General features: G+C 43.0%; 54 protein-coding genes and 1 riboswitch (1 of these 55 only partly in view). Of the genes, 32 read left to right on the forward strand and 22 right to left on the reverse strand.

From position 1 onward, the window contains the following. Positions 1-258 precede the first annotated feature (258 nt). On the reverse strand, positions 259-1,497 hold the full coding sequence (locus DW025_RS04550) for an argininosuccinate synthase (RefSeq protein WP_004848633.1): 1,239 nt from the start codon (positions 1,495-1,497) through the stop codon (positions 259-261). A 483-nt stretch (positions 1,498-1,980) separates the two neighbouring features. Here DW025_RS04550 and argC point away from each other — a divergent pair, with 483 nt between their 5' ends. The 9 genes from argC to DW025_RS04595 all read left to right on the forward strand — a co-directional run bounded on the left by argC (position 1,981) and on the right by DW025_RS04595 (position 12,831). Further along, positions 1,981-3,021: an N-acetyl-gamma-glutamyl-phosphate reductase gene (gene argC, locus DW025_RS04555; protein WP_055223794.1), complete on the forward strand. Its 1,041-nt coding sequence runs from the start codon at positions 1,981-1,983 to the stop codon at positions 3,019-3,021. Between the two features lie 55 nt (positions 3,022-3,076). Then, complete coding sequence (argJ, locus tag DW025_RS04560; protein ID WP_118757581.1) at positions 3,077-4,303, forward strand: bifunctional ornithine acetyltransferase/N-acetylglutamate synthase; 1,227 nt, start codon at positions 3,077-3,079, stop codon at positions 4,301-4,303. A gap of 43 nt (positions 4,304-4,346) precedes the next feature. After that, positions 4,347-5,237 (forward strand): acetylglutamate kinase, encoded by an 891-nt coding sequence (gene argB / locus DW025_RS04565; RefSeq protein WP_015533199.1) that lies wholly within the window; start codon positions 4,347-4,349, stop codon positions 5,235-5,237. 328 nt (positions 5,238-5,565) lie between these two features. Then, positions 5,566-6,183 (forward strand): ComEA family DNA-binding protein, encoded by a 618-nt coding sequence (locus DW025_RS04570; RefSeq protein WP_118649260.1) that lies wholly within the window; start codon positions 5,566-5,568, stop codon positions 6,181-6,183. A 29-nt stretch (positions 6,184-6,212) separates the two neighbouring features. Beyond that, the gene (locus DW025_RS04575) at positions 6,213-6,899 is read left to right on the forward strand and encodes a response regulator transcription factor (RefSeq protein ID WP_119998938.1); all 687 of its coding nucleotides are present in this window, start codon (positions 6,213-6,215) and stop codon (positions 6,897-6,899) included. Between the two features lies 1 nt (position 6,900). Beyond that, the gene (locus tag DW025_RS04580; RefSeq protein ID WP_117548636.1) at positions 6,901-8,376 is read left to right on the forward strand and encodes a sensor histidine kinase; all 1,476 of its coding nucleotides are present in this window, start codon (positions 6,901-6,903) and stop codon (positions 8,374-8,376) included. A 9-nt stretch (positions 8,377-8,385) separates the two neighbouring features. Next, the gene (locus DW025_RS04585; protein ID WP_243104896.1) at positions 8,386-9,321 is read left to right on the forward strand and encodes a GerMN domain-containing protein; all 936 of its coding nucleotides are present in this window, start codon (positions 8,386-8,388) and stop codon (positions 9,319-9,321) included. A 108-nt stretch (positions 9,322-9,429) separates the two neighbouring features. Next, the gene (locus tag DW025_RS04590) at positions 9,430-11,799 is read left to right on the forward strand and encodes a DNA internalization-related competence protein ComEC/Rec2 (RefSeq protein ID WP_165854744.1); all 2,370 of its coding nucleotides are present in this window, start codon (positions 9,430-9,432) and stop codon (positions 11,797-11,799) included. Positions 11,800-11,880: 81 nt separating this feature from the next. Then, positions 11,881-12,831 carry a YitT family protein gene (locus DW025_RS04595; RefSeq protein WP_119998943.1) on the forward strand — a complete coding sequence of 317 codons (951 nt, stop codon included), beginning with the start codon at positions 11,881-11,883 and terminating at the stop codon, positions 12,829-12,831. Positions 12,832-12,920: 89 nt separating this feature from the next. Here the strand turns inward: DW025_RS04595 and pdxT are convergent, their stop codons facing one another. After that, positions 12,921-13,484, reverse strand: coding sequence for a pyridoxal 5'-phosphate synthase glutaminase subunit PdxT (pdxT, locus tag DW025_RS04600; protein ID WP_117548639.1), 564 nt, complete (start codon positions 13,482-13,484; stop codon positions 12,921-12,923). A gap of 1 nt (position 13,485) precedes the next feature. After that, a complete protein-coding gene (pdxS, locus tag DW025_RS04605; RefSeq protein ID WP_004848658.1) occupies positions 13,486-14,364 on the reverse strand; it encodes a pyridoxal 5'-phosphate synthase lyase subunit PdxS in 879 nt (292 codons plus the stop codon). Positions 14,365-14,627: 263 nt separating this feature from the next. Between pdxS and holA the strand changes: the two genes are divergently transcribed. Then, complete coding sequence (holA, locus tag DW025_RS04610) at positions 14,628-15,647, forward strand: DNA polymerase III subunit delta (RefSeq protein WP_119998945.1); 1,020 nt, start codon at positions 14,628-14,630, stop codon at positions 15,645-15,647. A 153-nt stretch (positions 15,648-15,800) separates the two neighbouring features. Here the strand turns inward: holA and rpsT are convergent, their stop codons facing one another. Beyond that, positions 15,801-16,064 carry a 30S ribosomal protein S20 gene (rpsT, locus tag DW025_RS04615; RefSeq protein WP_022059403.1) on the reverse strand — a complete coding sequence of 88 codons (264 nt, stop codon included), beginning with the start codon at positions 16,062-16,064 and terminating at the stop codon, positions 15,801-15,803. A gap of 297 nt (positions 16,065-16,361) precedes the next feature. Between rpsT and DW025_RS04620 the strand changes: the two genes are divergently transcribed. From DW025_RS04620 to DW025_RS04640, 5 genes are all read left to right on the forward strand, one after another. Continuing rightward, complete coding sequence (locus DW025_RS04620) at positions 16,362-17,042, forward strand: hypothetical protein (protein ID WP_117548641.1); 681 nt, start codon at positions 16,362-16,364, stop codon at positions 17,040-17,042. 24 nt (positions 17,043-17,066) lie between these two features. Then, positions 17,067-19,586, forward strand: coding sequence for a 1,4-alpha-glucan branching protein GlgB (glgB, locus tag DW025_RS04625; protein WP_118757585.1), 2,520 nt, complete (start codon positions 17,067-17,069; stop codon positions 19,584-19,586). A gap of 150 nt (positions 19,587-19,736) precedes the next feature. After that, positions 19,737-19,937: a cold-shock protein gene (locus DW025_RS04630; protein WP_117548643.1), complete on the forward strand. Its 201-nt coding sequence runs from the start codon at positions 19,737-19,739 to the stop codon at positions 19,935-19,937. Between the two features lie 389 nt (positions 19,938-20,326). Further along, positions 20,327-21,292 (forward strand): PfkB family carbohydrate kinase, encoded by a 966-nt coding sequence (locus DW025_RS04635; RefSeq protein WP_022217187.1) that lies wholly within the window; start codon positions 20,327-20,329, stop codon positions 21,290-21,292. A 114-nt stretch (positions 21,293-21,406) separates the two neighbouring features. After that, entirely contained in the window at positions 21,407-23,257 is a 1,851-nt protein-coding gene (locus tag DW025_RS04640) for an alpha-amylase family protein (protein ID WP_119998947.1), read from the forward strand. On the opposite strand, the gene DW025_RS04645 is transcribed toward DW025_RS04640, so the two are convergent. Both DW025_RS04645 and DW025_RS04650 read right to left on the reverse strand, forming a co-directional pair. Beyond that, positions 23,258-24,340, reverse strand: coding sequence for an alpha/beta hydrolase (locus tag DW025_RS04645; protein WP_119998949.1), 1,083 nt, complete (start codon positions 24,338-24,340; stop codon positions 23,258-23,260). 97 nt (positions 24,341-24,437) lie between these two features. After that, positions 24,438-25,349, reverse strand: coding sequence for an AraC family transcriptional regulator (locus DW025_RS04650; protein WP_165854745.1), 912 nt, complete (start codon positions 25,347-25,349; stop codon positions 24,438-24,440). A 122-nt stretch (positions 25,350-25,471) separates the two neighbouring features. On the opposite strand from DW025_RS04650, the gene DW025_RS04655 reads away from it, so the two are divergent. From DW025_RS04655 to DW025_RS04665, 3 genes are all read left to right on the forward strand, one after another. Beyond that, positions 25,472-26,233, forward strand: coding sequence for a response regulator transcription factor (locus DW025_RS04655; RefSeq protein ID WP_243104898.1), 762 nt, complete (start codon positions 25,472-25,474; stop codon positions 26,231-26,233). 80 nt (positions 26,234-26,313) lie between these two features. Further along, positions 26,314-27,897: a sensor histidine kinase gene (locus tag DW025_RS04660; protein WP_117548648.1), complete on the forward strand. Its 1,584-nt coding sequence runs from the start codon at positions 26,314-26,316 to the stop codon at positions 27,895-27,897. Positions 27,898-27,995: 98 nt separating this feature from the next. After that, positions 27,996-28,295, forward strand: coding sequence for a hypothetical protein (locus tag DW025_RS04665; RefSeq protein WP_117548649.1), 300 nt, complete (start codon positions 27,996-27,998; stop codon positions 28,293-28,295). 418 nt (positions 28,296-28,713) lie between these two features. Here the strand turns inward: DW025_RS04665 and DW025_RS04670 are convergent, their stop codons facing one another. The 6 genes from DW025_RS04670 to DW025_RS04695 all read right to left on the reverse strand — a co-directional run bounded on the left by DW025_RS04670 (position 28,714) and on the right by DW025_RS04695 (position 34,042). Then, on the reverse strand, positions 28,714-29,649 hold the full coding sequence (locus DW025_RS04670; RefSeq protein ID WP_004848697.1) for a thiamine pyrophosphate-dependent enzyme: 936 nt from the start codon (positions 29,647-29,649) through the stop codon (positions 28,714-28,716). Positions 29,650-29,662: 13 nt separating this feature from the next. Beyond that, positions 29,663-30,844 (reverse strand): transketolase C-terminal domain-containing protein, encoded by a 1,182-nt coding sequence (locus DW025_RS04675; protein ID WP_119998953.1) that lies wholly within the window; start codon positions 30,842-30,844, stop codon positions 29,663-29,665. Then, entirely contained in the window at positions 30,845-31,147 is a 303-nt protein-coding gene (locus DW025_RS04680; RefSeq protein WP_119998955.1) for a 4Fe-4S binding protein, read from the reverse strand. Next, on the reverse strand, positions 31,147-31,722 hold the full coding sequence (locus tag DW025_RS04685; RefSeq protein WP_119998957.1) for a 2-oxoacid:acceptor oxidoreductase family protein: 576 nt from the start codon (positions 31,720-31,722) through the stop codon (positions 31,147-31,149). Before DW025_RS04685 ends, DW025_RS04680 begins: the two co-directional genes overlap by 1 nt. 327 nt (positions 31,723-32,049) lie before the next feature. Then, positions 32,050-33,333 carry a sensor histidine kinase gene (locus tag DW025_RS04690; protein WP_119998959.1) on the reverse strand — a complete coding sequence of 428 codons (1,284 nt, stop codon included), beginning with the start codon at positions 33,331-33,333 and terminating at the stop codon, positions 32,050-32,052. 1 nt (position 33,334) lies between these two features. Further along, positions 33,335-34,042 (reverse strand): LytR/AlgR family response regulator transcription factor, encoded by a 708-nt coding sequence (locus DW025_RS04695; RefSeq protein ID WP_117548652.1) that lies wholly within the window; start codon positions 34,040-34,042, stop codon positions 33,335-33,337. 507 nt (positions 34,043-34,549) lie between these two features. On the opposite strand from DW025_RS04695, the gene DW025_RS04700 reads away from it, so the two are divergent. The 3 genes from DW025_RS04700 (at position 34,550) to DW025_RS04710 (ending at position 39,100) form a co-directional block, all read left to right on the forward strand. Continuing rightward, positions 34,550-36,838, forward strand: coding sequence for a hydratase (locus DW025_RS04700; protein WP_119998961.1), 2,289 nt, complete (start codon positions 34,550-34,552; stop codon positions 36,836-36,838). 225 nt (positions 36,839-37,063) lie between these two features. Continuing rightward, complete coding sequence (locus DW025_RS04705; protein WP_119998963.1) at positions 37,064-37,702, forward strand: sugar O-acetyltransferase; 639 nt, start codon at positions 37,064-37,066, stop codon at positions 37,700-37,702. 12 nt (positions 37,703-37,714) lie between these two features. Next, positions 37,715-39,100 carry a hypothetical protein gene (locus DW025_RS04710; protein ID WP_119998965.1) on the forward strand — a complete coding sequence of 462 codons (1,386 nt, stop codon included), beginning with the start codon at positions 37,715-37,717 and terminating at the stop codon, positions 39,098-39,100. Between the two features lie 180 nt (positions 39,101-39,280). On the opposite strand, the gene DW025_RS04715 is transcribed toward DW025_RS04710, so the two are convergent. Together DW025_RS04715 and DW025_RS04720 are read right to left on the reverse strand one after the other, a co-directional pair. Further along, on the reverse strand, positions 39,281-40,237 hold the full coding sequence (locus DW025_RS04715; RefSeq protein ID WP_055143974.1) for an SPFH domain-containing protein: 957 nt from the start codon (positions 40,235-40,237) through the stop codon (positions 39,281-39,283). A 53-nt stretch (positions 40,238-40,290) separates the two neighbouring features. Beyond that, entirely contained in the window at positions 40,291-40,737 is a 447-nt protein-coding gene (locus DW025_RS04720; RefSeq protein ID WP_015533182.1) for an NfeD family protein, read from the reverse strand. 264 nt (positions 40,738-41,001) lie between these two features. On the opposite strand from DW025_RS04720, the gene DW025_RS04725 reads away from it, so the two are divergent. Further along, entirely contained in the window at positions 41,002-42,651 is a 1,650-nt protein-coding gene (locus DW025_RS04725) for an AI-2E family transporter (RefSeq protein ID WP_243104899.1), read from the forward strand. A gap of 70 nt (positions 42,652-42,721) precedes the next feature. On the opposite strand, the gene DW025_RS04730 is transcribed toward DW025_RS04725, so the two are convergent. Further along, positions 42,722-42,907 carry a DUF4250 domain-containing protein gene (locus DW025_RS04730; RefSeq protein ID WP_015533181.1) on the reverse strand — a complete coding sequence of 62 codons (186 nt, stop codon included), beginning with the start codon at positions 42,905-42,907 and terminating at the stop codon, positions 42,722-42,724. A gap of 169 nt (positions 42,908-43,076) precedes the next feature. Here DW025_RS04730 and DW025_RS04735 point away from each other — a divergent pair, with 169 nt between their 5' ends. The 10 genes from DW025_RS04735 to DW025_RS04780 all read left to right on the forward strand — a co-directional run bounded on the left by DW025_RS04735 (position 43,077) and on the right by DW025_RS04780 (position 51,503). After that, the gene (locus tag DW025_RS04735) at positions 43,077-44,732 is read left to right on the forward strand and encodes a putative polysaccharide biosynthesis protein (RefSeq protein ID WP_119998966.1); all 1,656 of its coding nucleotides are present in this window, start codon (positions 43,077-43,079) and stop codon (positions 44,730-44,732) included. 134 nt (positions 44,733-44,866) lie between these two features. Continuing rightward, the gene (locus DW025_RS04740; protein ID WP_119998968.1) at positions 44,867-45,505 is read left to right on the forward strand and encodes a chromate transporter; all 639 of its coding nucleotides are present in this window, start codon (positions 44,867-44,869) and stop codon (positions 45,503-45,505) included. Beyond that, a complete protein-coding gene (locus tag DW025_RS04745; RefSeq protein ID WP_118757596.1) occupies positions 45,505-46,077 on the forward strand; it encodes a chromate transporter in 573 nt (190 codons plus the stop codon). Before DW025_RS04740 ends, DW025_RS04745 begins: the two co-directional genes overlap by 1 nt. Before the next feature lie 88 nt (positions 46,078-46,165). After that, complete coding sequence (locus DW025_RS04750; protein WP_118757597.1) at positions 46,166-46,600, forward strand: hypothetical protein; 435 nt, start codon at positions 46,166-46,168, stop codon at positions 46,598-46,600. A gap of 245 nt (positions 46,601-46,845) precedes the next feature. Next, positions 46,846-47,295, forward strand: coding sequence for a MarR family winged helix-turn-helix transcriptional regulator (locus DW025_RS04755; RefSeq protein ID WP_119998970.1), 450 nt, complete (start codon positions 46,846-46,848; stop codon positions 47,293-47,295). Further along, a complete protein-coding gene (locus DW025_RS04760; RefSeq protein WP_119998972.1) occupies positions 47,292-48,641 on the forward strand; it encodes an MATE family efflux transporter in 1,350 nt (449 codons plus the stop codon). The genes DW025_RS04755 and DW025_RS04760 overlap by 4 nt, the downstream gene beginning before the upstream one ends. An 89-nt stretch (positions 48,642-48,730) precedes the next feature. Next, a riboswitch (cyclic di-GMP riboswitch) is annotated at positions 48,731-48,833 on the forward strand. Between the two features lie 29 nt (positions 48,834-48,862). Further along, on the forward strand, positions 48,863-49,300 hold the full coding sequence (locus DW025_RS04765; RefSeq protein WP_118757600.1) for a response regulator: 438 nt from the start codon (positions 48,863-48,865) through the stop codon (positions 49,298-49,300). A 918-nt stretch (positions 49,301-50,218) separates the two neighbouring features. Continuing rightward, the gene (locus DW025_RS04770) at positions 50,219-50,638 is read left to right on the forward strand and encodes an HU family DNA-binding protein (protein ID WP_119998974.1); all 420 of its coding nucleotides are present in this window, start codon (positions 50,219-50,221) and stop codon (positions 50,636-50,638) included. Continuing rightward, a complete protein-coding gene (locus tag DW025_RS04775) occupies positions 50,638-51,078 on the forward strand; it encodes a hypothetical protein (protein WP_119998976.1) in 441 nt (146 codons plus the stop codon). Before DW025_RS04770 ends, DW025_RS04775 begins: the two co-directional genes overlap by 1 nt. Next, positions 51,075-51,503: a hypothetical protein gene (locus DW025_RS04780; RefSeq protein WP_133302873.1), complete on the forward strand. Its 429-nt coding sequence runs from the start codon at positions 51,075-51,077 to the stop codon at positions 51,501-51,503. The genes DW025_RS04775 and DW025_RS04780 overlap by 4 nt, the downstream gene beginning before the upstream one ends. A 452-nt stretch (positions 51,504-51,955) precedes the next feature. On the opposite strand, the gene DW025_RS04785 is transcribed toward DW025_RS04780, so the two are convergent. From DW025_RS04785 to DW025_RS04805, 7 genes are all read right to left on the reverse strand, one after another. Continuing rightward, positions 51,956-52,987: an IS30 family transposase gene (locus DW025_RS04785; protein ID WP_119998979.1), complete on the reverse strand. Its 1,032-nt coding sequence runs from the start codon at positions 52,985-52,987 to the stop codon at positions 51,956-51,958. Positions 52,988-53,093: 106 nt separating this feature from the next. Then, complete coding sequence (locus DW025_RS04790; protein ID WP_119998981.1) at positions 53,094-54,305, reverse strand: Rep family protein; 1,212 nt, start codon at positions 54,303-54,305, stop codon at positions 53,094-53,096. A 585-nt stretch (positions 54,306-54,890) separates the two neighbouring features. Further along, positions 54,891-55,757, reverse strand: coding sequence for a zonular occludens toxin domain-containing protein (locus DW025_RS04795; protein ID WP_165854746.1), 867 nt, complete (start codon positions 55,755-55,757; stop codon positions 54,891-54,893). Beyond that, positions 55,754-55,885 carry a hypothetical protein gene (locus DW025_RS15290; RefSeq protein WP_278315523.1) on the reverse strand — a complete coding sequence of 44 codons (132 nt, stop codon included), beginning with the start codon at positions 55,883-55,885 and terminating at the stop codon, positions 55,754-55,756. The genes DW025_RS04795 and DW025_RS15290 overlap by 4 nt, the downstream gene beginning before the upstream one ends. An 11-nt stretch (positions 55,886-55,896) precedes the next feature. Further along, positions 55,897-56,205 carry a hypothetical protein gene (locus tag DW025_RS14695; RefSeq protein WP_133302874.1) on the reverse strand — a complete coding sequence of 103 codons (309 nt, stop codon included), beginning with the start codon at positions 56,203-56,205 and terminating at the stop codon, positions 55,897-55,899. Between the two features lie 602 nt (positions 56,206-56,807). Continuing rightward, positions 56,808-56,993 (reverse strand): hypothetical protein, encoded by a 186-nt coding sequence (locus tag DW025_RS04800; protein WP_119998984.1) that lies wholly within the window; start codon positions 56,991-56,993, stop codon positions 56,808-56,810. 398 nt (positions 56,994-57,391) lie between these two features. Further along, positions 57,392-57,671, reverse strand: partial view of a hypothetical protein gene (locus DW025_RS04805; protein ID WP_119998986.1) — the 3' portion only. 1,661 nt of this gene lie beyond the right edge of the window; the window shows 280 of its 1,941 coding nt (coding positions 1,662-1,941); the start codon falls outside the window, past its right edge; it ends in the stop codon at positions 57,392-57,394.

Raw genomic sequence — 57,671 nt, forward strand, 5'->3', positions numbered from 1 at the left:
AGCATATGTGAGCATACGCAAAAACATAGCGATTTTAAACGATGTGTATAAATTCATTAAGAGTTGCCCGGTATTTAAAAGGGTATGTTGGGGATTTTTATGAAATTAGTGAGAATGCAGAAAATGGTAAGAAATATCTGTATGATATTCTATCAATAAAAAAGGAAACGAGCAACCCACAACAGTAGAATGTGGTAAAAACCCATTTCCTTTTCTATATACTATTCCAACACGCTTCTTTTGTTAAGAATCTATAAATTATTTATTGTTGGCGTTGTCCTTCTCCTCGCGCTTCTGATCCATCATAGCACGAACCTTCATTGAAAGACCGAACAGGTTGATGAAACCTGAAGCATCCTTGTGATCGTAGAGGTCGCCAGTTGTGAATGAAGCAAGGCTCTCTGAGTACAGAGTATAATCTGATGTAGTACCAGCCTTGATGATGTTACCCTTGTAGAGCTTCATCTTTACATGACCAGTTACACGCTCCTCAGTCTTGGCAACAAATGCTGAAAGGCTCTCGCGGAGAGTGCAGAACCACTTTCCTTCATATACAAGTGCTGCGAACTTTGTTCCGACAAGCTTCTTGTACTCCATGGTATCACGGTCAAGTGTGAGCTCCTCAAGCTGCTTATGAGCCTCTGTAAGGATAGTTCCACCAGGTGTCTCGTATACACCACGTGACTTCATGCCGACAACACGGTTCTCAACGATATCGATGATACCGATACCGTGCTTTCCGCCGAGCTTGTTCAGCTCACGGATGATATCAGAAGTTTTCATCTTCTTGCCGTTGAGTGCTACAGGGTAGCCCTTCTCGAAGTCAAGGTCGATGTACTCAGGCTCATCAGGTGCCTTCTCAGGTGTAACTGAGAGAACCAGAAGGTCATCGTAGTTTGGCTCATTTGCAGGATTCTCAAGCTCAAGGCCCTCATGGCTGATGTGCCAGATGTTACGGTCACGGCTGTAAGAATGCTTTGCATCAAATGGAAGATCGATGCCGTGTGCCTTACAGAAAGCGATCTCATCCTCACGTGACTGCATTGTCCACTCAGGCTGTCTCCATGTAGCGATAACCTTGATGTCCGGTGCAAGAGCCTTGATAGAAAGCTCAAAACGAAGCTGGTCGTTACCCTTACCTGTAGCTCCGTGGCAGATGGCAACAGCGCCTTCCTTACGTGCAACCTCAACGAGCTTCTTGGCAATGATAGGTCTTGCAAATGAAGTACCGAGAAGGTACTTGTTCTCATATACAGCGTCAGCCTGAACTGTTGGCATGATGTACTCATCGCAGAGCTCGTCTACAACATCGATGATGTAAAGCTTCTCAGCTCCTGAATACTTTGCTCTCTCGTCAAGTCCCTCAAGCTCACTCTCCTGACCTACATCTATACATGCACAGATAACATCGTATCCGTATGTCTCCTTTAACCATGGGATGATGGCAGTGGTATCAAGACCGCCTGAATAAGCCAGTACAACTTTTTCTTTAGCCATTTTAATAAATCCTCCTATTTATAAATATAGAGCAGATGCAATAAGGATACATCTACGCACATCACAAGAGCTCTGTCCGGCTAAGCGGGATTCTCTATATGACATTTTCTACATGAACTATACAACGCAAATGTATATTATGCAAGTGATTTTTCAAAATATTCATTCGTTCACCGTATATTATTCATGAAAAATATGCATAAATACAGAGCAAAATGGTGGCAAAAACGCTGATAAATCGTATATTTTGGACAAATATGCAAATATTCAAAAAAACCATTGCATATTATACGTTACAAATGTATAATTATAAAAGTTTCCGTAGAGAAAACGAGGAACAGAGATACAAAAGCTCAGGGTAATGAGTGTATTTCTACATATTAAATAGTGTATGTTGACGATATACATTGTCAGGTATACAATCAGACAGAGTATGTCTTTATACAGATATAGAAAAAGTACATATAAATTATGGAGGCAGTTATGATTAAGGTAGGAATTATCGGATCAACAGGATATGCAGGACAGGAGATAGTAAGAATTCTTCTTGGACATAAGGAAGCGGAGATCGTATGGTATGGATCAAGAAGCTTTATAGATCAGAAGTATTATCAGGTATACGGCAACATGTTCCAGATCGTGGATGCAAAGTGTATGGATGACAACATGGAGGAGCTTGCCTCACAGGTAGATGTAATATTTACCGCCACACCACAGGGACTGTGCGGATCACTGGTAAATGAGGAGATACTGTCCAAAGTCAAGATCATAGACCTCAGTGCAGATTTCAGAATAAAGGATGTTGCTACTTATGAGAAGTGGTACAAGATAGAGCACAAGAGCCCACAGTTTATTGACGAGGCTGTGTATGGTCTCTGTGAGATAAACAGGGAGGATATAAAGAAGTGCAGACTTCTTGCAAATCCTGGATGTTATACAACTTGTTCGATCCTTTCACTCTACCCACTGGTTAAGGAAGGTCTGGTTGATGCCAACTCCATCATCGTTGATGCTAAGTCTGGAACATCAGGTGCAGGAAGAGGCGCGAAGATCGCAAATCTCTACTGTGAGGTCAACGAGAGCATCAAGGCTTATGGTGTTACAACACACAGACATACCCCTGAGATAGAGGAGCAGCTTGGATATGCGAATGGAAGTCCGATAGTCATTAATTTCACTCCACATCTTGTTCCTATGAACAGAGGAATACTTGTGACAGCATATGCCAACCTCAAGGAGAAGGTCGACTACGATACAGTGAGAGCTGCATACGATAAGTACTATGCAAATGAGAGATTTATCAGAGTCCTCGACAAGGATGTATGTCCTGAGACAAGATGGGTTGAGGGAAGTAACTATGTGGATGTCAATTTCAAGATAGATGAGAGAACAAACAGAGTCATCGCCATGGGTGCACTTGACAATCTCGTAAAGGGAGCAGCAGGTCAGGCTGTGCAGAACATGAACATCATGTTTGGATTTGACGAGGCTGAGGGTCTTCGCATGGCTCCTGTTTTCCCATAAACATCAGGTTTGAAGCATTTGCCTCAAAATATGCACTTGGAAATAAGGTGGTAGGATGAAGATAATTCCGGGAGGCGTGACCGCCCCTGCGGGCTTTAGGGCAGCGGGACTTCACGTTGGAATAAGAAGAAATAAACTGAAAAAAGATATGGCACTTTTGGTGAGCGATGTTCCGGCTCATGTGGCAGGAGCATTTACACAGAACATGGTTCAGGCGGCTCCGGTCATATACGACAGGCGGCTCTGCCAGAATGTGGGAATGTGTCAGGCGCTGGTGGTAAACAGCGGTGTGGCGAATACCTGTACCGGAGAGCAGGGAATCCATGATGCGGAGGCCATGGCGGCCCATGTAGGTAAGAGCCTTGGCATAGATCCAAGCACGGTTGCGGTGGCTTCTACAGGAGTCATAGGAATGAGACTTCCGATGGATGTCATACAGAGCGGTATAGATATGCTGGTGTCGGAGCTTTCATATTCTATAGATGCCGGAGTGGATGCCGCGGAGGCGATCAAGACGACTGATATCTATAAGAAGGAGATAGCCGTAACTTTAGAGATCAAGGGGCAGCAGGTCACCATCGGAGGTATGTGTAAGGGATCAGGAATGATCAATCCTAACCTGGGAACCGTACTCAGCTTTATCACGACAGACCTGAATATCAGTTCAGAGCTGCTGGGCAAGGTGCTTAAGGCTGATGTGGTCGATACATACAACATGGTGTCAGTGGACGGAGATATGTCCACCAACGACACTGTCATGATATTTGCAAATGGCATGGCGGGCAACGAGGAACTGCTGGAGACCGATGACGACTTTCCTGCATTTGTCGAGGCAATAAGATATATCAACCGCGCATTTGTCAGGGCGATAGCCTCGGACGGCGAGGGTGCTACCAAGATGTTTCAGGTGGATGTGTCGGGCATGCCGGATAAGGATACTGCAAGACATCTGGCAAAGGCGATAGTGGCCTCCAATCTTGTAAAGTGTGCCATGTACGGAGCTGATGCCAACTGGGGCAGAATAGTGTGCGCCATGGGACAGAGCGGCGTGAAGTTTGATCCGTACAGGGTGGATATAGAGATAGCCAGTGTGGCAGGACATCTTGAGATCGTAAAGCATGGAGTGACTACTGATTACGATGAGAAGGAAGCGAGCCACATACTTTCTGAGAAGCAGATAAAGCTCAAGGCGCATATGAATATGGGAGATGAGACGGCCACAGCGTGGGGCTGTGATCTCACATATGATTACATCAAGATAAATGCGGATTACAGAAAATAGACTGTAGTCAATAATGTAAAATAGAAGAAAGAAGGACAGAGAAATGGTTATAGGTGATTACACAGTAGATCAGGTAATTGAGAAGGCACAGACGCTGATAGAGGCTATGCCGTATATCAAGAAGTTCCAGGGTAAGACAGTGGTAGTAAAGTATGGCGGAAGCGCTATGCTTGACGAGAATCTCAAGTACAACGTTATCAAGGACGTTGCCATGTTAAAGCTCGTTGGCATGAAGCCGGTCATCGTACACGGTGGCGGCAAGGAGATCAGCAAATGGGTAGAGAAGGTCGGCAAGGAGGCAGAATTTATCAACGGTCTCCGTGTTACAGATGCAGAGACGATGGAGATCGCAGAGATGGTTCTCGGCAAGGTCAACAAGAGTCTTGTAAGTCTCATGCAGAAGATCGGACTTAAGGCAGTCGGAATCAGCGGCAAGGACGGCGGTATGTTCACAGTCAAGAAGAAGTTCCCTGGTGGCAAGGATATAGGTTATGTGGGAGAGATAACAAATGTTGACACATCCATCCTTACATCACTCATCGAGGATGATTTCATCCCGGTTATTGCACCTATAGGAGTGGATGAGAACTACGAGGATTACAACATCAATGCGGACGATGCTGCTTGTGCAGTAGCAACAGCTCTTGAGGCTGAGAAGCTTGTATTCCTCACAGATATCGAGGGAGTATTTATTGATCCAACAGACAAGTCAACACTTATCTCAGAGATGGATATACATGAGGCAAAGGACATCATAGAGAAGGGCGTTGTCGGCGGCGGTATGCTTCCGAAGCTTAACAACTGTATCGCAGCCATGGAAAATGGAGTTTCAAGAGTGCATATACTTGATGGCCGTCTTCAGCACTGCCTGCTTCTTGAGTTCTTCACCCAGAAGGGTATCGGAACTGCTATCCTCAAGGAGCCTTTATTCTAGGATGCGGGGCAGAATATAACAAAGCTTCAAATAATAAAATAGTAAATTATAAAACAGTATATATGACCATGGTGGACAGCCATCTGTAAGGATGGAAGATTACCGGTCATGTATGCTGTTTTTTTATGTCTGATCTGAATCGGGGAGTTTATAAAAATGTTACATTTTTATGTATTGTAAAAAGTATCAATGAATAAGGGATAAAAGGGCTCTTTTGTGAAAAAAGTAACAAAAATGAAATAAAATAGAAATATATTGTTGTAAATTCAGAGGTGTTTAGATACAATAAACCTGTGTAATTCTGTGCTGACACAGGAGGTGTCGCACGATGAAGAAAATAATTAAAAATTTAGCATATTTATGCGTGCTGACGATGACATTATTGTGTTCCGGCTGTGGAGAAGAACAGGTAACTATATCCGGTAATTCAGAAGAGAATGTTACGGAGAAAGCTTCGCAGCAAGGCGCGGAAGAAGCCGGAGCAGACGAGAGCGTAACGATACATTCAGAAATTCCAGAATACATAACAGTTTTTGTATGCGGAGCAGTGAAGAATGAGGGTGTATATGAGCTCGAAGCCGGATCCAGGGCGAATGATGGCCTTGAGGCGGCGGGAGGATTCTCCGATGACGCAGATACCGTTGCGGTGAATCTTGCAGATGTGCTTGAGGATGGTCAGAAGCTGTACTTCCCTGTCGGAGGTGAACAGCTTCCGGAAGAGAGCGAAGGTGGGACAGATGCGTCGGAACAGAGACTGGTCAACATCAACAGTGCAGATGCTGCGGAGCTTATGACGTTACCGGGAATAGGCGAGACGAAGGCCTCACAGATTGTCGAGTACAGACGGAAGAATGGAGCATTTGCCTGTAAAGAAGACCTTAAGAATGTCAGTGGCATAGGAGACAGTATATATGAGAAACTGGAGACATATATATCGACAGAGTAAATGAGTCTCGGGGTAGAAAGGATGTTAAGATGAAGAAAGTTCTTGTTGTGGATGATGAGAAGTTGATTGTTAAGGGCTTGAAGTTCAGCCTGGAACAGGATGATATGGAAGTGGATACAGCCTATGATGGTGGCGAGGCTATAGAGAAGATAAAGGCCAACGATTATGATATAGTGCTTCTGGATATAATGATACCTGTATATACCGGAATAGAGGTGTGTCAGATGGTCAGGGAATTTTCAAGTGTCCCAATTATCATGCTCACTGCAAAGGGTGAGGATATGGATAAGATCATGGGACTTGAGTATGGTGCAGATGACTATATAACAAAGCCATTTAATATTCTTGAGGTGAAGGCCAGGATCAAGGCTATACTTAGAAGAAGCAACCGCAAGCAGGCACCTGCAAAACCGTCAAATGTAATGGAGATCAACGGAATGAAGGTTGAGCTTGACAGCAGACGTGTATTTGTCGGTGGTAAGGAGCTTAATCTGACAGCCAAGGAGTTTGACCTTCTTGAACTGCTCATGGCGCATCCAAACAAGGTATATTCAAGAAATGAACTCCTGAATACGATCTGGGGAGATTCCTACCCGGGAGATGCGAGAACAGTTGATGTGCATGTTAGAAGACTTCGTGAGAAGATAGAAGCTAATCCGGGTGAGCCGGTATACATTCATACAAAATGGGGAGTAGGATATTTCTTCAAGGGCTGATATGAAAAAAAAGAAACGTGCAACAGTTGAAACAGAAAAAATTGAAGAGAAGAATACCGCCCAGGAGAGATCAAGGGTCAGTATCAGAGTGGGGCAGAGAACTATCATATCGCTCATTGTGGCAGTGAGTGTGGCAGTGATCGCTTATGCAGCACTGTGGATACTGGCGGGCACTGTGAATTCGAAGAGTGAGAGAAATCTTGACAGACACGCACAGGAGTGTGCAGAATACATTGCTCATATAGTGAATGAACACAAGGCGGAGGATGATATAGGGAGAGCCGTGGACGAGATAAAGACCATGGCTTATTCTCTCTCTGCACGTATAGTTATAGTGGATACTGATTACAAGGTCGTGGTGGACTCCTATGGAAAAGACACTGGAAGATATCTGGTGGATGAGAACGTGTTCAGCGTAATGAAGGGGCAGCAGAAGTATATATCAGAGACAGAGGAAAATGTGTACAGACGCATAGTTCCAGTGATCAACAGTGAGGGCTATACAGATGCGGTGGCACTGATATCTCTTGAGACCGATGCTCTCGATAACCTGTCAATATATATGAAGAGAAATGCAACTTATCTGTTTGCGATATCTTTGATACTTGGATTGATAGCTGCTTATTTTTCGGCTAAGTTATCAGTCAGGGATGTGAACCATGTCAGAAACGAGATAGAGGGAATGAAAGGCGGCAGCCTTGAACCGATGAGCGTGGATGGTATGTTCAGAGAGACACAGGAGCTGACAAAGGATATAAACGATATATTCAACAAGGCACAGCTTCTTGAGGAGTCCCGTCAGGAATTCGTATCAAATGTCTCACATGAGTTAAAGACACCGATAACATCCATGAAGGTTCTGTCCGAGTCGCTGCTCACCCAGAGCGATGTACCGGCGGAGATGTACAGGGAATTCATGGAGGATATAGTTCAGGAGATAGACAGAGAGGCGGAGATCATAAGTGATCTGCTCACATTGGTCAAAACAGATAAGGGACCGGACAGCCTGAATAAAGAGCCTGTGGACATGAACGAGTTTATGGATCTCATACTCAAGAGACTTAAGCCGTTGGCGGAGAAGAGGAGCATACAGCTTTCATTTGAGAGCTTTGGCGATATAAAAGCTGAGATAGACAAGGTGAAATTTACACTGGCTATCTCTAACCTGATAGAGAATGGAATAAAATATAACATCGATGGCGGATGGATAAAGGTTTCTCTCAATTCAGACCACAGGAATTTCTATATCAAGGTTGCGGATTCCGGTGTCGGCATACCGGAGGACTGTATAAATCACATTTTTGAGAGATTCTACAGAGTAGACAAGGCGAGAAGCCGAGACACAGGTGGAACCGGTCTGGGACTTGCCATCACGAAGAATATTATTATCATGCACAAAGGAACTATAAATGTATATAGTGAGCCGGGAAAGGGAACGACATTCACGGTAAAGATTCCGTTACAGGCTCAGGAGTAAAGGATAGATATGACGAAGAAAAAAAGAATTTTGCTCACTGCCATGGTCATGGTCACGGTGGTGGTCCTTGTGGCATGTGGAAGCGACAGCAAGAGTGGCAGAAAGAAAAAAACTGTGGACGATTCAACTGAAAATCTGACTCTGTACTATGCAAACTCAACGTGGACTGATCTGTCCCCGGAGGTTGTCACCCGTGACCAGCTCGTCACGACGGAGAACCTTATCGATACTGTGATGAATGCGCTGATGGACAGCGGGGAAATGACGGATAAGCAGGTCCCGGTTCCTCAGGGCGTTACGTACCAGAGATATACATATGACGGTCAGGCAACTATCAATCTTATGTTCAACGTTGACTGGGAGGCCACTGACACATATGAGATGGTGCTAAGCAAGGCGGCATTTGTGAGAACTCTGACACAGATCGAATCGGTGAAGAAGGTTGTGTATGAATACACTGATATTGCAAATGAGAACAGTATCGTGCGTGAGGAGATCACAAATGATTCATTTTCAGATATGGACAACTTCATGAATCCACATGAAGAGTACAACATATATATGCCGGACAGCACAGGACAGAAGCTGGTTCAGAAGACCATAGATCTGGACAGATCAGCGCCTGAATCACTGGAGGAACAGATGGTTGCAGGACTGAGAATGAGTTACGATGGAACAGTTGTACCGTTCAATGAGAAAACTGTGGTTAAGAGTGTCACTGTGGATGATGCTGACGGTGTGTGTACGATAACATTTAATGAGAGCTTTGCGGATGGAACAGCAGGTGTGGACGATGAGATACTTGTGTATTCTGTTGTGGATTCCCTCATGGAGCTTGAAGATGTCAAGATGGTACAGATAAATGTGGATAATACAAATAACAGATTGAACAACATCGATCTCAGCAGGAAATTTACTGCTGATTATTCAAAGCTTGAGAGATAAACAGAAGTTTGAACAAAACGGGAGGATACGAATATAAAGAGACCATTATTCTGGATAGCAGTATGCTTTGCGCTTGGAGAGGCGTATAAAGAGGCGGCTGACAGTTCAGTGCTTATAATTGGTCTGGTCATATTGGCTGCACCGGTATTGTCGGTTTACATGGACAAAGCCGGCACAGCCATGTTTTTTTATAGTGGCAAAGCTCATGGTGATAAAGACAGAAAGAACAGGATCGTCAGATGCGTTCTGAGTATGATGATATTTGGAATGATCTCGTTGACCGGTTATATGAATGGCTGTGCTATGTCAAAGCAGGAGAGACTCGCAGAAGAGCTCGATGGGCAGCAGCCGGGCGGTATAGAAGGAAAGGTGTACGAGATCAGGCAGTCCGGCGATGAATGGCGGGTATATGTGTATGCGGAATGGATAACATTTGGCGGAGGCGACTCAGAAGAAACTGTGGAATACCGGGGAAGATCAAAGGTATTGCTGTACATGGAAGACGTGGGAAGCCTGAAGACCGGAATGAAGCTGACCTTAAGCTGCGGTCTGTCAAGGCCGGACTCTGCAGATAATCCGGGCGAATTCGATGCGCGGGAATATTATTCGCACAAGGGAATATATATAGTAGGAAAGGATATCTCCATTCTGGAGTGTGGAGAGGACTACAGCCGTATAGGAGACATTCTGTTCAGGCTGCGTATAAAGTCCGGGGAGATCACAGACAGTGTGTTTGGAGAGACGGATGGCTCGGTGATAAAGGCAATGCTACTGGGGGATAAGAGCGGCATTGACAGGGATACGAAGAAGCTGTTTCAGATGAATGGAATAGCTCATATTCTGGCGATATCCGGTGTGCACATAGCAATAATAGGAATGACATTATTCGGTGTGCTGCGAAGGCTTACAGGGTCATATATGGCATCAGGTATAATGGCTATATCTGTGATCGTACTTTACGGAGTTATGACAGGGATGGCGAGTTCAACTGTAAGAGCCATGATAATGATGGTGATATCTGTGATCGGTCAGGTAAAGGGGCGAAGCCCTGATATGCTTACATCCGCGGGAACCGCGTCAGTCATACAGGCGCTGATTGATCCGGGTATTATCCTTGATGCCGGATTTCAGTTGTCTTTTGCTGCAGTGCTGGGGATGGCGGTGCCTGGAGCACTTATGAAAAAGCTTATTCCAACTAAGAATAAGGTAGTCAGCACACTTGTAATGAATCTGGCGATAACACTTGCCACCGGACCGCTTGTTATATTCTATTATTACCAGTTTCCGCTGTATTCGATCTTTCTGAATCTGCTCATAGTGCCATTGGTTTCTGTGATAATATTCGTGAGTATCGTCGTGATTGCGGCTATGCTTATTTTTCCCGGGATACTACAGGGCAATGAGATGGCGGTGGGCATAGGAGCGTTTCCTGTGAAGCTGATACTTGCAATATACAGGCAGCTTTGCGAATGGGCGATGAAGCTTCCATTTTACAGTATAAATACAGGCCATGTGTCGGTTATGATGATCGTAGTATTTTATATGGCTATGGTTGGAGTGCTGATCCTGCTTGTAAGAGCAAAGAGTGCAGACTGCGCCAGGGTGAGGAGGCGGATGGTCTGTCTGTGCGCTGCTGTGATCATGACCTTGTGCTGCGTGTGTTACGAAGCAGCTTCATTTGACCGGGAGTTCAGAGTTGTATTTATGGATGTTGGTCAGGGAGACGGCATACTTATAAGGTCTGGCATGGGAGTAAATATATTGATAGATGGGGGCTCGTCGAGTAGCAATAAGGTTGGTGAGTACGTGATGGTGCCTGTTCTAAAGTTTTATGGTGCAGCTCATGTAGATTATGCATTTGTGACACACGGAGATAAGGATCATGTGTCCGGTATCCAATATCTTCTAAGCGATACGAACTCCGGTATCAGAATAGATAATCTTGTGGTTCCGATGTATGGTAATATTGAAAATATGGGTGAACTGCTTGAGCTGGCAGAGAAAAGAGGCGTAAATATCATATATATGGACGGCGGTTCTCAAATGTCCTGTGGCAAGGATGCAGCTAAGGTGTGGTTAAATTTCTTGCATCCGTCCGAAAAAACTGATATAAAAGATGCAAATGATCTTTCTGCGGTTATCCGTCTGGAGTATCGAGGGTACAGTGTTTTATTTACGGGAGACCTGGGAGAAGATGGAGAACGGGAGCTTATCTCGGAGGGCGGTGATCTGAGTGCTGATGTGTTGAAGGTCGGACATCACGGCAGCAGATATTCTACGAGTGGGGAGTTCCTGAGAGCAGTCGACCCGGATCTTGCGATCATATCGGCGGGGGAGAATAACCGATATGGTCATCCGCACGGGGAGACACTGGAGCGTTTGGATGCCTGTGGAGCTGATGTAATGAGTACCATAGACCATGGAGCTATATGTGTAGAGATAACGGATGGTGGAATTTCGGTAACCGTATACAGATGATCAGGGAGTTATGAGAATAAGAATTCTGAAAGGAGAACAGGGGAAGGAAGAAACGATTATGATGTGGAAAGGAAGATGAGTATGACAAAAAAACTAAAATTACTGCTGGAATTTGTAATGCTGACACTTGGCGCAGTTATAGCTGCATTTGCTATCGAAGAATTTCTCGTGCCGAACACCATACTTGACGGAGGAGTCATCGGTATAGGTATCATGATCAATAATCTCACAGAAGTGTCCCTGAGTATTCTGACGATCGTTCTTAATGTTCCGTTTCTTATAATAGGTTCAAGACAGCTTGGTAAGATGTTCATGGTGAAGTCCGGTTATTCCATGGCTGTATTCTCAGTATTTGTGGAGATATTCAAACCCCTTGAAAATGCAACCTCAGAGACCATACTTGCGGTGTGCTTCGGCGGTGTGATACTTGGACTTGGAGTTGGTATCATCATCAAGTTCGGCGGGTGCTTGGATGGAACGGAGACCGTGGCCATCATGCTGAACAAGAAAAAAGACTGGCCGGTTGGAAGAGTTGTTCTGGGCATGAATCTGATTATATATTCTATTGCGGGAATGCTCTTTGGTCTGGACAGGGCGATGTACAGTCTTCTTACATACTTTATAACATCAAAGGTGCTTGATATGGTTGAGACCGGTCTTGAGCAGGCGAAGGCAGCCATGATCATAACTGATGATGCCAGAGAGGTGGCAGACAAGATATACAAGAAGCTTGGAAGAACAGTTACCATCATGCAGGGCAAGGGAATGATAAGCGGCAACAAGACAGTGCTCTACTGTGTTATCACGAGATTTGAGATCGGTGAGCTGAAGAACATCATCAATTCCATAGATTCTTCTGCATTTGTCACAGTTACGGATGTGGCGGAGATCATCGGCAACCACATCAAGGATAATGAATACAAGGAGATCCTTGAGAAGATAGAGGAGAAGGAAGAACCGCTCACAAATCTTCCTGAGCATGAGAGTATGACGGACTTTGATGGCCTGGAGCATACCGGAAAAATAGATTAGAAAAAGCCTGTGACATATACCGGCAGATAACTGCTGTATATGTCACAGGCTTTCTTTATTGATATATGTTTTAGACTGTAGTCAATATATTACTGGATACTGTCTACAAATGCCTTGTGGATCCTGTAGTCGCTGTCAAGCTCAGGGTGGAAGGAGAGGGCAAACTGGTTGCCGTACTTAACCGCCACGATCTTGTCATCAACTGTTGCAAGGACATCAACCTCAGGTGAAGCCTCAGCCACATAAGGTGCACGGATGAAAGTCATAGGAACCTCACCGATACCTTTAAGCTCGGCCTCTGTGTGGAAGCTTCCAAGCTGTCTTCCGTAGGCATTTCTCTTTACTGTGACAGGGAGAGTGCCAAGGTGTACAGTGTCATCACCTTCGATGTGCTGTGCCAGAAGAATAAGTCCTGCACATGTGGCAAGAACCGGCATGCCACCCTTGATCTGAGACTTTATAGTGTCGAACATGTCGCTGTCTCTGAGAAGCTTTCCTTGGACTGTGCTCTCACCGCCAGGAAGGATCAGGGCGTCATAAGGCTTGTTCAGATCTCCGGCATTTCTAAGTTCTATGCATGATACGCCGAGCTCGGAAAGTACATGCTCATGCTCTGCGAAAGCTCCCTGTACTGCCAATACACCAACCTGCATATTACTTACCCCTTTCTGCCATGAGGATTGCGATCTCCTGCTCGTTGATACCAACCATAGCCTCGCCAAGTCCCTCTGAAAGCTTTGCAACGAGATCAGCGTCATTGTAGTTTGTTGTTGCCTGTACGATGGCAGCAGCACGCTTAGCAGGGTCTCCTGACTTGAAGATACCTGAACCTACGAATACACCCTCAGCACCGAGCTGCATCATGAGAGCTGCATCGGCAGGAGTAGCAACACCGCCGGCTGCGAAGTTTACAACTGGGAGACGGTGATTCTCATGTACGTACTGAACGAGATCGTAAGGAACCTCAAGCTTCTTAGCTGCCTCATACAGCTCATCTGTTCTCATGCTGACGATCTCAGCGATCTGGCTGTTCATCTTTCTCATATGTCTTACGGCCTGAACGATATCACCTGTACCAGGCTCGCCCTTAGTTCTGATCATTGAAGCACCCTCGTTGATTCTTCTGAGAGCCTCGCCGAGATCCTTGGCACCACATACAAATGGAACCTTGAACTGTCTCTTGTCAATATGGTATACGTCATCTGCTGGTGAGAGAACCTCGCTCTCGTCGATGTAGTCAATCTCGATGGCCTGAAGGATCTGAGCCTCTGCAAAATGTCCGATACGGCACTTAGCCATAACAGGGATTGATACAGCGTTCTGGATTCCCTTGATCATCTGTGGGTCGCTCATACGTGATACACCACCGGCAGCTCTGATATCTGCTGGGATTCTCTCAAGTGCCATAACTGCACAAGCGCCGGCAGCCTCAGCGATCTTAGCCTGCTCAGGTGTTGTAACGTCCATGATAACTCCGCCCTTAAGCATCTGGGCAAGTTCCTTATTTAACTTATATCTTTCTGTTGTCTCCATGTTGAACCTCCGTTATAATTAGATTTGTGTTTATTGGAGTGAGTGTACATAAACTCACAATCTGTAGGTGATTATAAAACCAAAGTGACATTATAGAAATAATCAATATGTGATTATAAAAACAGGTCAGATAACCTCTGGCGTTATCAAAATACATAGAAAAACAGGTCAGATTTGCCACATAAGATATAATTATGGTAGAAACTGGTACTGTATTTTGAAAATCATATTGTGAGACATAAGCTTGATGAAGGAGAAACGTAATGGCTGCAACAAAGAAAAAAGAAAAAAAGAACGCGATGGCGGTCATAAACCAACATATAAAGACGGGGGAGTTTTCCAAGATATATCTTCTGTATGGGGAGGAGAGGTATCTCGTGAACCAGTATAGAGATAAGCTGCTGTCGGCTCTGACTGATAAGGACGATAATCTGAATTTTATGAAATTTGCCGGAAATGGGATCGATACATCTGAGCTTCTTGCATTCTGCAACGAGATGCCATTTTTTGCGGACAGAAGAGTTGTCCTTGTGGAGAACAGCGGTCTGTTCAAGAGCAGCAATGAGGATTTTGCAAAGAAGCTGGTGGAGATAGAGGATACATCAGTTGCCATATTTGTAGAGATGGATGTGGACACCAGGTATAAGCTGTTCAAGGCTGTGGACAAGAATGGAGAGGCTCTGGATTTTGCGACCCCTGATGAGAAGATGATGGTCACGTGGGTGAAGTCACTGTTCCGTGCCGATGGTGTTGCAACCACAGACACGGCGATATACAAGATAATCGAAGCTGCTAACATGGATATGAACTGTATCAAGAATGAGGTTGACAAGATGATAAGCTACGCCGGAGACACGAAGCAGGTCAGCGAGCATGATGTGGATCTTCTGTGCAGTCAGGATGCGGAGAGCAAGGTGTATCAGATGATAGACTTCATTATTGCAAAGCAGAAGGAGAAGGCTTGCAGTATGTATCACGATCTTCTTGAGAATAAGGAATCGGCGATCATGATAAACGCATGTATCATGAGACAGTTCAACAAGCTCCTTCTGGTAAAGATGGCATTATCAGATGGCGCGCAGGACGCCAGCCTGGCGAAGATCGCAGGATGCCCGGTGTGGGCGGTGAAGAATTACAAGGCTCAGTGCAGGGGCTACAGCATGGCACAGCTTAAAGACATAGTGGAGAACTGTCAGGACATGGACTACAAGCTCAAGACCGGACAGGTTATGGATAACGCAGCGATGGAGGTCATGATCGTGGAGCTGTGTGAGATGCAGTAGGAGACTGGTGATGATATTAGATATTGAGGTAAAAAAATAACCACTGTGAAAACAGTGGTTATTTTTTATATAACTATGATTGGTTCAAATATATGCAGCCGTTTAATATATCCAAATCCTTGTGTCAAAGTTATGTAGTTATCAGCCAGATGCTTAAGCCATCTTGTTAACTGCAACTGCAAGACGTGATACCTTACGAGCAGCGTTGTTCTTGTGGTAGATGCCCTTTGAAGCAGCCTTGTTGATCTCTGATGTAGCAACAACAAGTGCCTGCTGAGCAGCAGCCTTATCACCAGCAGCGATAGCAGCCTCAACCTTCTTGATAACTGTCTTAACCTTAGACTTGATCATCTTGTTTCTAAGTGTCTTCTTCTCGATAACATTGATTCTCTTCTTTGCAGATTTGATATTAGCCAAAATTCTTACCTCCATAAAATCTAATTAAATATAATAAGGTTTTACATTAAAACCGGACACGGACAATTCAATGTAAACATACTCACATATAATAGATGAAACGCAATTCGTTGTCAAGACTAAAAAACAAAAAATTGCGCATTTTCGCGGATTATTTTCATGTTGTTTCCTAAGAAAAATGAAGTAAAACAACATGTTACTTTCCTTTACATAAAAAGAGGTAAATGGTATCATATATGCAGTGGGTCTTAATGATCCATACATATTATAATACAGGAAAAGCAGAGAAATATACAGATGTTTAAATATAGATTTTTTCAGGTGATAATGGCACTTTCGCTGGTCTTGCTGATCATCTCCACGGCGATAATGTGTTCGTTCAGCGTTTGCAGGGTTGCGGAGAAGAGCTACAAGCCGAGTAATAGCGGCACGATAAGTTCAGTCATGAATAACGGACAGACTGATGAATTATCAGAATTTGATGCGTGGGTGGAATACAGTATCGTGCTGGATGCTCTGGATGGGGACAGCGAGCAGGAGTACAGGCTTGGCAACGTATATCTGTCCACTGAGAATGTGATGAGGCTTGAACAGCTTGCAGACATCAAATCCAAGGCAAGCAATGGTGTGTTCATATCCATTGTGCTTCTGGTGGCATGCTTTGTAGTCATAAGGAGAAGGAGACTGTATGAGTGTGTTGTATGGGGCGGCGCTGCAGGCGTTATAATAGGAATAATCAGCTTTATAGCCATGGCGGTATCCGGCAGCGGAATCATGTATGGCATAAGAAGAATGGTGTTTGGAGAAAGCTATGCGGAGCTTTTTCCGGGACACGATGTCCTGCCGGATATAATACCGGCCGGTACGGGAACGAAGGTTCTTTGGGTGTATGTTGGAACGATATTTGTTGGACTTGTGGTTACTATCATAGTCAGGGTTATAAGCTATAAGAAATCACGTCCACACAAATTCAGATAGAAGGTTACATAATGGGAGGTAGTTATGAGAAAAAGAATCGAGGAGTGGATAAACTGGGTGCTCTATGATGAGCTCATTGCCAGCAAGATCAATGCGCCAAAGCATTTGCTGGGAATCCATGATTATGGTGAAGGTCAGATAATCGTTGTGTACAAGCCGGGGGCGATCAGGGTAGAGGTTACATCGCGCACAGGTAAGAAGATACACACCATGGAACAGATGACAAATGAAGGACTGTTCGCCATTTATTTTGATAAGAAGGAGTATGATGGCAACAAGTACAATGTTGTCACCACATATGAGGATGGCACCATTATAAACAGTGCAGATCCATATTCATTTGAATCGCTAATCACGGATTTTGACACATACCTTTTTGCGGAGGGTAGACATTACAATATATATGAGAAGCTTGGCGCACACCCTATGACTATAGACGGTGTACGTGGAACCTACTTTGCAGTGTGGGCTCCTCATGCAAGACGTGTCAGTGTAGTCGGTGATTTCAATCTCTGGGATGGTAATGTAAATCCTATGCAGATCACGGCAAATGAGGGAATATACGAACTGTTCCTGCCGGGCGTGGAGCCAGGTGCTGTGTACAAGTATCAGATCATGACAAGATATGGAGAGATACTGTACAAAGCGGATCCATATGGCAACCAGTGTCAGATGAGACCTGAGAATGCCTCTGTGGTTGCGGACATAAGCAGCTATAAGTGGAAGGATACATCATGGATGAAGGATAGAAGCAAGATCAGCCGTACTGACAGAATGCGCATGCCTATGTCCATATACGAGATGCATCTCGGCTCATGGCACAAGAAGGTTGAGGATGACGATGCAGGCTTCTACACATACAGGGAGCTCGCTCCTATGGTGGCAGACTATCTCAATGAGATGGGATATACGCACGTAGAGCTCATGGGTATATCAGAGTATCCATTTGACGGCTCATGGGGCTACCAGGTTACCAATTATTATGCACCGACCAGCAGATATGGTGATGCAGTAGATTTTATGTATTTCGTTGATTATATGCACAGCAAGGGAATCAGTGTTATCCTCGACTGGGTGCCAGCACACTTTCCTAGGGATGCGCACGGACTTGGACGTTTTGATGGGATGCCTCTCTATGAGCATCCGGATCCAAGAAGAGGAGAGCATCCTGACTGGGGCACATATATATTTGACTATGGCCGCAATGAGGTGGCAAACTTCCTCACGGCAAATGCTCTGTTCTGGGTCGAGAAGTTCCATATAGACGGACTCCGCGTGGATGCTGTGGCATCCATGTTGTATCTTGACTATGGCAAGCAGGATGGACAGTGGCTTCCGAATGAGCATGGTGGAAACGAAAATCTTGAGGCAATAGCACTTATGCAGAATATAAATCGCATCATGGAGGAGAGAAATCCGGGGGCATATCTAATAGCAGAGGAGTCAACAGCGTGGGCAGGTGTAACTGCTCCGGCATCCATGGACGGACTTGGTTTCCTGTTCAAGTGGAATATGGGATGGATGAATGACTTCCTTGAGTATATGCAGATGGATCCATATTTCAGACAGAACAACCAGAACATGCTGACTTTCAGTCTTTCGTATGCGTATGCTGAGAACTATGTTCTCGTCATATCCCATGACGAGGTAGTTCATCTCAAGCGCTCAATGATAGAAAAGATGCCTGGCAGCGAGGAGGACAAATTCGCAAATCTCAGAACTGCGTACGGATTCATGTATGGACATCCGGGCAAGAAGCTGCTCTTTATGGGGCAGGAATTTGCACAGCCTAGAGAGTGGAGTGAGGCGAGAAGCCTTGACTGGTTCGTCTTAGACAATCCGCTCAATCAGGGCATGGAGAGGTATGTCAAAGCGCTCAATAAGCTTTACAATACCAATGATGCGATGTATGCGAATGACACAGATCCAATGGGATTTGAGTGGACAGACTGCGATCACCCGGACATGAGCATACTTTCATTTGTAAGACGAGGCTCAACTCCGAAGAAGCAGCTGCTTTTCGTATGCAACTTCACTCCGGTTGAGAGAGATAATTACAGTATACCGGCTCCGTGCTACACGACATACAAGGAGATACTCAACTCAGATGATGTACAGTTTGGCGGAAAGGGCAGACTCAACAGCAAGCCGGTCAAGGCACTGGACAAGAAGAATGCCAGAACTCCTTACAGTATAGACATCACGGTTCCACCACTCTCAACAGTTGTGTTTGAGTACGATTACACGGATATGTCACCTGAGCTTGAGAAGAAGGAAGCGGCAGCCAAGGCGGCTGCAAAGAAACGTGTGGACGCTGCAAAGAAAAAGGCTGCATTGGCACAGAAGAAGGCTGAGGAGATAAAGAAAGACGCTGAGAAAAAGGCATCAGAGCTGAAGAATGATGCAGAGAAGAAGACTGCTAAGTTGAAGAAAGAAGCATCTGAGATATCAAAAGGGATCAAGGATGATATAGCTGATATAGAAAAGTCAGTGACGGCTGTTGCTGATGATATCCGGAAAGATATAAATTCACGAAAAAAATAAACTTGCAATATGAGACAACAGGTCATATAATGTGGGTGTAAGTGCAAAGGGGCACAGAACGATATTGTTCTGTGCCCCTTTTTTGTACATCAGGCGGGTGACGATCTTCCTGATCGTAAGAATCCGGGTAGTTTTTAAGGAGGAAGCAGTATGAAGACAGGAAAAGTAAAATGGTTTAATGCAAAGAAAGGCTACGGCTTTATATGTGATGAGGATGGAGCAGATGTATTTGTACATTTCTCAGCACTGAATATGGAGGGCTTCAAGGTTCTTGAAGAGGGAGATACAGTAGAGTATGAGGTTGTGGACGGTGAAAAGGGTCCACAGGCGACAAATGTGACAAAACTGTAAATACAATGCGGTATATGTCAAAACAGCCATATATTTAAAGCGAATACATGTTGAATTAGGAGAACATCCCCGGGTTATGATTACAGATGATCAGGGGATGTTTTTTATGAGCAACGAACTGGAGCATGCTATTGCGTAGAACTGAGATAAATATCTACAAGGCCTCGTGTTACATAAATACAAGAATATTATAGATATCGCCATATGCTAAAATTGTATGTCTGCTATAATAAAAACAACACATATTTAAAAATCATCTTGACGGCTGGCGATGATAAAATGTAGAATACACATATATGGTGAAACATGTTTCATGCATTTGCTGTTGGTGATAAACAGTTAAATAAACAGGCACGTATTTATTTTAGATTATAAGGGGGATATGTACCATGAAGAGATTTGATGTTGTGGCACTTGGAGAACTGCTCATAGACTTTACACAGAACGGGCTCAGCGGTCAGGGCAATATGATGATGGAGGCCAATCCTGGCGGAGCACCATGCAATGTTCTCGCTATGCTGCAGAAGCTTGGCAAGAAGACTGCATTTGTTGGAAAGGTAGGGGATGATTTCCTTGGAAAAATGCTTGCCGGTGTTGTGGCTGATGCCGGGATCAATACTGACAATCTGAAGTTTGACAGGGATGTACATACAACACTTGCGTTTGTGCATACCTACGAGGACGGAGACAGAGACTTTTCATTTTACAGGAATCCGGGAGCGGATATCATGTTAAGCGCAGATGAGGTGGATGAGAGTATCATAAAGGATGCCAGGCTGTTCCATTTCGGATCACTCTCACTGACATATGAAGTGTCACGTGCTGCAACACAGAAGGCTGTGGCTGCTGCAAAGGAGGCTGGATGCATCGTCACATTTGACCCGAACCTCAGGGAGCCTCTGTGGAAGACGCTGGACGAGGCCCATGATCAGATCGACTGGGGTATGAGACAGTGTGATGTGCTCAAGATATCGGACAATGAGATACAGTGGTTCACAGGAAGAGAGGATTTTGACGAGGGTATAAAGATACTTCAGGACACATACAATATACCTTTGATACTTCTCTCCATGGGAAGAGATGGAAGCCGTGCATACTACGGGGATGTAGTCGCTGAGGCAAAGCCGTTTATCCAGGAGAACACTATAGAGACCACAGGCGCCGGGGACACTTTCTGTGCATGCGTGCTGAATTATGTACTTGATAATGGACTTGAAGATCTTGACACTGATAAGCTTACAGAGATGCTTGTATTCGCAAATGCTGCTGCATCGATCATCACAACACGCAAGGGAGCACTCAAGGTTATGCCGGAGAGATCTGAGGTTGAGAAGCTCATTGCCGAGAGACAGTAATAGATAAAAATATGGTAACAGATTAAAACTGGTTATGTACGTTAATGATACAGATTATGTAAATAAAATGAGAATGATAGGTTAATTGACTATAGTCAGAAAAGGAGAAGATAAATGGCAGGTTCAAAGACAGTGAAAAAGACTGCAGAATATACTAAGAGATTTGATGAGAGATATGACGAGCTCAAGTGGCTATACTGTGAGCTCTATAACAACAATATGGAGGCATTTGACTGGCTGTGTGATTCTCTGTATGGTTATTATCAGGAGAGGAATGCTGATCTCAAGAAGCTGGACAGAAGCCGTGTCAAGAATCCGGATTGGTACAAGCAGAATGATCTGCTGGGTATGATGATGTACACAAATGCATTCGCGGGAACTCTCAAGGGTGTAAAAGAAAAGCTTCCATATGTGAAGTCATGTGGTGTGAATTATCTTCATTTTATGCCACTGCTGGAAAGCCCTAAGGGCAGAGATGACGGCGGATATGCTGTTGCGGATTTCAGAAAGGTAAAGCCTGAGCTTGGAACCATGGAGGATCTGGAGGACCTCACTGCAGAGTGCCACAGACAGGGTATAAGCTGTTGTCTGGACTTTGTGATGAACCATACAAGCGAGGATCATGAGTGGGCAAGGGCAGCGAGACAGGGGGATCCTGTCGCGAGATCCAGATATTTCTTCTATGATGACTGGTTTGTTCCTAATATTTACGAGGAGACCGTGCCTGAGGTATTCCCAACTACGGCGCCTGGTAACTTCACATGGATAAATGACTGCAATCAGGTGGTCATGACTACATTTTACCCATACCAGTGGGATCTGAACTATGCAAATCCTATGGTGTTCAACGACATGGTAGGCAACATGCTGTACATGGCAAATAGAGGTATAGACGTCATAAGACTTGACGCAGTTCCATATATATGGAAGCAGATAGGCACAAACTGCCGTAACCTGCCGCAGGTTCACACTCTTGTCCGTATGATGAGGATAATCAGTGAGATAGTATGTCCGGGAGTTCTTCTTCTCGGAGAGGTCGTTATGGAGCCTTCCAAGGTAGTTCCATACTTTGGAACAGTTGACAAGCCAGAGTGCCATATGCTCTACAACGTGACAACCATGGCATCCACATGGAACACGATAGCCACAAAGAATGTGGGACTCTTAAAGCGCCAGATGGATCAGGTGTGTGCACTTCCAAAGGATTATGTGTTCCTGAATTACCTCAGATGCCACGATGATATCGGCTGGGGGCTTGACTATGACTGGCTGGCACAGTTCGGCATAGATGAGGTGGCACACAAGAAGTTCCTGAACGACTATTTTACAGGAAGGGGATACAACAGTGATTCCAGAGGCGAGCTCTATAACGATGATCCTAGACTTGGAGATGCCCGTCTGTGTGGAACAACAGCGTCCCTGTCAGGCCTTGAGGCTGGACAGTACGAGGCAAATGCAGACAAGATCGACCAGGCTGTTGCCTGCGATCTCATGCTTCATGGATACCTGCTGGCACAGAGTGGAATTCCGGTTCTGTACAGCGGTGATGAGATAGGTCAGACAAACGATTATACGTATAAGAATGATCCGGACAAATGGGCGGATAGCAGATACCTCCACAGAGGAAACTTCCCGTGGGATAAGGTTGAGAAAAAGGATCCTGTTGCCATGAAGATATTTGATGCGCTGCGCCACATGGAGGATATCAGGGCATCGCATGATGTATTTTCATGTAATGCAAATGTATACACCATAGAGACAGGATGTGCAAGCGTTCTTGGTATAGTGAGGGAATATGCAGGACATGAGCTGAGGGCATTCTTCAACTTCAGCAATATGGATCAGCTCATCTGGACCATGCCTGAGGATCAGGCTGACATATACACAGATCTCATATCAGGCAAGACCCTCCGTGAGCTTGGAGCAGTCATGCCTAGATATGGATGCTGGTGGTTCTACAGATAGTTATTCGGAATCTTTTTTATAGAACATAAGAAGAGTATTTTTGATAGAAGGCTTAAAGACTGTGTTATGGTCATAGCCTTCTATTTTTTCGTAGGTTAGGTTTAAGCCGGAATAATTTCTCTCCTGTAAATCGTTGTAGAAATCCTCGATAGAAGATATGAAGTTTTTATCCTCATTTGCACCTACGGTTACATAGACATTTGCATTCAGAGTCTGTGTTCTGCTGTAATATTCATCTTCGTATGTAGACATAAATTTACCGTCAGTATTTGCCCACATGGAAGGACTGCCAATATAATAATTTGTAAATGTATTTTTCCCTATAGTGTCATTATGAAACAGAGCGTAGTAAGCCCAGTATCCACCCAGGGAATGTCCTGTGAGAGTCATATTTTCAGGGTTTACAGAGTATATTTCTTCCAGATAAGGGATTAGGTTGTCTACAATAAAATGCAGGAATGAATCCGGGTTAGTCTGAAGATCTCTTTTTCTGATGACATCATAATTGTAAGTGTTTGGATACCCTATGCTGACAAGAATAACATCCTGTATCTGACCGGATGTCATAAGAGGTCTGAGTTCAGGGTGATCGCTGAGTCTCCAGACTCCATCGGTCATAACAACCATTGGATATGTGCTTGCTTCGTTATAATCAGGTGGAAGAGATATATGGACAACAAAAGTGTCATCTATCTCAGCATCATAAATGGATAATTCGTTGATATAGTCCGCACAGGCGGGATCAAGTGTTGTCACCTCGTTATAATACATGTGATCGGGAGAGAGTTTTCCCATGGTTATGCTGGCACGTTCCTCCGGGAGTAAACCTGTTGGAGTTGGTGCTTCTGTAGTAATCGCCTCAGTAGTAATTTCTTCTGTCGTAATTTCCTCAGTTGTGATTTCTTTGACAGAGGTTTCGCTTGTTGCTGCTTCTTCGATTGCCGTATTTTCGGATGAAGAATAGCTGGTGACCGATTTGGTGACAGTAGAGTCGTTCTTAGATGCTGACGAGTGTTGACACCCGGTGACAACTAATATAATGGCTATGCTGAATGTGGTCAAAATGGTTAATTCCTTTTTCATAAAGGCCTCCTTTGATTGTATTTAGTAATTATCATATAAATGAGAAATACTATAAAAACAATATCACAGGAGTTGCATTATGACCTGTCAGCAATGGTTAAACTTTGTCGGGACGGATTTGTAGGAGAAGGTAATTTTGTTCCTTTTCTAATGATACATTGCTGCACTCTAAGGTTACGTCAGGCACTATGTTATAATGAGAAAATGGTAGAAATTCTGTGTAAATTTTATACCAAAGTGACTGCTGTCCGGCAGGAGTAGTATCTGAACAGTCAAAACAGATCCATTCGCCGTCAGGAATGTTTGTTATCGAATAATCGGATATATTTAATCCGGAAATTTCTTGTTTTGTGATCATTCGTCCAAATGTGTAATTAAAGCATGAAATTTCATTATCGAACTTATCAATATTTATAAAATCATTTGATCTGTAACCGAATAAGCAGTTATTTGGTTTTTCATCAGTGGATTTAATTTCCATTAGTTTATCCCAGCTTTGACTGCAGCATTCTCTTGTAAATTTTGGAATCAGAACATTATTTTTCGCGGTATCGAAGCTTGTGAAAACCCTGGAATAACCGGCAATACACATGTTGTTGATCTCAATGATTCTGTAATTGAGCATAGACCCCCCGTCTGCTGTGACCCTTAATACAATCCGGGTGAAATTACGGAGGCCTGATTTGTTATTTCGAACATAAGATGGAGAGTTCCCATGAAATCGTGTGAAAGCCTTCGTGAAGCTTTCGGGTGTGTCATATCCGTATTCAAGTGCAATATCAGTCACCGTGCGGTTGGAGGAAATGAGTTCTTCTCCAGCCAGGGAAAGCCGGCGGTTTCTGATATATTCCCCTATAGTATATCCTGTGATTAGATGAAATACTTTCCTGAAGTTGTCGGGAGAAGAGTACGCCTGCCTGGCTATTGTATTTTGGTCTAATAATTCACCGTCAATAAGGTGAGTCTCAATATAATCAATTGCGTTAATAAGTCCTTCGGTCCAATTCAAATGGTTTTCTACCTCCATGTAATGTATGTATATCACTATAGCACATATTTGTAGTAAATTGTTATAATGGACATATGAAAGTCATATCGGTTTGTTAATATGCAGGTCAAGGAGGTGATGATGTGGAGAGAAACGACATAGAGGCGTCAATAAATGCCGCATATGCAGAAAATAATTCGGAGACTTCAAGAAAGGAAATGTTCGCTCTGAACAAGATATTGTTGGTGGAGGATGATATACACATAAGTGAGGTCATACATGACTACTTTGTCAGAGAGAGTGGAGGTCAGATGTATGTCGAGGTGGCGTATAATGGCGATGACGGATTGGACAGTTTCAGGATGGAGACATTTGATCTTGTGCTGCTTGATATCATGCTGCCGGGGCTGGATGGTTTTGCGGTGTGTCGTGAGATGCGCAGACACAGTATGGTTCCGATATTATTTCTGACGGCCAGAGATTCCGAACGGGATATTATGCTGGGCTATGATCTTGGCTGTGATGACTACATAGTGAAACCATTTTCACTTGCAACTCTGTATGCCAAGTGCAAGGCGCTTATCAAGAGATCCAAGGGGGCTGACAGCAATGGAGAGCTGGTATGTGGAGCGATAAGCATGAATCCGTCAAGGTATATGACGAAGGTAAATGGCGTGGAGGTCGATCTTGCACCAAAGGAGTTTGCTCTTCTGAAGATACTTCTTGAGAATAAGGGAAAGGTTATCACAAGAGAAAGACTGCTCGTTGATATCTGGGGTTATGATTATGAAGGAAGCGACAGATGCGTGGATAATCATGTAAGAAAGCTCCGGGCAGGTATAGGCAGTGCAGGAAAGCAGATAAAGACTGTGATAGGCAAGGGGTATCAGGTGAAAGAAATATAATTTATATCAGGCAAGAAATGATGATAAAAATGTCTGTATTAGAAAGCCTGGATTAGAATGTAAAAAGGGAGAAAAACGATATGACTGATAAAAAGAATAACAATAAGAAATATACATCGGCAGTAAGACGTGAGCTTAAGCGTATAGTGAGGCGAAAACTTTGGCGCGGGTTTCTGGTTGCAGGAGTTATGGTTATGCTGATCATCATAGCCGCACTTGGTTTATTGACTATAGTCAATTACAACCAGAGATCAGGATTTGACAATGATGTGAGAACAGTGTGCAATGGAATGTACAGAGTGATAAAAGATGGTGAGAGTGATCAGGAAATACGGGAAGATATAGAGGGGATACTCAGCAAATGCAATACACCTTATTTTGTATCAAAGGTTTACAGATATGACGATGGGGTTAAGCTGTCAGGACAGGATGCATGGCTTGAGGATGATGCTGAGTTTGAGGAAGATGCTGCATATGAGGATGACGCTGAGCTTGAGGATGAAGATAACAGCTCAGATACAGGCTCAGGGGATGATGATTTTCAGCCGGGAGACAGATTTGTTGAAAATGGTGTAACCTATGAGTGGATATCCACGGATGAAGGTATAACAGCTGTCAAAGTTCAGTCAGAAGATCAGGTATATGAAGATATAAGATCGGTTTCGGAGATATACCATGACTTTGTTGCGCAGGGGAAAGACAATGTGGATTTTGTAAATATGGAAAAACAGTATGAGAGCTCAAGAGCATATTTGAATGATGTATTTGAGAGGGAAGGGATGGACACCAATACAGATTATGAAGAGGACATATCCTGGAGAGGATATTACTACAGAGGCAGAACTGTGACTGTTGGTGGAAACGATTATTATGTTGCAGCTGCGATGTACGAGGATCCATTTACAAGATCTGAGATGGGGCTGTTTCGTATCATTATATATATGACGCCATTAGTTCTTCTGTGCTATGTGATAACGGCGGTGATATCCTACAGGAAAAAGAAAAAAGAGATCATTGAGGATGAGACCCGCAGAAATATCATTGCAGCTATAGCACATGATGTGAGAGGCCCGGTTACCGCCATATCAGGATATGCGGAGAACCTGCAGCAGATAGTTCATGATGCTGAATCAAGGCATTACACGGCCTCTATACTGGATAATGTTTCATATATCAATGAGATGATAACCGGTATGCTCTCATACATCAGGCTGGAAAACACACTGACTATTAAGAATGACAATGTGGATATGGCGGCGCTTGCCAGACAGGTTACAGACAGGTATACAGGTGAACTGGAGAACAGGAATATAGAGTGCGAAATCGCCGGTCATGCTGAGATACGCGCCGATGCAAGACTCATGGATATCATGCTGGATAATCTGATCATGAATACGGTAAAGTATGCGTCAGACAACAGCATTGTAAATATTGATATTGGTGTGGGCAGACTGGTCATATCAAATGATATGGATGGTGAGATAGACTGTGATCCCCCTGAGTTATGGGAGCCTATGAAAAAAGGCAATTCCGCCAGGACCGGACATACAGGAAATGGTCTGGGGCTGTCAATAGTGAAGAAAATACTTGACCTGTCAGGTTTTACCGGGGATATAGCCATGGAAGATGGAAAGTTTGTGGTTACGATCATCTGGAGTAAATAGACACAGATAATGTGTATTGAATAATAAAACGTATAATAACATATTTGACAGAAGTTATATAGATAAGAGGAGGCTGTCCGGCGTAAAATGGACAGCTAGTGTTCAGAGATGATGAACTGGTTCAGAACTATGTACTCGATATAAGCGGTGCAAAGAACATGACCTCAGATGAAAAATATGCAGTCCTTTCCAGTGTGAAACTGAAGGATGGAACAATGCTTACAGATATCGTCGAATCGGGAGACGAAAATACAAACACAGCCGGAGAATACGAACTTCTGTTCACCACAGACCGCATGTTGGATGTAAGTCAGGTAGAAAGCCTGCTGTTCTGGAAAAATGCAGGCGAAGATGCGCAATACACTTTCAATGATTTCTATGAGGTTCCATTTAACTGATATTTTTCTTTGGTGTAAAATAGCACGATAGTGCCATTGACTGAGAGTTACCATTTCTTGCTATGAAGTATGCGATGCCATTATTGTGTGATTATACACTTGCATGTAAAGAATACAAAACAACTAGAAAATCCGTATATTACAATATGCAACAATCAGCAGTTAAGAACTAAATTAAAAGATAAGATTTGATGTTCTAAGAATTACAATATATTCAAGAACAGAAAGAAATCCAGTCCAGTATATATTACGATCGGTAGTGTAGTCGACTGAGTTTCAGCGCTTCTTGCTAAGGCGAAGCACGCAACGCCCTTATCGCGTGCGTAGCCGCATGCAGATAGAAGCAAGCGGAAACGAAGGAAGACAAACGTGATCGTATATATACTGGACTGGATTTCTTTCGTCCGTTTGTTAATATTTAATTCTTAGAACATCTATACAACAGATCCTCCCAACGACGGTCAACCTCCTGCTGATACTGAACGAGGAGATGCTCGTTCTCAGGCTTGAACAGGTGCTTGAACCTTCCCTGTGTTCTCAGGAAATCCTCGATAGGAAGCTTCTTCTTAGGAGAGTAGGAGAGGATCCATTTGCCCTCGATAACCTCGAACAGAGGCCAGTAACATGTCTCAACTGCCAGCTTGCAGATGTCCATGATCTTCTCTGTAGGGTATCTCCATCCTCTAGGACATGGTGACATGACATTGAGGAAAGCTGCGCCAGGTGTGTAGATAGCCTTCTCAGCCTTCTCGTAGAGATCACGCATGTTGCCGAGAAGAGTAGACTGTCCAACATATGGGATGTCGTGTGCAGCCATGACCTGGGCGAGATCCTTTCTGTTCTGCATCTTACCATTTGACTGTGAGCCTACTGGTGTGGTTGTTGTGTCAGCATACATAGGAGTAGCTGATGAACGCTGGATACCGGTGTTCATGTATGCGCCATTGTCGTAGCACACATATACCATGTCATGTCCACGCTCCATGGCACCTGACAGTGACTGAAGTCCGATATCATAAGTTCCGCCATCACCGCCAAATGTGATGAATTTGTATGTGTCATCTATCTTGCCTTTTTTCTTTAGAACGTTGTACGCTGTCTCAACACCGGAGAGGGTAGCGCCTGCGTTCTCAAATGCATTGTGTATGTAGCTGTCCTCGTATGCTGTGTAAGGATACATAAAGGTTGAAACCTCAAGACATCCTGTGGCGTTTCCGATGACCGCCTTGTCGCCCTCGTGAAGGGCGCGGAGTACAGTTCTGACAGTGATAGTACCACCGCAGCCTGCACACATTCTATGACCTGGAGCAAGACGCTCAGGCTTGTTCATTACTTCTTTAAAATTATATGCCATTTCATCTTACCTCCTACTGTCTAAGTCCTATGTACTGATACTGAGGGATCTCAGCACCGTTCTCGATCATGTCCTCAAGCTGTGCAAATACGCCTCTTGCGCTCTCCACAGTGTAGTCACGACCACCGAGACCGTAGATGTAGCTGACAGCCTTTGTGGTTGCCTGAATGTCATACAGGTGCTCCTTAACCTCCGCTGAGAGAGGACCGCCGCCTGCTCTGAACCCTTCAGATCTGTCAAGTATAGCGACAGCCTTGGTGTTGGCGAGAGCTTTTGCAATCTCCTCGCCAGGGAATGGTCTGAACACTCTGATCTTCAGAAGACCGACCTTCTTGCCCTCATTTCTCAGCTCATCTATAGCTTCCTTTGTTGTTCCGGCAGCAGAGCCGATCATAACGATGGCGTAGTCGGCATCGTCAAGTCTGTATTCCTCAAAGAAACCGTAGTGACGGCCTGTCATATCCTCGAATTCCTTTGCAACATCCAGAATAACCTGCTTTGCATTCTTCATGGCAGTATTCTGAGCCATCTTAGTCTCCATATAATAAGGAGATGTGGCGTAAGGACCGACAGCCATAGGCATCTCAGGGTTTAACAGATACTGCTCAGGGTTGTACTCACCTACAAACTTCTTTACGAGATCATCCTCGATGAGGGTGATGTTCTCAACGGCATGGCTTGTGATGAAGCCATCCTGACATATCATGATAGGAAGTCTGACATCCTTGTGCTCAGATATTCTGTATGCCTGAACAAAGTTGTCATATGCCTCCTGGTTGTTCTCTGCGTATATCTGAAGCCAACCTGTATCACGTGCGCCCATACTGTCTGAGTGGTCGCAGTTGATGTTGATAGGACCGGAGAGTGCTCTGTTTACAAGTGCGAGGGCAAGTGGAAGACGATTGGACGCTGCCACATAGAGCTCCTCCCACATGAGAGCCATACCACATGATGATGTGGCTGTGAGTGTACGGCAGCCGGCAGCCTCTGCGCCGATCGCTGCACTCATGGCACTGTGCTCACTCTCTACCGGGATAAATTCTGTATCGATCTCTCCATTGGAGATAAATGTTGAAACGAACTGAGGTATCTCAGTTGAAGGTGTTATAGGGAATGCAGGCATAACATCCGGATTGATCTGCTTTATAGCATGTGCCACAGCCTCATTTCCTGAAAGACGTTCTCTTATAGCCATTTATTTGCCCTCCTTCATAGTGATTGCTCCGAATTTGCACTGGTATGCGCATATACCGCAGCCCTTGCAGTGATCCAGGTCAAATGCGAGACGCTTGCCTGATACTACCGGAATGCATGAATCCGGGCAGACAGGTGCGCACAGAAGACAGTGTACGCATTTGCTCTCGTCGAGGACAGGGGTTGAAGTCCTCCACTCACCTGTGTTAAAAGCCTTGGAAGTACCACCGCCGTATACGTGGTTTCCAGGTGTGAGTTCTGTCCATTTGCTGTTGTCATGTATCTTGCTTATATCTGTTCTCATTACTTCATTACCTCCCTGAAAGCGAGCTTTAATGCTTCCATGTTGCCATCGATAACCTCTGGTTTCTTGGCAAATTTGTGCTGATATGACTGTCTCATATCTTCGAGGAAAGGTCCCTCCTCCATGATTCCGCTGACAGCAACGATGGCTGCAAGCATAGGAGAGTTAGGAAAATTCTTGCCGAGAGTCTTCATGGAGATCTCCTTGGCATCAAGTGTGTATACCCTGCCCTTGTAACCCTTGAGCAGTGGACGAACCTCGTCCGGAGTCTTAGGTGTATTTATAATGATGGCGCCATCCTCGGCGAGACCTGCAGTCACATGTACAGGTTCGATCAGAGATTCGTCTACAACAACCACATACTGTGGTTCGTAAATGTTGGAATGTACTCTGATAGGTTCACTGCTGATCCTGTTGTAAGCAGTGATAGGTGCGCCCATTCTCTCTGGACCATACTCAGGAAATCCCTGAACATATTTACCTGTTTTGAATGCCACATCTGCGAGGAGCAGGGCAGCAGTCTTGGCACCCTGACCACCACGTCCGTGCCATCTGATTTCAATAGTATCTTTCACTTTTACATCTCCTGTCAAAAATTTCTCATTAAGTTCTATTTAATTCCATTTAATATGAAAAAATAATCCTTTTGATTATACCATTTATAAACAATAAGTAAAGAATAAAATTAAGGATATATGGTGGAATACAGAAAAAATTAACGAATAATGAGGAATATACCTGAAAATGTTAGATGGCAGTGGGTTACACAACATAAAATCTTAAACAATAGGGAAAAAATGATAAAAATACTGCATGTGTATATATGAAAGAGATCATTATCAACAAAAAAGACAGATATGGGATCAGTCCATAGCTGTCTTAAAAGGCCATAAAAGTGATATTTACAATCTTACAAGAAAATGTATACAAGTCTGTCCGTCTGCTGTCTGATTGTCGAGAAGGATCTCACCGTCATATTTTTTAGTGAGTTGTTTTAACTTATAAAGACCTATTCCCCTTGAATATCTGCCGTCCTTCAGCGGCTTTGTGGAGTAGCCTTTGGTGAAGAAATCCTTTCGCATTACTGAGGTGAGAGTAGGACCTGCATTGAGGGTCTCAATGGATGTCTTCGTTCCGTCTGAGTCGATCACTATCTCTATATGTCCTCCATCCTCGGTGGCATCAAATGCATTGTCCACCAGAATACTCATCGTATCCAGAAGTTCGAATTCAGCAGCCTTTGATGTGAGAGTTGAATTCTTGACATTTATATTGAGATCTATATTTCGTTCCTGAGCAAGGTTCATCTTGCTGAACAGGAATCCTGCAATCAGTTTCATGTTGATCCTCAGAAGGTAGGAATTTTTTATAACATGATCGCTGCATGAAGTATCAAGTTCCTTTGCCAGAGCGGTAGAGAGTGATTCATAATCGGTGTAGCTGATCGGCAGCATGCTTATTGCCTGAAGTTCGTTGTTGTAATCGTGCTGTCTCATTCTAACCTGATCAATAAGCTCCTCTATAATAGGAAGATACTGTTCATAAGACTGCAGCTGCTTCTGGGACTCCCTGAGACTCATGTAGTTCTTGTACATTCCGGCGTACAGGATGAGTATAAGAATAACTATAAACAGGAAAGTCATAAACACATTCATGAAATCTTTAGGTGATATACGCTGGTATAAAACCATGGAGACCATGAGGGCAAATACAGCGAGTATTATATTCCTGAAAACCTGGTTTTTTATGATGAGGGTTTCATACAGCTTATCCAGGTGCCCGAATTTGTACAGCAAAATAGCTATCACAAAAGCCATAGCTTCAGTTATATATGTTGAAGCATTGGTGAAAGGGTTGTCTGTGAATTGCATGATGACAACCATCTGTATAAGGTTCAGCACTGTCATGATTATAAGAGCTATTGCGTAGCCCGTTATGATCTTCATTGGCGGATAACGGAAGACCAGGGAGTAGAATACAAAGCAGTAGATGTATGTTATCAGTGTGAATATGAACATGGAGTCTGTAACTGTGGCAATCAGAGAGACTGGTAAAGTCAGCAGAAGCAAAGGTGGAAGTCTCCTTGCTATCTGGGAAAATTTTACATTGTATATCGCCATCATGAATATTAAAAATACAAAGGTATCAAGCAATATCTTGGAAAGAAAGTTAAAATATGCAGCCATTTTATCTGTACTCCTGGTAAGTTTCTATAATAGTTTTATATTTGCGTCCAACCGGTATGGACTCCTGAGTCAGCTTTAGCTTTATAAGTGAATTGGATCTGTCATAACTCTGTATGTAGTTGGGATTGAAGTAATAGCTTTTGTGGCATCTTACCAGAGAAGCATCACCGGCATCCTGCAAAATTGACTCGAAGGTCGGGTTGGTGACGATAAAATCGCCGTCGGATGTGAAAATGTGCTTGTGGTGGCCGGATGCACATACATAAATTATTTCATCCATGCTTATATGGAAAAGTATTCCCTGGATATCCTTTACGCGGATCCTTGATGTCTGGTCGTCAGGCTGTGTGAGCACCGAGTTGATACCTCCTACGACATCGATTCTGTCATAAGGCTTTGAGAAATAATACTGGCAATGATACTTGTTGATGACATCAAGGTTTGGAACGGTGATATCGGTGATGAAGATGACAGGTGTGTCACTGTATTTGGGAATTCTTCGGAGATAACCACATACATCCAATCCGGTCTTCCCTCCACCGAGATCAATGTCCAGTAAAAAGATATCAATATCAAATGAATCTATTATTGTTATGGCATCGTTGTAAGTTGATGCAGTGTTGACAACAGCGTCTGCGTACTCTTCTTCAATTATATATTTTAAGCCGGTAAGCTGGATATTGTCATCCTCAACAATCAGAAAATTCATAATCAAACACTCCTGTGAAAAATTGATAGATAAACAAAACTCTTAAATTATTAACATATCAGGAACATTCTATCATACAAATGGGAATTTCTACAATAGGTATAATTAAAGTATATGTGTGTTGTACACGAAAATTTATGTCGTTCAGGTTGTTATACGCGTCGTTTGTGTCGATTTTTGCCAAAACTATTGGAAAAATTATACAAATAGTATAGTGTATGTAACAGAGGATAATTAACTCTGAGGGGAGATTGATTATATAGTGTCAGATAGGATGTATCAGGTACAGGTATTTCGGTTAAGGGTATCTGTACAGTATATTCAATTTGATGCATAGGATCTGCCATATGTGCCTGAGCATGTATGGCAGATTTTTTGCGTTAAGCTGTAATATAATACTATTTAAAATTTGAAAATAATATGGTATGATGTAGAGAAACATGGGGGTTTGTATACATCTGTGTGCAATTCCATAAATGACAAAAAGCTATTACCAGGAGGAAGAGTATGATTAAATTATTTGACAACGGTGCTTATCTGTTACATGGTACAGAGCTGGTTGAGGATAATGCTGAGGCAGGTGCGGTTCTCGCATCAAAGCTTGGCAGTGCTCCATCAAAGGAAGAGGCATCAAAGAACACACTTGCTTACGGAATATTGGCTAAGCATAACACATCTGACAATATGGAGAATCTTAAGATCAAATTCGATAAGATGACTTCACATGATATAACATTTGTAGGAATCATCCAGACAGCAAGAGCATCAGGTCTTAAGGAGTTCCCTATACCATATGTACTTACAAACTGTCACAACTCACTGTGTGCCGTAGGTGGAACCATCAATGAGGATGACCATATGTTTGGCCTCTCATGTGCGAAGAAGTATGGCGGCGTGTATGTACCACCTCATCAGGCGGTCATCCATCAGTTTGCAAGAGAGATGCTGGCAGAGTGTGGCGCCATGATACTTGGATCAGACTCACATACACGTTACGGTGCTCTTGGTACTATGGCTATTGGAGAGGGCGGCGGTGAGCTCGCAAAGCAGCTCCTGTGTAAGACATACGATGTTGCAAAGCCGGGCGTTATCGCAATCTATCTCGACGGAGAGGTACAGAAGGGGGTTGGTCCTCAGGATGTGGCACTTGCCATCATCGGAGCAACATTTGGCTGCGGATATGTCAAGAATAAGGTCATGGAGTTCGTTGGTCCTGGTGTTGACAAGCTCTCAGCAGATTTCCGTATCGGTATTGATGTTATGACAACAGAGACAACATGTCTGTCATCAATATGGAAGACAGATGACAAGATAAAGGATTGGTATGACATTCACGGAAGAAGTGAGGCATACAAGGAGATGAATCCTGGCGATGTGGCTTACTATGACGGAGTCGTATATGTAGATCTGTCAACAGTTAAGCCAATGATAGCTATGCCATTCCACCCAAGCAACACATACACCATCGACGAGCTGAATGCCAACCTCATGGATATCCTTGATGATGTTGAGAAGCGTGCACTTGTAAGCCTTGACGGCAAGGTCGACTTCACACTCAAGGATAAGGTAAGAGATGGCAAGCTGTATGTTGAGCAGGGAATCATCGCCGGATGTGCCGGTGGTGGATATGAGAATATCTGCGATGCGGCTGATATCCTCAGAGGCAAGAGCATAGGCGCTGACGAGTTCACACTGTCAGTATATCCTGCAAGTACACCTATATATATGCAGCTTGCAAAGAACGGTGTTCTGGCTGATCTCATCGAGACAGGTTCTATCGTTAAGACAGCATTTTGTGGACCTTGCTTTGGTGCCGGTGATACACCTGCCAACAATGCATTCTCCATCAGACATTCAACAAGAAACTTCCCTAACAGAGAGGGTTCAAAGATACAGAATGGTCAGATCTCATCTGTTGCGCTTATGGATGCGCGTTCTATCGCAGCAACTGCAGCCAACAAGGGATATCTGACATCAGCAACAGACCTTGCAGATATAGAGTACACACATCCAAAGTATTTCTTCGACAAGGCTATATACGACAGAAGAGTTTACAATGGTGTTGGAAAGGCTGATCCTTCGGTTGAGATCAAGTTTGGTCCAAACATCAAGGACTGGCCTGAGATGGTTCCTCTTACAGACAACCTTCTCCTCAAGGTGGCATCAGTTATACATGATCCTGTAACAACAACAGATGAGCTTATCCCATCAGGAGAGACTTCATCATACAGATCAAATCCTCTTGGACTTGCAGAGTTCACTCTGTCAAGAAAGGATCCTGAGTACGTTGGAAGAGCGAAGGCTATCCAGGCTGTAGAGAAGGTTCGTGAGGCAGGTGAGTGCATGGGTAAGGCATTCCCAGAGGTCAAGGAAGTTATGCATGCCATCAAGGAGAAGTTTGAGGACATATGCGGAAGCAACACAGGTGTTGGAAGTACCATTTATGCTGTTAAGCCAGGTGACGGTTCAGCCCGTGAGCAGGCTGCATCATGCCAGAAGGTTCTCGGTGGATGGGCAAACATTGCAAAGGAGTACGCTACAAAGAGATACAGATCAAACCTTATCAACTGGGGTATGCTTCCATTTGTGATCGATAAGGATTTTGACTTTGACAATGACGATTATGTATTCATCCCAGGAATCAAGGATGCTGTGAAGAACAAGACAGAGGTCATCAAGGCTTATGTTGTGAACAAGGATTTTGCTGAGATAGAGCTGAGACTTGGAGAACTCACAGACGATGAGAGACAGATCATAACAGATGGCTGCCTCATCAATTACTACAAGTACAACTAAATGATATATATGGTGCCGAGTGCGCCATGTATGTACATTTGAATATAATGTATATACGACGATATAACAGGCATCATCATGGGCGCTTTAGTGCGGCTTGGTGGTGCCTGTTGCTTTCATATAGCCAGTGTGATCATGATGTGATAATCCACGATGTCAAAAAGAAACGGATTTACAACATGGCGGGTTTATGAAGACAAAAATAAAATACAGGAGGTATTTACAATGGGAAAATCAGAGCTGGAAAAGATGCACACATGTGAGCTTTATCTTCCGGGCGATGAGGATATCGCCAGAGAGCAGATAAAGTGTCTGGACAGATTATATGACTTCAATATGACCAGACCAACAGAGATGGTCAAGCGTCAGCAGATGCTCAAGGAGATGTTTGAGGAGATAGGAGACAACTGCTATATAGAGCCACCACTCCATGCAAACTGGGGCGGCAAATTTGTTCACTGGGGCAGCAATATATATGCGAATTTCAACCTTACAATGGTGGATGACACACATATTTACGTTGGTGACTACACCATGTTTGGTCCGAATGTCACACTGGCTACGGCGGGACATCCGATAGACGCAGAACTCAGAAAACAGGGATATCAGTACAATGCACCTATAACAATAGGCAAGAACTGCTGGATAGGTGCAGGAGTTACGATACTTCCGGGGGTGACTATAGGTGATAACACCGTCATAGGAGCTGGAAGTATGGTCGCAACGGATATACCATCAAATGTAGTGGCTGTCGGAAACCCGTGTAAGGTTCTTCGAGAGGTAAATGAGCGTGACGCAAAGTACTATTTCAAAGATCACAGAATCGACTTCTTCCAGTACAACAACGTAAGCAAGAATGACTGATGAGGTGGATAATTGAAGGTTACATGCAAAAGCTGCGGTAAAAAATTTTACCCCGAAAAGACAGGGCATATGTGTCCGAGATGCGGTTCATGGTATGTGGAGAAAAACATAGATGGGCAGTTTGAAAGCGGAGCAGCTCCGGCAGATGCCGGAGATCACAATCAGGATCAGACATCCCATATTGAAGACAAGAATAAACAGTATGGAAATGTGCACAGCGAGTGGTTCAAGAAGAAAGAAAAAGATGTACTCGATAATGAAAAGAGACTGGAAAAAGTCAGCATGATAATTATCATTGTATTTTCCCTGATAATATGTCTGGGGACCGTTTATTCGGCGCTCACGTCAGATCATGACAAAAGTCTTGGGTTTGATGAAGAATCAGAAGGCGAATATGAGGATACAAATGATGAAATATACAGTGGCGATGGGAATTATTATGTTGATAGTATCCCAGTCAAAGGATATGCATTTGGAGACAAGATGGTGAATGTGGATCCTGTTGGAAATACGGCGTGGTTAACGATCAATTCAGTGGAGCCGATAGAGCTGGAAGATGCCGATGTTCCCGAAGGATATGTGGTATACGATATGGAATATGAGATGGATGCTACGGACGATGGGAGTTCAGATGCAGAGGGTATGCCAGACGGAAGAGATTATTTTGATGTATATCTCAGATCAAAATCTTGTATGATGTTGGAACCTATGAGTCAGGAGGACATAGACATTTTGATGTCATATGATGGATATGCAGATGCCAATGACATATCAGAAGTAGTGGATGCTGACCATGGACATATGTACTTTATGGTCAGGTCAGATGATTATGGGTATATGGTTGTATACTGTCAGAATGATGATCCTGAATCACCAGAAGGTCAGTCTACTCCTACAAATATTATGTATGTGGTAGGCGAAAAGGCTGATGCGTCGGTTTGGTATGATGTGAGTAAGCTTGACACTCCTAAGGGAAAGTTATACAAAATATACGATGGAGAGTATGGACAGAAAATTGAGAATGATAAGAAATATACTCTTCCAGGTGGGGCGGAAATTACCACTGATGAGATAAGTTATCTGAGTGAAGTAGAATTTGATTATGACAGTTATGACTATTATCTGGTGAGCGATATACTGTTAAATCACGGCGCAAGGATAGGAAACTTTGACATTGTGGTTATAGATACGGATAGTGATACGGATCCAATTAAGAGAAAGATTTTCTATGGTGAATATACAGATGATGCCCTTACTCCAATGTCTGTGGTGTATCAATATGTTGTGTACGGTATCCCGAAGGGACAGGATAAGATCATAAATGTTACATATGAATTTGGATCAGTGCTGGATGAACTGCAGCATGAGACCACAAGACTTCCGGTTCCGGAACAATAATACTATATATGTTTCTATATATGAAAGACTATTATAATATCCTGAATGATATACATATGAAGTTATAAGAAAAGGCATACATGGACTGTCATGTATGCCTTTTGGGATTCATTATACTTATTATTTTGTTGACCGATGTGTCAATATTGCCAACAGGTTATTTGTATTTGATCTCTTTGCTTACTGCTTTGATATGGCAGCAGTTTCAGTGCTCTTGGCAACCTCTACAATAGAAGAGGTGAGACCTGCGATTCCCTGTATCTCTGATGGGATGATGATCTTGGTAGCCTTGCCGTCTGCAGCCTTTGTAAATGCTTCCAGGCTCTTGAGAGTGATGACCTGATTTGTAGGCATTGACTCATTCAGTGCTCTGATACCATCTGCATTTGCCTGCTGTACAGCGAGTATAGCCTGTGCCTGACCTTCGGCTTCCTTGATAGTTGCTTCCTTCTTAGCCTCAGCACGGAGGATCTGAGAAGCTTTCTCAGCCTCGGCCTCAAGGATGACTGACTGCTTGTTACCTTCTGCGATGAGGATGGCTGACTTCTTCTCACCTTCAGCACGGAGGATCTGCTCACGTCTCTCACGCTCTGCCTTCATCTGCTTCTCCATGGCATCCTGAATAGCTGCAGGAGGGATGATGTTCTTGAGCTCTACTCTGTTGACCTTGATTCCCCAAGGATCAGTAGCCTCGTCAAGTGTTGCTCTCATCTTGGTGTTGATGGTCTCTCTTGATGTAAGTGTCTGGTCAAGCTCAAGATCACCGATGATGTTACGAAGTGTGGTAGCTGTCAGGTTCTCGATGGCCATGATAGGATTCTCAACTCCGTAGCTGAAAAGCTTAGGATCTGTGATCTGGAAGAATACGACTGTGTCGATCCTCATTGTTACGTTATCCTTTGTGATAACCGGCTGTGGAGCGAAGTCAACAACCTGCTCCTTGAGTGTAACCTTCTTGGCTACCTTATCGATAACAGGCATCTTCATGTGAAGTCCAACAGACCATGTTGCCTGATATGTTCCAAGTCTCTCAATTACATAAGCGTGTGCCTGTGGCACGATCTTGATCGTACTGCAAATAATAACGATTACGATCAGACATAAAATGATAATAAGTGAAATTCCTGCTCCGTCCATAATAATCTCCTTAATTAAAAATGTGTGTGTCTTAAGCTGATAAGCCCTTAGCTTTATATTGCCGGCTTTCCTGCCTTTTCTACGATTGCTTTGACTCCGGATATCTCGTCGATCACGACCTCGGTTCCGGTTTCAATGGTATCGCCATGTTTGGATCTTGCTGTCCACTCAACTCCGTTGATCAAGACCTGACCGGTGGACTTGAGATTGTCTATGTCAGCAGATACGATAACGTGTTTGCCGATAAGACTTTCTACGTTTGTCTTTACCAGTTGGTTGTCAAGATGCTTCTTGGCAATCGGTCTTGTCGTGAAGAAAAGAATAGTGGTGACAACAAGAAATGCAACGATCTGTAGTGGCAGCGATCCGCTGAAAAAAGCGATGATCATTGCCACCAGGGCTCCTCCACATGCCCAGATGGTTGTAAGTCCAAGCGATATGATCTCAGCAATGAGACATACGGCAAATATGATAAGCCAGGTTGCAATCTCCCAATTCATATAGAACACCTCCCTTGTTTAGGAAATCCTGGTATGCGATAGTTTTCGCATTTGCCCTTGGCTAGCTCTCATTTTACTAAAAAACAGTAGGGTAAACAACATAAATTTTCTGAACATACTATCCCCTAAAGTGCATTATATGCACGAATTATAAAATTTATGAGATTAAATGATAAATGTATGGTTAATTTTGCGTAAGCTGTATTGAACAGGTTTGGAAAAACTAATATAATAAACACATGCTAAAGAATGGGAGAGAAGAAGTTGGCTGTTAATAATAAGAAGAAAAGAATTCTCAACATAAGTCTGGCGGTCATAGGAATAATCGTTGTCGGACTCCTTTTTAATAAGATACTGGAGCAATGGTCGGGATTTCGTGCGATACTTGACAAGATATCGAGTGCATTTGCACCGATCATAGTGGGTGCAGTCATTGCGTTTCTCATGAACCCGATACTTGTTTTTTTCGACAGATTATTTCATACGATATTCCAGGAGAGAGTCATATCGGATAAGAAAAAATTGTTCAAGGTTTCGAGAACTTTGTCGGTTATTTTAACTACCATAGTGTTCCTTGGAATCATAACCGGAATAGTGTGGCTGGTGGTTCCTCAGCTCTACGACAGTATCAAGCAGCTTGTGGGCAACATGGATACCTATTATTCCAACCTTCAGACGATGGTGGAGAATATAAATGAGAAGTTCCAGAAGCTCAATATACCTGAGGATCAGATCAACAAGTATATGAACAATGCATATCTCAAGGTTCAGGATATGCTGAATACCAAGATCATGCCAAATGTGGACAAGATCGTGGTGAATATAGGAAGTGGAGTGTTCTCAGGTCTTAAGTTCCTATACAATTTCTTCATCGGTATTATCGCTTCGATATATGTGATGGCAAACAAGGAATATCTTGCATCTAGGGGAAAGAAGATCATATATGCGGTATTCAAGGTGAAGAATGCAAATACTATCCTTGACGGACTTTCAGAGATGAACAGGATATTTGGTCAGTTTATTAATGGTAAGATACTTGATTCACTTATCATTGGAATGATCATGTTCATAGTTTCAACGATACTCAATCTGCCATATGCGGTTCTGATAAGTGTTATCGTCGGAGTGACAAATGTCATACCGTTCTTCGGACCTATCATAGGAGCTGTGCCATGTTTCTTCATCGTGCTCATTGCAGATCCTATAAAGAGTCTTGTGCTGCTCATTGTTATACTTGTACTGCAGCAGTTTGATGGCAATATCCTCGGACCGAAGATCATCGGAGATACCACAGGACTTTCAAGCTTCTGGGTGCTCACAGCGGTTATAGTTGGCGGCGGTTTGTTCGGATTCTTTGGAATGCTTCTCGGAGTTCCTGTATTTGCCTGCTGTTACATGTACATCAACAGGACATGCACTGCAAAGCTGCAGGAGAAGAATCTTGCGTTCAAGACATCCGAGTATGAGAAGATCCGCAGGATAGATGAGGAGACGGGAGAGCCGATATATATAACTGAGGAAGAAGAGGATATAAGGTTCAAGAAGAAGACGCCAGAGCAGAAGCTTGCGGAGCGTGAGAACAAAAGGAAGCTCAAGCAGAAGCAGCATATGCTTCAGTACCCATCAGATCTTCCAGATGATGAATATGTGAAGTCTGGCACTGCGCATGCAGATGATCAGTCTCAGAATGATGATGATTCAGATGATGATCCTATCAGTATATTTGATAAATTCATGCATGTTATGAAGAGCGTGGCCAGCAGGGCGGACGCTGAAAAGCTTGCAAATAATATAGTAGGAAGTGATGCAGAGCCTGATAAGGAAGCTGACAGCAAAGATGACGCTGAAGAAGTTGGAAATGGTCAGGCAAAACCGGAGAGTGATAAAAAAATTTCCGGGAATCAGGATAAATAAAACATAATATCAGCACGGGGAAAGCAGATGCTGTCCCTGTCTGACAAAAGAGAAAAGAACAGATTTGCTTTTACACAAATCTGTTCTTTTCTGCATCATATGAATAGTCGATGGATGCGAGCTTACTCTTGATATCATCTGCATTTACACATAGTGAGCTGCAGAGCTCGTCAAGACTTGGATAGTCATCTCTGAGCTTCGTGTTGATGAAGCTGAGAAGCACCATAGGATCCTTTGGAAGTGAAGAGTATTCCATGGTTAAAGTTCCTCCTTGTGGTATATTTGGTCATAATATGCATCGTGTTTATAAATATTATGGTTGAATTAACTGCATAAAATTGGTATATATATAGTTTGTGATATATATCAAAGATACAAATTGAATTTTACAACAGTGATTTAGAAATGGCAATAAGGAGTTAGATATGAGTACAAATACCGGTACGGCAAAGAAAGGAAAGCTATCAGGAAAGGGAAGTAATCTGGCGCTTCAGGCAGGAATCCTGGCGGGAGCCGGAATCGTGTCGAGGATCATCGGCCTTCTGTACAGATCGCCTCTGTATCAGATACTTGGAGATGAGGGAAATGGATATTATGGTTCAGCGTATGCAATATACGCCATGGTCATAATGATCGCCACATACAGTATTCCTACAGCGGTGTCGAAGCTTGTTGCCGGTAAGATAGCTATGGGACAGTACAAGAGTGCCAGACGTATATACTACTGTACATTTATATATGTAGTCATAGCGGGTGCTGTGGCGGCACTGATCACGTACTTTGGAGCCGAATGGTTTGTAAGTGACCAGCCAAATGCAGTCTTAAGTCTTAAGATACTTGCCCCTACTATATTTATATCGGGCTTTCTTGCAATATTCAGAGGATATCTGCAGGCGTACAACACGATGGTGCCTACATCTATATCGCAGATCATAGAGCAGCTTGCAAATGCAGTAGTCAGTATCGTCGCTGCGTATATGCTTGCAAAGCCATTTGCCGCTGGAACAACCGAGCATGCAAAGTATGGTTCTGCCGGAAGTGCCATGGGTACAGGTGCCGGAGTCCTTGGAGGATTGATATTCATACTGTTCGCTTATGCGAGAAGAAGAAAGGGTATCATGGAGTCTGTGAAGAGCGATACAAGTCCTGACACGGAATCCTATGGAAAGCTGTTCAGAATAATCATTGCCACAGTCACACCTATCGTGGTGGCAGCAGTGGTGTATAACGTGCTCACACCTATAGACATGAAGGTATTCTATGTGGTCATGAAGATGAAGGGCATGGATTCCCTGGAGATGGCAAAGCTGTATGGAATTTACTCAGGACAGTATACAGTTCTCACGAACCTTCCGCTTGCCATAGCAGCTTCAGTTGGAATCGCATATATTCCGGGAATATCCGGTGCGTATGCAAGAAATGACATGCAGAAAACCAATAAACTCCTGAATCAGGCGCTCAGCATGTCCATGCTGGTCACCATACCATGTGCGGTTGGAATGGGAGTCCTGGCTAAGCCTATAATACAGCTCCTGTTCTCAGGTGCGGATCCGATGGCAGCCAAATGTATGTATCTTGGATTCATATCCATAGTGTTCTTTGCACAGTCAACTGTAACCAACAGTGTGCTTCAGGCCATGGGTAAGGTGATGGCACCGGTTATCAATGCCACCCTTGCACTGGTGATACATGTGGTGGTTCTTGTGGTTATGCTGTACTGCACAGACTGGGCACTTTATGCACTGGTATTTGGTTCGATAGTGAATTCACTGCTCATATGTATATTCAACCAGCGTTCGCTCACAAAGTACAAGACCGGCAAGATGGACAACAGGCGAATATACGTTGCACCTACTATAGCATCTATCTTCATGGGTGTTGTTACGATCATTGTATATGAGGGCTGCAGGAAGCTTCTCGGCAACTGGGTGATCGCGATGTTTGTTGCAGTATTTGTGGCGATCATATTCTATGCGGTGGCTATACTCAAAGCCGGAGGATATACGGAGGAGGAACTTCTCAATATGCCTAAGGGAGGTCTTATTGTGAGGTTTGCGAAGAAGTTCAGGCTGATAAAATAAAATGTTTGTATACAGATCAGGGCAGGCACTTTAAGGTGTCTGCCCCTTTTATATAAAAAATGTTTCCAAAATTTCTCGAATAGGAATATACTTGTATCTGGAACGTGAAAACGTTTTCACGAGAAAGGTATATTATGGAAAGAGGAAAAAAGAGTAAGACTCTTCTGAAGATATTCATAACAACATTATATCTGAGCGTCTTTACCTTCGGGGGTGGATACGTCATCGTTTCACTTATGAAGAAAAAGTTTGTGGATGAAAACCATTGGATAGAGCAGGACGAGATGCTGGATCTTGTGGCTATAGCCCAATCGTCGCCGGGACCTATCGCAGTAAATGGAGCGATAGCGGTTGGATACAAATTGTGCGGTATAGCAGGGGCACTGGTGGCTATAGTCGGAACGATCATTCCGCCATTTGTTATCATATCCATCATATCTTACTGTTACAGCGCGTTCAGGACCAACTGGGTGATCAGTGAGATGCTGGAGGGAATGCAGGCCGGTGTAGCTGCGGTCATTGCATCAGTGACATATGATATGGGAGCAGACATAGTAAAGCAGAAGGATGATCTGGGGATATTGATCATGATAGCTGCATTTGTTGCATCCTACATATTGGAGATAAATGTCGTGTTCATAGTAATTGTCTGTGGACTTGTCGGCGTTTGCAGAGGACAGCTGGAGAAAAGAAGAGGGCGTGGGCATAAAAAGACAGAGGATACTTCTGACGGAAATCCTGAAAACCATCCCGACAAAGGGGGGATGGAATAATGATCTATTTGCAGTTGTTCCTAAGTTTCTTCCAGATAGGACTCTTCAGTTTCGGCGGAGGTTATGCCGCCATGCCGCTTATACAGGGGCAGATAGTGAAGATACATGGGTGGATGACCATGTCAGAGTTCACGGATTTGATCACTATATCCCAGATGACTCCGGGACCTATAGCTGTCAATTCGGCGACATTTGTGGGGCTACGGGTGGCCGGATATGCCGGTGCGGCGGTTGCCACGCTCGGATGTATACTCCCTTCATGTATCATTGTAACGGTCATAGTCAGGCTGTATCTGAAATATCGCAAGCAGGATGTTCTTCAGGAGATTCTCGGCGGCATAAGACCGGCTGTTGTGGCTATGATCGCGTCAGCGGGAGTTTCGATATTGGTGACGGCGGTCTGGACTGGTATCGATATGATAAGTCTCGCAGGAACTAAGTGGAATCTTGTGGTGATATTTGCAGTGAGTGTTGTTCTGCTCAGGAAATTCAAACTGAATCCGGTGTGGGTGATGCTGCTTTCCGGCGGAATGCAGGTGATCGTGGGGCTTACTGGCAGATATCTGATCTGAGTAAAAGCATATTATAATTTTAATTAAATTGTAATGCGAAGAACTTTATTATAGTATGTAAAAAGTAGATGTAGTGGGGAGTTCGCATATGAAGAAGAAAATATTGATATGTCTGATAGCACAGCTCATATGCTGGAGCATTATGACGCTGTCTGATTACGTGGAAGAAACATATAATGATAGTTACAATCTGGTCGTTGTATTTGCTGTACCCCTGATATGCGTGATTCTGTATATTGTATTCAGAAAAAGGATATACGACAATCAGATCGTGCGGCTGAAAGATGTCGCCATAATCTGTGCGGCGTGGATGATCTGTGGATTGATACTGGGATTCCTGATCGGTGCTCTGGTTCTCAATGAAATGTGGATAGTATCGCAGGCTACAGGAGGATGGGAGCATTTTCTGAATGGAATCGAATACATAATGTTCGCCATAACGCTTGCAGGAATACCATTTGTGGCGGTGATTCTGATCGAGTCGGTTGTGGGGATAGTAAAGGCAGTTAGAAAAAGAGCTTGACGAGAGCTTTGGTAAAGTTGCCGGCGCAAGTAATAAGTTTTATAATGAAATGCTTCATCTGTGAGAGAATCAGGTGGAGCATTTTTTATGCATGGTGGCTAATGTATTAACCGGGCATATGAAGTGTTTGTATACCCCTTGACAAAAATAAAAAATATAAATATACTTACCGATGATAATTACTTTGAGTAATTACACGAAATAACAATAAAACAATATTTGATAAATTTACAGGAAGGAATGCTATGACAAAGGAAAAGATAAAACAGGTTATGGATGCCTGCTATCAGGCTAAGAGAGTCAGAGATATGATGCCAAAGCTGCCAAATGGAGTCACACCGACTCATATACATTATCTTGATGTGATAACGAGATTTGAGAGGTCTGAGACTGATGTAAAGGTCAGTGATATAAGTGATGAGCTGGGGCTCCCAAGACCGGGCGTGACAAAGACGATAAAGGATATGGAACGCTTGGGATTTGTGGAAAAGAAGGCTTCAGAGGCGGATGGACGTTTTGTGTATATCAGGAGCACTCAGGCTGGCAGAGATCTGGTTTGCAAATATGTTGATGAGTATTTCACAGGACTGGGAGAGGTTCTTGCCGATATCACAGATGAAGATGCAGATATTATGATAGCGACCATTGAAAAAATTTATGATGTTATGAGTAAAAGGAGTCAGAACATAAGATGAGTGTACAGGATAAAACAGATTTTACACAGGGAAGTATAATTAGAAAAATGCTCCCATTCATGGGGCCGATTCTTGGAGCACTGATACTTCAGGCTGCATATGGTGCGGTTGACCTGCTGGTGGTTGGAAGATTCGGTTCGACGGCGGGGCTTTCAGCCGTATCAACAGGCAGCCAGGTGCTCAATCTGGTTACATTTGTGATAACAGCACTTGCTATGGGTGTCACAGTGCTTATTGCCAGATATATAGGCGAAAAGAACACGGATCAGATAGGAGAGCTTCTTGGAGGCGCCACGACTATATTTGCAATACTTGCGGTGGTGCTGGCAGTTGTCATGGTGACGTTTGCAAGACCTTTGTCTGTGTTGATGCAGGCACCGGCAGAGGCGGTCACTCTTACATCGTCGTATGTGAGGATATGCGGAGGCGGAATATTTTTCATCATAGCATACAACGTGCTCACTGCGATATTCAGAGGATTTGGAGACAGCAAATCACCTCTTATATTTGTGTTTGTGGCATGTATAGTAAATGTTGTCGGTGACCTTATACTGGTTGCGGGATGTCATCTGGATGCTGCGGGTGCAGCCATAGCAACAGTGGTTGCCCAGGCGGTCAGTGTTGTCCTTGCGCTTGTGCTGCTGAAGAAGAGAGAGCTTCCATTTAAGATATCAAGAAAAGATTTCAGATTAAACAGACAGTGCAGAAGATTGCTCTCAGTTGGGCTTCCGCTGGCGATGCAGGAATTTCTCACGCAGATGTCATTTCTAGCGCTGTGTGCATTTATCAACAGACTTGGCCTGGAGGCATCATCCGGATATGGAGTTGCCTGCAAGATAGTCAGCTTTGCCATGCTGGTACCAAGTTCGCTTATGCAGTCCATGGCTTCATTTGTATCGCAGAATGTCGGAGCTGGAAAAGAGGACAGAGCAAGAAAAGCCATGCTTACAGGAATGGGCATAGGACTGTCGGTTGGTGTGGTGGTATTCGTTGGTGTGTGGTTCTTCGGTGACAAACTGACATCAATTTTCACCACCGATGCGTCTGTTATCCAGAGGGGCTTCGAGTATCTGAGGGGATTTGCGCCTGAGACTATAGTCACGGCGGTGCTGTTCAGTATGATAGGATATTTCAATGGGCATGAGAAGTCGCTGTGGGTCATGATCCAGGGACTTATACAGACTCTGCTTGTGAGACTTCCACTGGCGTATTACATGAGTATCCAGCCGGATGCAAGCCTTACGAATATTGGACTTGCAGCACCTATAGCCACATGTGTCGGCATCGTGCTCAACGTCATATTCTACATCGTTATGTCAAAGAAGTGGAAAACGGAAAAGACCTGAAAATAATTAAATAAATGCTTGACAAATAAAACAAATGATTATAATACTTTAATCAGAGAATTGTAATCTATATGTAAAGAATTTGAAAAATAAATATTTAGTAAACCCGTTGAAAAGCGGTGACACAAAGCCATATGGGTCTAAGGTCTGAAAACAGAGAACTGTTTCGGACTATGACAGCCGGTTGCAGTATAATTTCCCTGTTGGAACTAGTATGTACAATGAGGAGTATAATTATATTTATTAAAAGGGACTGGAAGAATATCAGAAGATCTGATTATTCGGACAGGAGAGTCCTTCTTGTGGAGGACAATGATCTGAACAGTGAGATCGCATCGGAGATCATAGGAATGACGGGAGCCAGTGTGGAGATCGTTGAGAATGGCAGGGAGGCTGTGGAGAGAATAGAGAATGCCTCCGATAACTGGTATGACATAGTGTTTATGGATGTTCAGATGCCGGTCATGAATGGGTATGAGGCCACCGCCGCTATAAGAGCACTGCCTGGAAGAAGAGGCCAGATTCCTATCATAGCCATGACCGCAAATGCATTTGCTGAGGATGTGCAGCTTGCAAAGAACACGGGGATGGATGAACACATAGCGAAACCGCTTGATTTTGAAAAATTGAACACAGTGATGGAGAAATATCTGAACTGATAAAATGTAACAGCCAGCCGGGGGTAAAACCCGGCTGGCTGTTGTAGTTTTGATCAAAGGCTGCAGGTCAGATCATTTTTTTGTAGCGTGCCATATCAGTCTTACTTATTCCCATGGAAATACACACTTTTTCAAAAGGTTGCTTAGTATTCTTCATCAAGTTCTGTATGGCAGCTACCAGCGCTTCGTCGGCGCCAATCTGTTCACTTTTCGATAGAAAAAAGTATATTGGGAACACAGTATGAGAATCGTGCAACGGAGATCATAGATTTTATTTTACCACGAAAAAAGGATGGAACTGCGATATATCAAGTTTTGAAGGAGGCACTGGGTAAAAAATAGTTATGGGATTTCGATAATAATTATAAACATTGAAATTAAGCCACGGGTGTAGTACAATTACCGTGCTATTGGGGGCTTTTTGCGCCCTGAAAACAGATGGTACACTAAATGGTACACCATATAATCGGCAAAGTCAGAATATCAAGCAAAATCAAGGCTATAAGAAAGGAAAATAGAAAAAATGAAATTAGGAATCGTAATTTCAGTACCAATTTCATGTATCTTCACATATCACCATAAAAACCTATAAAGCCTTATATTATCAGTGTTTGAGTAATTTGAAAGTAACATATATCTCTATGCAAATTTATGTATCTTAATGGCGAAATTGTGTAGTGATTGTGTAGTAACTGTGTAAGTAAGTTTGGTACAAAAATAGAATATTTAGACATTAAAATAAGTCTATATACTTTAGTATTCATATTAGAGTGTATGGGCTTATTTTAGTGCCTAAAAATACCATACATATAAATTAACCAAGTAAGGTACTAAAATCAAAAATTGAGCCAAATACACGCTCATAACCCTAATGATATAGGGTAATAAGAAATACCGATTTCATGAGGAGGATTAACGATGGATTGGAAAGAACAGAGACAAACAATTACAAAGAAAATGATAGCGTCAAGAGTATTCCAGCGTGAAGACAATATATATAAAATGTCGGTCATTCAGGAGATATTCAATATGTGCTTGGAAGAGATGGAACTTGCCTTGGAGAATGGAGAAAAGGTTAGTATAGGAGAAATAGGTTCTCTTTCGCCTAGTGTTCATACACCACGTACATATAACATAGGTGAAATGAATCACGAAGATGGTAATAAGCCATATACAACAATTAAATTTGGCAGAAAGAAAGGTAACAAACAGAGAATGAATAATAAGTATCTGCAAAATATTGAAGATGGAAAATACGGTCTTGGATATGGTTGTATGTGTACACCACAGCAGATAGCAATATTAGAGGATAAAGGATATATAAAGGAGAATGACTAATGCCAGAGATAAAAAGTATGAAGGATTTACAAAATACTCTGCTGCCTGTAATGAAAGATATGACAGATAAGTTGGCAGATCAAGTATATAAAACTTTGAACTATTTTCTTCAGAGTTATTACGATTCGTATGATCCTATTTATTACCGCAGACAGTATGACTTTTTGAGGTCAGCGATTAAAGTTGGGGCAAGACGAAGAGGAAAGACAGTAACAGCCTATGTATATATAGATACAGATTCTATGGATAACTACTATAGTGCAACTGGTAATCAGGTCGCAACATGGGCAAATCAGGGGTTACATGGTGGCAAAGACCTTGGCACAAACACACCTCACGTATGGGATGACACTATGGCAAATACTGTTGAGAATGGTGAGTTGGTTAGAGCTGCATTGGATTATTTGAGAAAACAAGGATTTGACGTGGAGGTTAGATGATGAACAAGAGAATCATTAACTACAATGAGAAAAAGGTTATTGTAGCAAGACAGATTATGATACTAAATATGGAATCAGCACCAGAAAATGTAATTACAGAATGGGAGAAGATGTACCCAAAAGATATTGATAGAGTACGAGATAATACAGAGTTGTTTGACTGGATGGCAAAGTTTATACGTAACAATAATGTTAAATCTTGCAATGCTTTACTTGCAAGGGTACGCAACAAACAGGAGAAGATATTGAGAACTAAATGTAAGTATATAGGATATGGGGCAAAGCTGGTTGATTGTCCAAAGAATGAGCTGGCTAAATACATTATATTTACACGAGGCAAGAAGTATTCAGGTAATTATAACAGTATGTGCTGTATGATTGGCAGGATAAGAGAAGATTTAAGATTAAAAGAGAAGGAGCAATAAGATTATGGATATAAAACAACTCAAGAAAGCCATGAAAAATCTTGAGATTCACAAAAAAATACAGGATATGGTATTAGAATTTTTTATGAAAAAGAGTAATCAGTATAAATACACAGAATAACAACAAATGTATGAATATTCCAAAACAGACAGGAAGTGGTAAGTTGTCAATAGTAAAGTAACATTTTTCTAAATTTATTTTCACACGTTAAAATACAGTGTCGTGATCACGACAAAAAAAATTTGGCTCTATACGAAAAGTATAGAGCCATACTTATATTTGACGTTTGTTTTACGATAGGATTTATACAGTGGCGCAAGCTCCCCCGCCAAGGCTCGAAGGCTCTCCATCCCCACTTTTAATGTTGTGGGTCTAGGTCGAGCCTTCGAGCCTTGGCGTGGGGCTTGCGTAGATTCCTTTGAAGACGACAGGTTATTTACACCCACATCATTTACCACACAGCCGTGGTTATTTCATCCCTGAAAAATTCCTCTGAGCACCTCCACCCCAGTATTCTCCGAGGATATGCATTTATCCAGTCTTGTATATGCTTTACATATGTATCGTCATATTTATCTATGTCATGCCCCTTTGGTATATGCCGCCTTATGAGCTTGTTTGCATTTTCATTACTTCCACGTTCATAACTGCTATATGCATGGCAGTAATATATCTTCGTTCTGTCTCCCTCATGGAGCAGTGATCTTTTCATGCCCTGGTAGTCCGAGAACTCAACTCCATTATCAACAGTTATTGTCTTAAAGAGCTTTGGGAACATGGCACCAATGCGGTGTTCTATCTTATCAAGTTCAGCAACAACAGACTTTGCGCCCTGATCTGGAATCTTCCTGACTATCTCTCTCCGTGTAAGTCTCTCAGTGAGCACAAGCAGACATGACTTGCTTTTGCCACGCTGACCTTTAACGGTGTCCATTTCCCAGTGTCCGAAAGTGTTGCGGTCGTCAATTTCCTGTGGTCTGTACTCTATAGACTCACCCGCACTCATTCGCTTCTGCACTCTGACCCTGTTTTTATGCTTCTTGCGCTGACCCTTTACAGGTAGCTTTTTATTTGTGAGCAACAGGAAAATTCCTTTGTCTATATACCGATACAGTGTATTGACACTTATATGCGTTCTCATATCGTCAAGAGCTGCCATGGCAAGTGCTGCCGCAGGAGAGTACCCATCATTTACTATCTTATCTTCGATATACTCAGCGAACTTTATATCATTGCCTATCTTAAGTGGTCGCCCCTTAGAAGTCTGTGCATAGTCTGTATTTTGCTGTGCAAGGTCTGCGCTGTATTTTACATTTTCTGTAAGGTCACTGTTAGTATGCATATAAAGACCTTTTTTATATTCCCTTGTTATGGTTGCCCTTGATACGTGCAGATAGCGTGCAACTTCAGCTTTACTGCAACCCCTGTTGAGCAGTGTTTCCATAGCCACACGATCTGCATACTTTAAATGCCTGAACTTCATAGTATGCCCCCTATGACGTAAAAATGCGGTCAGCACATGCCGACCGCACGTTCTATTTTTATTATAAATTCCTTGATCTGGTAGAACTACTGGTCATATTTTCCAGTTAGATGGACAGCTCCATCTGCTTTGTGAATAAGTCCTTTTCACTTTCATCTAAATTCCTGAAACCCTCACCAGCAAGGACAGTTTCATTGTCTGCCTGTTTAGGAAAAAACAAGACATTGTTCACGTACTCCCTTGCTTCGTCAAGCGTCCTGTCCTTTGTAGCATATCTGCCACGTACAGGATTATCCATCGTCTGCACATACAAGTATTTAAGGCTTTCAGGTTGCCAGATACGGACAGCCATGGTAAGTGGTGTCATTTTAATATATAGCTTGCATCGTCTGCGTAACTGTACTATATCCTCATTTTCTGAGCCCGGAAGGTCTCTATAAAGCTCCTCCATGCTCTTACTTGTAGTTATTATCATTAACTTACATTCCAAAAACTTGTTATGATACCGTGCTCGTACCATCGACTGTGTATGGTTATCAAGCAACTTCAGCAGACTGCTAAAGTTCACATCATACGCCCTCAGGTCATCAAGTATTACACAGTCTTGACCTTTATAGTCATCAAGCATATCTTCACCGCCCGAGCTCACATAACAGCTATATTCATTTTGTGCCGCAAGCTCTTTAGCATATGTCGTTTTTCCACAACTACTGTCACCATAAATATATATGACTTCCATGTCTCTGTTTTCCCCCTTTATCTTATCTAAGCGATACCTGAACGCATTGTCTATTGACTTCCTGAACTTGTCATACTCCTGTGGAGATATGTAATCTGTGTAATTAAATTCCCTTATGATACCCGCAGTTATCAGGTCAACTATTTCCTGTTTCCTCTGCCTGTCAGCTTCACGGCTTCTTGCCGTGTCTCTCTCTTTCACAAAATCAAAATTACTTTTGACCTCTTCGTCAAGATACTGGTATTTATCAGCTACATTCCTATGTGTCGCATATGCAAGGGCATCAGCAAAACGTCCTTGTATACGTCCTATATAGTTTGATGTGATGCCGAACCACTTACATATGGAATCAGTCGGCGTAGAATCCTTAAACCTAATGTATATGTGCCAGTGAGCCGCCTTGGGTGTACCATCTACATTTACATCCTTATCATGCAGTATATACGCATAATCCCTGACAGCGTTATGATCTAACCCGCTTTGTATCTGGTCTTCACGGAGATATTCAAGTTGTTGGATTATCTCACATGTTTTCCATGTTTTAGGGGTTCTGTCTTTTTTCTTTTCTGTATTTTCCATGTAATCCCTCTTTTCATGTATTTTTTACACCTTTTACACCATTTACACCATGCCGAGGACAAGCCCACTCGGCATGGCATAGAAGCCTTGATTTTATTATGATTTTAAGGGGATAGGAGATGGTAAGATTACACCATTACACCTTATTTTTATATATTGCTTATGTCTCCGTATAAGCGCAGTTGTTAAAAGTGTAATTTGTGTAATTATCTTTAGTCTGATGGTACCATTCCCACACCCCAACCCCTTGCCCGAGCTCCCAAGGGGCTATTATTTTAGTCTTGCGCTCATCTTATGAATCTGAACAGACTGCACGCCAGACGGCACACATTGTTGAGTAGACGGAGCACGTTGTTCATAATTGACAGTAAATACCTCATGCAATATACCTCCACGTAGCCCGTTGCGGTGTAGGTGTCAAGGCACGCCACAGGCTTTAGGCCTTGACACCTACACCGCCACAGGCTGATTATAGTTATCAGGGTGATGGCTCACCCTGCGCAGCCACTTGTTATTATTGAGTACGCACAGAGCGCACAGCCGAACGGCGGAGAGTGCGGCGGGGCTGAAGCCGCCGCACGCACTCTATCTTTTACGTTTCCTATACCTTTTCTTTATGCCAGTTGCAAAGTCTATATTTGGTTGAACTACCCCCTGATTAGCCAGTATCTCAGCGTCACCGAGCATATCAGCTTTTTTAAGATCTTCAACGATCGCTGAGGTATCATAAGCCTGATAGTCTTTATTCTGGACGAACTTAAACGACAGTGAAAGCGGTCTCAGCATATCCACGTTGTCGCAGTTCTCAAAACTTACAGCGTCATACTCACGCACGGAAAGTATTCGCCACGTTTTATTTACGCAGTAAAGACTTCCTGTTATCTGTCTGAGAAGAGCATCAACAAATTTGAAACGCTGTGCGGTGCAGATGATACCTATCTTATTTTTTCGCACTTGGAGCAGTCTCTTTAATAGTTCTGTAGATATGTTATCCTTGTAGTTTCTGCTATTCCAAATAGCCCCGACCTCATCAAACACGAAGAGAGTCACATCATCAGGCGGTTGTACCACGTTTTTCATCTGTTCAGCCGATACAAAAGGAGTATAAGGAACGTCAAGAAGCTCGACATTACTTATAAGGTGTATATGCTGAGTTACAAACTTTTGTTCGTCCTCGTTCCAGACTGGAAGTCCGTTATATTTGTTATATATCCGTCTTGCAACCATGGTCATGTCCAAGGTCTTACCGCTACCAAAAACTTTGTTACGGAACGCAGTAACCATATATATACGACCGTACGCCTTGCACCTGTTGCGCTCCTTATGCTTAAAGTAATAGTACAGGTCAATCACTCCGTTATAGCATATTTTATAAAAATGAGTGATCGTAAAAGGGATGATAGGGAGATAGTAGCAGATAAGTACGATAGCAACTATAATCACAAATATCATAAGCGAAGCCCCCTTATACATCCCATTATCACGGCTACAAAGAGCAACATTATCATCCAGACAAATATCTTAGCTGCCATCATGTAAAGGTCGCCGTTGCTATATATGTCAAGTACCATTTTATCCATCACTTCACCTCCTAAAATTTACTTCGTTCAGTTAATATCCGATATACAGTTCTTACAATGTTCCAGCATATCCAGAACATCAATTCGATAGCTATAAGTACACATACATTGTATACATCTGTTATATCCCTGTGCGTGGTCAGAAAGCCCGCATCACCCGCCGTAGCTATCGGCACTTCAGAGCTTGGGATCTCTGTCACAGTGACTTGTCCAAGTCCGGTGTTTATAGTCTGAGCGTGTGCAGTTGCTATATGAAACAGACTGAAGCATATGACAAACAGGCTACCAATCAAAATCGTTATTTTCAATTTTCGACTCAAGATAATCACTCTCCTTATTTTTATATTCATTAAAACTTTCCTCATCCCGCTTGAATTCGTTAAATTCTCTGTATTCCTTAATGAGCTGAAGCGAACCCAACATAAAGACTATTAAATATACCAACGACATTCTAAACACCTCCTAAAATGCACAAAATAAAGAATACAAGTGTTAATATAAAACTTGTCACTGCACATACATAAAAGGCATAACAGCCAGGATCTTTCCGCCTGGAATATATCTGACCACATATAAAACATACAACACTAAGAGAGAAATAAAATACCATTTCCTTTACATCCGAACACATAACCACTCACCATCCCTCATAATTTATAATTGATCTACGGAATAGAAATCCTCACAATCATCAGAACAATCACGATGATTACAACCATATTCATTTACACACTTATCACACAGATTAAAAATAGGACGATATACACCATTGCAACAACTTTTATCTTCTATACATGTATCACAATTCTCATTACACATTTCCACTACTAATCAACCTCCCAACAAAGAATAAAGCAATACAAAGACGCACCATAAAAAACATACGACGACCAAAACCAGACAAAAAATAATCATTTAATATTTACCTCTCTTTGTCACAATTTTTTATCCACTTTGCAAGACCAAAAATTATTGCTATAGGCATACCAACAAAAAACATAATTGCTACATAATAGATCACAATTATATGAAAAGGAAGTCCTAAGGCAAATAGAATTACACCTGTTACAATTCCTAAAACTAAAATCAAAATATCAAAACATTCCATAACTTTACCTCACTTTTTATTTGTACTTACTCCAATTCTGATTTATAATATTTCTATCATCAGAAAGGAGATTAAACCAATGGACCCATTCTTATGGTCATGTATATCATTAACAGCAATATTTGCTATACCACTGATAATTGGCTTAATAATAGCCATCTGGGGAATAAGGAAGAGTAAAAAGACTGGTAAATAATCCAGTCTTTTTCTTTAATCTTCTTTACTGGATACCCCAACAACAAAGTAGTATAAAAGCATACCGACCAAGCCACATATTAAGAAAGTCATTATTATATTCCAGAGTGAAAAACTAACATCGCCCGCATTGAATTTATAGTTAAGGATATTGAAAATCACCTTTGCAATAGCTTTAATAGAACCGATCACATAACCACCCCCTACGATTTTTTAAGTAAACGGTAAATAGCAATTACCGCTATGATCACAACGGCACCAATTACTACAGTCCAGAATGAAGCAGGTATGAACTCAAAAAACGCCGCTATGACCGGAAAAAGTCCATCCTCACCATCAAGCAGAGCTTTGAAGAAAGCAACAATACCTTTGAGAATACTCCAAAAGCTTTTGGAATTATCGTCATCTACACCGATACCAGAGCCGCCACTTCCACCAGAACCGCCGTCTCCACCGTCTCCACCATCACCGCCATTACCGCCG

The organism is Coprococcus sp. AF38-1, assembly GCF_003603945.1.
Classification (GTDB): domain Bacteria; phylum Bacillota; class Clostridia; order Lachnospirales; family Lachnospiraceae; genus Coprococcus; species Coprococcus aceti.

Excerpts from the sequence above, each read along its gene's own strand:
- DW025_RS04550 (WP_004848633.1), bottom strand. The coding sequence starts at position 1,497 with ATGGCTAAAGAAAAAGTTGTACTGGCTTATTCAGGCGGTCTTGATACC.
- argC (WP_055223794.1), top strand. The coding sequence starts at position 1,981 with ATGATTAAGGTAGGAATTATCGGATCAACAGGATATGCAGGACAGGAG.
- argJ (WP_118757581.1), top strand. The coding sequence starts at position 3,077 with ATGAAGATAATTCCGGGAGGCGTGACCGCCCCTGCGGGCTTTAGGGCA.
- argB (WP_015533199.1), top strand. The coding sequence starts at position 4,347 with ATGGTTATAGGTGATTACACAGTAGATCAGGTAATTGAGAAGGCACAG.
- DW025_RS04570 (WP_118649260.1), top strand. The coding sequence starts at position 5,566 with ATGAAGAAAATAATTAAAAATTTAGCATATTTATGCGTGCTGACGATG.
- DW025_RS04575 (WP_119998938.1), top strand. The coding sequence starts at position 6,213 with ATGAAGAAAGTTCTTGTTGTGGATGATGAGAAGTTGATTGTTAAGGGC.
- DW025_RS04580 (WP_117548636.1), top strand. The coding sequence starts at position 6,901 with ATGAAAAAAAAGAAACGTGCAACAGTTGAAACAGAAAAAATTGAAGAG.
- DW025_RS04585 (WP_243104896.1), top strand. The coding sequence starts at position 8,386 with ATGACGAAGAAAAAAAGAATTTTGCTCACTGCCATGGTCATGGTCACG.
- DW025_RS04595 (WP_119998943.1), top strand. The coding sequence starts at position 11,881 with ATGACAAAAAAACTAAAATTACTGCTGGAATTTGTAATGCTGACACTT.
- pdxT (WP_117548639.1), bottom strand. The coding sequence starts at position 13,484 with ATGCAGGTTGGTGTATTGGCAGTACAGGGAGCTTTCGCAGAGCATGAG.
- pdxS (WP_004848658.1), bottom strand. The coding sequence starts at position 14,364 with ATGGAGACAACAGAAAGATATAAGTTAAATAAGGAACTTGCCCAGATG.
- holA (WP_119998945.1), top strand. The coding sequence starts at position 14,628 with ATGGCTGCAACAAAGAAAAAAGAAAAAAAGAACGCGATGGCGGTCATA.
- DW025_RS04620 (WP_117548641.1), top strand. The coding sequence starts at position 16,362 with ATGTTTAAATATAGATTTTTTCAGGTGATAATGGCACTTTCGCTGGTC.
- glgB (WP_118757585.1), top strand. The coding sequence starts at position 17,067 with ATGAGAAAAAGAATCGAGGAGTGGATAAACTGGGTGCTCTATGATGAG.
- DW025_RS04630 (WP_117548643.1), top strand. The coding sequence starts at position 19,737 with ATGAAGACAGGAAAAGTAAAATGGTTTAATGCAAAGAAAGGCTACGGC.
- DW025_RS04635 (WP_022217187.1), top strand. The coding sequence starts at position 20,327 with ATGAAGAGATTTGATGTTGTGGCACTTGGAGAACTGCTCATAGACTTT.
- DW025_RS04640 (WP_119998947.1), top strand. The coding sequence starts at position 21,407 with ATGGCAGGTTCAAAGACAGTGAAAAAGACTGCAGAATATACTAAGAGA.
- DW025_RS04645 (WP_119998949.1), bottom strand. The coding sequence starts at position 24,340 with ATGAAAAAGGAATTAACCATTTTGACCACATTCAGCATAGCCATTATA.
- DW025_RS04660 (WP_117548648.1), top strand. The coding sequence starts at position 26,314 with ATGACTGATAAAAAGAATAACAATAAGAAATATACATCGGCAGTAAGA.
- DW025_RS04670 (WP_004848697.1), bottom strand. The coding sequence starts at position 29,649 with ATGGCATATAATTTTAAAGAAGTAATGAACAAGCCTGAGCGTCTTGCT.
- DW025_RS04675 (WP_119998953.1), bottom strand. The coding sequence starts at position 30,844 with ATGGCTATAAGAGAACGTCTTTCAGGAAATGAGGCTGTGGCACATGCT.
- DW025_RS04680 (WP_119998955.1), bottom strand. The coding sequence starts at position 31,147 with ATGAGAACAGATATAAGCAAGATACATGACAACAGCAAATGGACAGAA.
- DW025_RS04690 (WP_119998959.1), bottom strand. The coding sequence starts at position 33,333 with ATGGCTGCATATTTTAACTTTCTTTCCAAGATATTGCTTGATACCTTT.
- DW025_RS04695 (WP_117548652.1), bottom strand. The coding sequence starts at position 34,042 with ATGAATTTTCTGATTGTTGAGGATGACAATATCCAGCTTACCGGCTTA.
- DW025_RS04700 (WP_119998961.1), top strand. The coding sequence starts at position 34,550 with ATGATTAAATTATTTGACAACGGTGCTTATCTGTTACATGGTACAGAG.
- DW025_RS04705 (WP_119998963.1), top strand. The coding sequence starts at position 37,064 with ATGGGAAAATCAGAGCTGGAAAAGATGCACACATGTGAGCTTTATCTT.
- DW025_RS04715 (WP_055143974.1), bottom strand. The coding sequence starts at position 40,237 with ATGGACGGAGCAGGAATTTCACTTATTATCATTTTATGTCTGATCGTA.
- DW025_RS04720 (WP_015533182.1), bottom strand. The coding sequence starts at position 40,737 with ATGAATTGGGAGATTGCAACCTGGCTTATCATATTTGCCGTATGTCTC.
- DW025_RS04730 (WP_015533181.1), bottom strand. The coding sequence starts at position 42,907 with ATGGAATACTCTTCACTTCCAAAGGATCCTATGGTGCTTCTCAGCTTC.
- DW025_RS04735 (WP_119998966.1), top strand. The coding sequence starts at position 43,077 with ATGAGTACAAATACCGGTACGGCAAAGAAAGGAAAGCTATCAGGAAAG.
- DW025_RS04740 (WP_119998968.1), top strand. The coding sequence starts at position 44,867 with ATGGAAAGAGGAAAAAAGAGTAAGACTCTTCTGAAGATATTCATAACA.
- DW025_RS04745 (WP_118757596.1), top strand. The coding sequence starts at position 45,505 with ATGATCTATTTGCAGTTGTTCCTAAGTTTCTTCCAGATAGGACTCTTC.
- DW025_RS04750 (WP_118757597.1), top strand. The coding sequence starts at position 46,166 with ATGAAGAAGAAAATATTGATATGTCTGATAGCACAGCTCATATGCTGG.
- DW025_RS04755 (WP_119998970.1), top strand. The coding sequence starts at position 46,846 with ATGACAAAGGAAAAGATAAAACAGGTTATGGATGCCTGCTATCAGGCT.
- DW025_RS04760 (WP_119998972.1), top strand. The coding sequence starts at position 47,292 with ATGAGTGTACAGGATAAAACAGATTTTACACAGGGAAGTATAATTAGA.
- DW025_RS04765 (WP_118757600.1), top strand. The coding sequence starts at position 48,863 with ATGAGGAGTATAATTATATTTATTAAAAGGGACTGGAAGAATATCAGA.
- DW025_RS04770 (WP_119998974.1), top strand. The coding sequence starts at position 50,219 with ATGGATTGGAAAGAACAGAGACAAACAATTACAAAGAAAATGATAGCG.
- DW025_RS04775 (WP_119998976.1), top strand. The coding sequence starts at position 50,638 with ATGCCAGAGATAAAAAGTATGAAGGATTTACAAAATACTCTGCTGCCT.
- DW025_RS04780 (WP_133302873.1), top strand. The coding sequence starts at position 51,075 with ATGATGAACAAGAGAATCATTAACTACAATGAGAAAAAGGTTATTGTA.
- DW025_RS04785 (WP_119998979.1), bottom strand. The coding sequence starts at position 52,987 with ATGAAGTTCAGGCATTTAAAGTATGCAGATCGTGTGGCTATGGAAACA.
- DW025_RS04790 (WP_119998981.1), bottom strand. The coding sequence starts at position 54,305 with ATGGAAAATACAGAAAAGAAAAAAGACAGAACCCCTAAAACATGGAAA.
- DW025_RS04795 (WP_165854746.1), bottom strand. The coding sequence starts at position 55,757 with ATGATATTTGTGATTATAGTTGCTATCGTACTTATCTGCTACTATCTC.
- DW025_RS15290 (WP_278315523.1), bottom strand. The coding sequence starts at position 55,885 with ATGGATAAAATGGTACTTGACATATATAGCAACGGCGACCTTTACATG.
- DW025_RS04800 (WP_119998984.1), bottom strand. The coding sequence starts at position 56,993 with ATGGAATGTTTTGATATTTTGATTTTAGTTTTAGGAATTGTAACAGGT.